Annotated in this window: 48 protein-coding genes (2 of these 48 cut by a window edge); 23 read left to right on the top strand and 25 right to left on the bottom strand. The window is 73.4% G+C overall.

Annotated features, from left to right (window positions below):
- A protein-coding gene (locus V6U88_RS09000) for an acyl-CoA mutase large subunit family protein (protein ID WP_334451512.1) crosses the window boundary here: on the bottom strand, window positions 1-1,473 show its 5' portion. Its footprint begins 111 nt before the window's first position; the window shows 1,473 of its 1,584 coding nt (coding positions 1-1,473); its start codon is at window positions 1,471-1,473; its stop codon lies off the left edge, out of view.
- A gap of 197 nt (window positions 1,474-1,670) precedes the next feature.
- Here V6U88_RS09000 and V6U88_RS08995 point away from each other — a divergent pair, with 197 nt between their 5' ends.
- On the top strand, window positions 1,671-3,746 hold the full coding sequence (locus tag V6U88_RS08995) for a serine/threonine-protein kinase (RefSeq protein WP_334451510.1): 2,076 nt from the start codon (window positions 1,671-1,673) through the stop codon (window positions 3,744-3,746).
- Between the two features lie 49 nt (window positions 3,747-3,795).
- Complete coding sequence (locus tag V6U88_RS08990; protein ID WP_334451508.1) at window positions 3,796-5,463, top strand: phospho-sugar mutase; 1,668 nt, start codon at window positions 3,796-3,798, stop codon at window positions 5,461-5,463.
- Between the two features lie 90 nt (window positions 5,464-5,553).
- On the opposite strand, the gene V6U88_RS08985 is transcribed toward V6U88_RS08990, so the two are convergent.
- The 3 genes from V6U88_RS08985 to upp form a co-directional block, all read right to left on the bottom strand.
- Window positions 5,554-6,231, bottom strand: a complete 678-nt coding sequence (locus tag V6U88_RS08985) for a GOLPH3/VPS74 family protein (RefSeq protein WP_334451506.1) — start codon at window positions 6,229-6,231, stop codon at window positions 5,554-5,556.
- Between the two features lie 81 nt (window positions 6,232-6,312).
- Window positions 6,313-6,885, bottom strand: coding sequence for a VanZ family protein (locus V6U88_RS08980; RefSeq protein WP_334451505.1), 573 nt, complete (start codon window positions 6,883-6,885; stop codon window positions 6,313-6,315).
- 240 nt (window positions 6,886-7,125) lie between these two features.
- Complete coding sequence (upp, locus tag V6U88_RS08975) at window positions 7,126-7,758, bottom strand: uracil phosphoribosyltransferase (protein WP_334451503.1); 633 nt, start codon at window positions 7,756-7,758, stop codon at window positions 7,126-7,128.
- 137 nt (window positions 7,759-7,895) lie between these two features.
- On the opposite strand from upp, the gene deoC reads away from it, so the two are divergent.
- The 3 genes from deoC to V6U88_RS08960 are packed head-to-tail and all read left to right on the top strand — an operon-like array spanning window position 7,896 to window position 11,108.
- A complete protein-coding gene (gene deoC / locus V6U88_RS08970) occupies window positions 7,896-8,855 on the top strand; it encodes a deoxyribose-phosphate aldolase (RefSeq protein ID WP_334451502.1) in 960 nt (319 codons plus the stop codon).
- 5 nt (window positions 8,856-8,860) lie between these two features.
- On the top strand, window positions 8,861-10,291 hold the full coding sequence (locus V6U88_RS08965) for an aldehyde dehydrogenase family protein (RefSeq protein WP_334451500.1): 1,431 nt from the start codon (window positions 8,861-8,863) through the stop codon (window positions 10,289-10,291).
- Entirely contained in the window at window positions 10,284-11,108 is an 825-nt protein-coding gene (locus V6U88_RS08960; RefSeq protein ID WP_334451498.1) for an aldehyde dehydrogenase family protein, read from the top strand. Before V6U88_RS08965 ends, V6U88_RS08960 begins: the two co-directional genes overlap by 8 nt.
- A 3-nt stretch (window positions 11,109-11,111) precedes the next feature.
- On the opposite strand, the gene V6U88_RS08955 is transcribed toward V6U88_RS08960, so the two are convergent.
- On the bottom strand, window positions 11,112-14,540 hold the full coding sequence (locus V6U88_RS08955) for a fibronectin type III domain-containing protein (RefSeq protein ID WP_334451497.1): 3,429 nt from the start codon (window positions 14,538-14,540) through the stop codon (window positions 11,112-11,114).
- Between the two features lie 272 nt (window positions 14,541-14,812).
- On the opposite strand from V6U88_RS08955, the gene V6U88_RS08950 reads away from it, so the two are divergent.
- From V6U88_RS08950 to V6U88_RS08920, 7 genes are all read left to right on the top strand, one after another.
- Window positions 14,813-15,244, top strand: a complete 432-nt coding sequence (locus tag V6U88_RS08950; RefSeq protein ID WP_154939648.1) for a BlaI/MecI/CopY family transcriptional regulator — start codon at window positions 14,813-14,815, stop codon at window positions 15,242-15,244.
- A 10-nt stretch (window positions 15,245-15,254) separates the two neighbouring features.
- Window positions 15,255-16,160 (top strand): M56 family metallopeptidase, encoded by a 906-nt coding sequence (locus tag V6U88_RS08945; RefSeq protein WP_334451495.1) that lies wholly within the window; start codon window positions 15,255-15,257, stop codon window positions 16,158-16,160.
- A gap of 208 nt (window positions 16,161-16,368) precedes the next feature.
- Window positions 16,369-17,619, top strand: coding sequence for a cytochrome ubiquinol oxidase subunit I (locus tag V6U88_RS08940; protein ID WP_334451493.1), 1,251 nt, complete (start codon window positions 16,369-16,371; stop codon window positions 17,617-17,619).
- A gap of 11 nt (window positions 17,620-17,630) precedes the next feature.
- Window positions 17,631-18,638 (top strand): cytochrome d ubiquinol oxidase subunit II, encoded by a 1,008-nt coding sequence (locus V6U88_RS08935; RefSeq protein ID WP_334451492.1) that lies wholly within the window; start codon window positions 17,631-17,633, stop codon window positions 18,636-18,638.
- Window positions 18,635-20,314, top strand: coding sequence for a thiol reductant ABC exporter subunit CydD (gene cydD, locus V6U88_RS08930; protein WP_334451491.1), 1,680 nt, complete (start codon window positions 18,635-18,637; stop codon window positions 20,312-20,314). The genes V6U88_RS08935 and cydD overlap by 4 nt, the downstream gene beginning before the upstream one ends.
- Entirely contained in the window at window positions 20,311-22,146 is a 1,836-nt protein-coding gene (cydC, locus tag V6U88_RS08925; RefSeq protein ID WP_334451490.1) for a thiol reductant ABC exporter subunit CydC, read from the top strand. The genes cydD and cydC overlap by 4 nt, the downstream gene beginning before the upstream one ends.
- A 58-nt stretch (window positions 22,147-22,204) precedes the next feature.
- A complete protein-coding gene (locus V6U88_RS08920; RefSeq protein WP_334451488.1) occupies window positions 22,205-22,876 on the top strand; it encodes a permease prefix domain 1-containing protein in 672 nt (223 codons plus the stop codon).
- Window positions 22,877-22,973: 97 nt separating this feature from the next.
- On the opposite strand, the gene V6U88_RS08915 is transcribed toward V6U88_RS08920, so the two are convergent.
- Complete coding sequence (locus V6U88_RS08915) at window positions 22,974-23,315, bottom strand: PadR family transcriptional regulator (RefSeq protein WP_334451486.1); 342 nt, start codon at window positions 23,313-23,315, stop codon at window positions 22,974-22,976.
- Window positions 23,316-23,433: 118 nt separating this feature from the next.
- On the opposite strand from V6U88_RS08915, the gene V6U88_RS08910 reads away from it, so the two are divergent.
- From V6U88_RS08910 to V6U88_RS08900, 3 genes are all read left to right on the top strand, one after another.
- Complete coding sequence (locus V6U88_RS08910; protein WP_334451485.1) at window positions 23,434-24,375, top strand: DNA primase; 942 nt, start codon at window positions 23,434-23,436, stop codon at window positions 24,373-24,375.
- Between the two features lie 41 nt (window positions 24,376-24,416).
- Entirely contained in the window at window positions 24,417-27,062 is a 2,646-nt protein-coding gene (locus tag V6U88_RS08905; protein WP_334451484.1) for a transposase, read from the top strand.
- A 132-nt stretch (window positions 27,063-27,194) separates the two neighbouring features.
- Window positions 27,195-28,421, top strand: a complete 1,227-nt coding sequence (locus V6U88_RS08900; RefSeq protein WP_334451483.1) for an ABC transporter substrate-binding protein — start codon at window positions 27,195-27,197, stop codon at window positions 28,419-28,421.
- Window positions 28,422-28,615: 194 nt separating this feature from the next.
- Here the strand turns inward: V6U88_RS08900 and V6U88_RS08895 are convergent, their stop codons facing one another.
- The 4 genes from V6U88_RS08895 to V6U88_RS08880 form a co-directional block, all read right to left on the bottom strand.
- Window positions 28,616-29,209, bottom strand: a complete 594-nt coding sequence (locus tag V6U88_RS08895) for a GTP-binding protein (protein WP_334451482.1) — start codon at window positions 29,207-29,209, stop codon at window positions 28,616-28,618.
- Window position 29,210: 1 nt separating this feature from the next.
- The gene (locus tag V6U88_RS08890; RefSeq protein ID WP_334451903.1) at window positions 29,211-29,588 is read right to left on the bottom strand and encodes a DUF742 domain-containing protein; all 378 of its coding nucleotides are present in this window, start codon (window positions 29,586-29,588) and stop codon (window positions 29,211-29,213) included.
- Between the two features lie 102 nt (window positions 29,589-29,690).
- A complete protein-coding gene (locus tag V6U88_RS08885) occupies window positions 29,691-30,095 on the bottom strand; it encodes a roadblock/LC7 domain-containing protein (protein ID WP_013283992.1) in 405 nt (134 codons plus the stop codon).
- Window positions 30,092-33,637 (bottom strand): sensor histidine kinase, encoded by a 3,546-nt coding sequence (locus V6U88_RS08880; protein ID WP_334451465.1) that lies wholly within the window; start codon window positions 33,635-33,637, stop codon window positions 30,092-30,094. Before V6U88_RS08880 ends, V6U88_RS08885 begins: the two co-directional genes overlap by 4 nt.
- A gap of 277 nt (window positions 33,638-33,914) precedes the next feature.
- Between V6U88_RS08880 and V6U88_RS08875 the strand changes: the two genes are divergently transcribed.
- Complete coding sequence (locus tag V6U88_RS08875; RefSeq protein ID WP_334451464.1) at window positions 33,915-34,433, top strand: ATP-binding protein; 519 nt, start codon at window positions 33,915-33,917, stop codon at window positions 34,431-34,433.
- Here V6U88_RS08875 and V6U88_RS08870 read toward each other — a convergent pair whose 3' ends face one another.
- Window positions 34,434-35,510 carry an adenosine deaminase gene (locus tag V6U88_RS08870; RefSeq protein ID WP_334451463.1) on the bottom strand — a complete coding sequence of 359 codons (1,077 nt, stop codon included), beginning with the start codon at window positions 35,508-35,510 and terminating at the stop codon, window positions 34,434-34,436.
- Window positions 35,511-35,621: 111 nt separating this feature from the next.
- On the opposite strand from V6U88_RS08870, the gene V6U88_RS08865 reads away from it, so the two are divergent.
- Entirely contained in the window at window positions 35,622-36,254 is a 633-nt protein-coding gene (locus tag V6U88_RS08865; protein ID WP_334451462.1) for an RNA polymerase sigma factor, read from the top strand.
- Window positions 36,187-36,834 (top strand): hypothetical protein, encoded by a 648-nt coding sequence (locus tag V6U88_RS08860; RefSeq protein WP_334451461.1) that lies wholly within the window; start codon window positions 36,187-36,189, stop codon window positions 36,832-36,834. The genes V6U88_RS08865 and V6U88_RS08860 overlap by 68 nt, the downstream gene beginning before the upstream one ends.
- 55 nt (window positions 36,835-36,889) lie before the next feature.
- Here V6U88_RS08860 and V6U88_RS08855 read toward each other — a convergent pair whose 3' ends face one another.
- Entirely contained in the window at window positions 36,890-37,303 is a 414-nt protein-coding gene (locus V6U88_RS08855; RefSeq protein ID WP_334451459.1) for a PPOX class F420-dependent oxidoreductase, read from the bottom strand.
- 58 nt (window positions 37,304-37,361) lie between these two features.
- Here V6U88_RS08855 and V6U88_RS08850 point away from each other — a divergent pair, with 58 nt between their 5' ends.
- Both V6U88_RS08850 and V6U88_RS08845 read left to right on the top strand, forming a co-directional pair.
- Window positions 37,362-37,865 (top strand): MarR family winged helix-turn-helix transcriptional regulator, encoded by a 504-nt coding sequence (locus V6U88_RS08850; RefSeq protein WP_334451458.1) that lies wholly within the window; start codon window positions 37,362-37,364, stop codon window positions 37,863-37,865.
- Between the two features lie 48 nt (window positions 37,866-37,913).
- Window positions 37,914-38,798 carry a putative RNA methyltransferase gene (locus tag V6U88_RS08845; RefSeq protein ID WP_334451902.1) on the top strand — a complete coding sequence of 295 codons (885 nt, stop codon included), beginning with the start codon at window positions 37,914-37,916 and terminating at the stop codon, window positions 38,796-38,798.
- Window positions 38,799-38,807: 9 nt separating this feature from the next.
- On the opposite strand, the gene V6U88_RS08840 is transcribed toward V6U88_RS08845, so the two are convergent.
- From V6U88_RS08840 to V6U88_RS08800, 9 genes are all read right to left on the bottom strand, one after another.
- Window positions 38,808-39,488, bottom strand: a complete 681-nt coding sequence (locus V6U88_RS08840; protein WP_334451457.1) for a DUF4272 domain-containing protein — start codon at window positions 39,486-39,488, stop codon at window positions 38,808-38,810.
- Window positions 39,489-39,622: 134 nt separating this feature from the next.
- Window positions 39,623-40,903, bottom strand: a complete 1,281-nt coding sequence (locus tag V6U88_RS08835) for a thymidine phosphorylase (RefSeq protein ID WP_334451456.1) — start codon at window positions 40,901-40,903, stop codon at window positions 39,623-39,625.
- A 55-nt stretch (window positions 40,904-40,958) separates the two neighbouring features.
- Window positions 40,959-41,669, bottom strand: coding sequence for a cytidine deaminase (locus V6U88_RS08830; RefSeq protein ID WP_334451455.1), 711 nt, complete (start codon window positions 41,667-41,669; stop codon window positions 40,959-40,961).
- Window positions 41,670-41,811: 142 nt separating this feature from the next.
- On the bottom strand, window positions 41,812-43,092 hold the full coding sequence (locus V6U88_RS08825) for an ABC transporter permease (protein WP_334451454.1): 1,281 nt from the start codon (window positions 43,090-43,092) through the stop codon (window positions 41,812-41,814).
- Between the two features lie 3 nt (window positions 43,093-43,095).
- Window positions 43,096-44,325 (bottom strand): ABC transporter permease, encoded by a 1,230-nt coding sequence (locus tag V6U88_RS08820; RefSeq protein ID WP_442934606.1) that lies wholly within the window; start codon window positions 44,323-44,325, stop codon window positions 43,096-43,098.
- Window positions 44,326-44,423: 98 nt separating this feature from the next.
- Complete coding sequence (locus tag V6U88_RS08815) at window positions 44,424-45,953, bottom strand: ABC transporter ATP-binding protein (protein WP_334451900.1); 1,530 nt, start codon at window positions 45,951-45,953, stop codon at window positions 44,424-44,426.
- A gap of 257 nt (window positions 45,954-46,210) precedes the next feature.
- The gene (locus V6U88_RS08810; RefSeq protein ID WP_334451898.1) at window positions 46,211-47,278 is read right to left on the bottom strand and encodes a BMP family lipoprotein; all 1,068 of its coding nucleotides are present in this window, start codon (window positions 47,276-47,278) and stop codon (window positions 46,211-46,213) included.
- A 277-nt stretch (window positions 47,279-47,555) separates the two neighbouring features.
- Window positions 47,556-47,897 carry a hypothetical protein gene (locus tag V6U88_RS08805; protein ID WP_334451451.1) on the bottom strand — a complete coding sequence of 114 codons (342 nt, stop codon included), beginning with the start codon at window positions 47,895-47,897 and terminating at the stop codon, window positions 47,556-47,558.
- Window positions 47,898-47,954: 57 nt separating this feature from the next.
- The gene (locus V6U88_RS08800; RefSeq protein ID WP_334451449.1) at window positions 47,955-48,932 is read right to left on the bottom strand and encodes a hypothetical protein; all 978 of its coding nucleotides are present in this window, start codon (window positions 48,930-48,932) and stop codon (window positions 47,955-47,957) included.
- A gap of 97 nt (window positions 48,933-49,029) precedes the next feature.
- On the opposite strand from V6U88_RS08800, the gene V6U88_RS08795 reads away from it, so the two are divergent.
- Window positions 49,030-49,629, top strand: coding sequence for a TetR/AcrR family transcriptional regulator (locus V6U88_RS08795; protein ID WP_334451447.1), 600 nt, complete (start codon window positions 49,030-49,032; stop codon window positions 49,627-49,629).
- A 49-nt stretch (window positions 49,630-49,678) separates the two neighbouring features.
- Here the strand turns inward: V6U88_RS08795 and V6U88_RS08790 are convergent, their stop codons facing one another.
- The 4 genes from V6U88_RS08790 to V6U88_RS08775 all read right to left on the bottom strand — a co-directional run bounded on the left by V6U88_RS08790 (window position 49,679) and on the right by V6U88_RS08775 (window position 55,497).
- Window positions 49,679-51,490 carry a glycoside hydrolase family 13 protein gene (locus V6U88_RS08790; protein WP_334451446.1) on the bottom strand — a complete coding sequence of 604 codons (1,812 nt, stop codon included), beginning with the start codon at window positions 51,488-51,490 and terminating at the stop codon, window positions 49,679-49,681.
- A 220-nt stretch (window positions 51,491-51,710) separates the two neighbouring features.
- The gene (locus tag V6U88_RS08785; protein WP_334451444.1) at window positions 51,711-52,610 is read right to left on the bottom strand and encodes a sugar ABC transporter permease; all 900 of its coding nucleotides are present in this window, start codon (window positions 52,608-52,610) and stop codon (window positions 51,711-51,713) included.
- Window positions 52,607-54,247, bottom strand: coding sequence for an ABC transporter permease subunit (locus tag V6U88_RS08780; protein WP_334451443.1), 1,641 nt, complete (start codon window positions 54,245-54,247; stop codon window positions 52,607-52,609). Before V6U88_RS08780 ends, V6U88_RS08785 begins: the two co-directional genes overlap by 4 nt.
- The gene (locus V6U88_RS08775) at window positions 54,247-55,497 is read right to left on the bottom strand and encodes a sugar ABC transporter substrate-binding protein (protein WP_334451441.1); all 1,251 of its coding nucleotides are present in this window, start codon (window positions 55,495-55,497) and stop codon (window positions 54,247-54,249) included. The genes V6U88_RS08780 and V6U88_RS08775 overlap by 1 nt, the downstream gene beginning before the upstream one ends.
- Before the next feature lie 202 nt (window positions 55,498-55,699).
- On the opposite strand from V6U88_RS08775, the gene V6U88_RS08770 reads away from it, so the two are divergent.
- Both V6U88_RS08770 and V6U88_RS08765 read left to right on the top strand, forming a co-directional pair.
- A complete protein-coding gene (locus tag V6U88_RS08770) occupies window positions 55,700-56,785 on the top strand; it encodes a LacI family DNA-binding transcriptional regulator (RefSeq protein WP_334451439.1) in 1,086 nt (361 codons plus the stop codon).
- Between the two features lie 214 nt (window positions 56,786-56,999).
- Window positions 57,000-57,462 carry the beginning of a glycoside hydrolase family 13 protein gene (locus V6U88_RS08765; protein WP_334451438.1) on the top strand. It continues 1,175 nt past the right edge of the window, so the window shows 463 of its 1,638 coding nt (coding positions 1-463); it begins with the start codon at window positions 57,000-57,002; the stop codon falls past the right edge of the window.

The following is a 57,462-nucleotide window of genomic DNA, read 5'->3' as shown; positions in this document are numbered from 1 at the left end:
CTCGGTGCCCTCGGCCGCGGCGCGCAGCTCGGCCAGCGCCCGCTCGACCGCGCCGTTGTCCCGCTCGGCGCGCAGCTTCGCCAGCCGCTGCGCCTGGGCCGCCTCGATCGCCGGGTCCACCCGCAGCGGCTCGTACGGCTCCTCCTCGTCGACCGTGAACCGGTTGAGCCCGACCACCACCCGCTCGCCCGAGTCGATCTCCTGGGCGATCCGGTAGGCGGACTGCTCGATCTCCCGCTTCTGGAACCCGGCCTCGATGGCGTCCACCGCCGAGCCGTGGTCGGCCACCCGCTCCATCAGCTCGACCGCCGCCGCCTCGATCTCGGCGGTCATCGCCTCCACCACGTACGACCCGGCGAACGGGTCCACGGTGGCGGTGAGGTCCGTCTCGTACGCCAGCACCTGCTGGGTACGCAGCGCCAGCCGGGCCGCCTTCTCGGTGGGCAGCGCGATCGCCTCGTCGAAGCTGTTGGTGTGCAGCGACTGGGTGCCGCCGAGCACCGCACCCAGCCCCTGCACCGCGACCCGGACCAGGTTGACCTCGGGCTGCTGGGCGGTGAGCTGCACGCCGGCGGTCTGGGTGTGGAAGCGCAGCATCATCGACTTCGGGTCCTTCGCGCCGAAGTCGTCGCGCATCAGCCGGGCCCAGATCCGCCGGGCGGCGCGGAACTTCGCCACCTCCTCCAGCAGCGTGGTCCGGGCGACGAAGAAGAACGACAGCCGGGGCGCGAAGTCGTCCACGGCCAGCCCCGCCTCCAGCGCGGCGCGGACGTACTCGACGCCGTTGGCCAGGGTGAACGCGATCTCCTGCGCGGGCGTCGCGCCGGCCTCGGCCATGTGGTAGCCGGAGATGGAGATGGTGTTCCACTTCGGCACCTCCTTGCGGCAGTAGCCGAACGTGTCGGCCACCAGCCGCAGCGAGGGCTTCGGCGGGAAGATGTAGGTCCCCCGGGCGATGTACTCCTTGAGGATGTCGTTCTGGATGGTGCCGTTGAGCGCGGAGCCGGCCACCCCGGACTCCTCGGCGACGAGCTGGTAGAGCAGCAGCAGCACCGAACCCGGCGCGTTGATCGTCATCGAGGTGGAGACCTTGTCCAGCGGGATGCCGTCGAAGAGCATCCGCATGTCCTCGATCGAGTCGATGGCCACCCCGACCTTGCCGACCTCGCCGTGCGCGATCGGGTCGTCGGAGTCGTAGCCCATCTGGGTGGGCAGGTCGAAGGCGACCGAGAGGCCCATCGTGCCGGCCCGCAGCAGCTGGTGGTAGCGCGCGTTGGACTCGGTGGCGGTGCCGAAGCCGGCGTACTGCCGCATGGTCCAGGGGCGGGAGGTGTACATGGTGGGGTAGACCCCCCGCGTGTACGGGAACTCCCCCGGGCCGCCCAGCCGGGTCTCCAGCTCCTCGGGCAGGTCGGCCGCCGTGTAGACGCCCTTGATGGGGAAACCGGACTCGCTTGGCCGCCGTTCGCTCATCACCGGATGGTAGGACGCGCGACGGCGTCGATGGGTGAGGGATACCGCACACCCCGGGCCCACGACAGGTGAACGGGCGGGCACGTACCGTCCGGTAGGCAAAGGTGCGCCGCGTCGGGTTTCGCATCGGGCGTCGGAACCAGCAAGATAGGGGGGTTGTGTCCCAGCCCCCTCGATTTCCCCCCGGTGGCTTTTCTGTGACTCAGATCCCGACGTGGAGCGGCGGACCAGTCAGTCCCTCCAACGGACGCGCGGCACCCGGCACCATCATCGGTGGTCGCTACTCGCTGCGCTCCGCGGTGGGCAACGGCGGCATGGGCACGGTCTGGCGTGCCACCGACACGTTGCTGCGGCGCGACGTGGCGGTCAAGGAGGTCGTCCTGCCCCCGGGGCTGGCCCCCAGCGACCGCGACGCCATGTACGAACGCACCCTGCGTGAGGCCCGCGCCGCCGCGGCCATCCAGCACCCCGCCGTGGTCCAGGTGTACGACGTGGTCACCGAGGGTGGCCGGCCGTGGATCGTGATGGAGCTGCTGGACGCGCGCAGCCTCGCCGACATGGTGATCGAGGACGGGCCGGTAGCGCCCCGCGCGGTCGCCAAGATCGGCATCGCGCTGCTCGGCGCGCTGGAGGTGGCGCACGCCAACGGTGTGCTGCACCGCGACGTCAAGCCGGCCAACGTGCTGATCTGCACCGACGGCCGCTGCGTGCTGACCGACTTCGGGGTGGCCCGGATGCCCACCGACGTCCAGCTCACCACCCCCGGGATGGTGCTCGGCTCGCCGCACTTCATCTCCCCCGAGCGGGCCATGGGCCAGGAGTTCGGTCCGCCGAGCGACCTGTTCTCCCTCGGCGTGACGCTCTACACCGCGGTGGAGGGCCGGCCCCCGTTCGACAAGGGCGACCCGATCGAGACCATGCACGCCGTGGTCGAGGACCCGCCGGCCACGCCGCAGCGCAGCGGGCCGCTGACCCGGGTGCTGATGGGCCTGCTGGAGAAGGACCCGGCCCGCCGCCTGGACGTGCACACCGCCCGGGCGATGCTCCGCGAACTGCTCGCCGGGCCGCTGACCAGCACCGCCACCGCGGTCAACTCGGTCACCGACCCGTACGCGGTGGTGCCGGTGCAGCGCCCGTCCGCGCCGCCCCCGGCGGCCGAGCCGGAGCCGAAGCCCAGCGGGCAGATCGGCGGCCGGGCCATGCTGGCTCCCGGGGAGTCGCTGACCGACCGGCTGGCCGCGCTGCGCCGGGGCGAGCGGCCCAAGCGGGCCACCCCCGCCGCCGGGCTCGACGACACCAGCGCGGACGCGCTGGCCGGCCCGCTGCACACCCCGACCGGCGCGATGCCCTCGGCGGGCCGCCCGCCGGCCGGCACCACGTACGGCGGAGCGCCGGAGGCCACCCAGCGGATCAGCACCGGCCACCCGGACGCCACCCAGCGCATCGGCGGCGGCCATCCGGACGCCACCCAGCGGATCGGCGGCGGGGGCTCCGACGCGACCCAGCGCATCGGCGGCCACCCGGACGCGACCCAGCCGGTCTACGGCGGCGCCCAGTGGTCGGTGCCGGGCACCGGCCAGTCGTGGACCTCACCGGCCACCGCGCCGGCCGGGGCCACCGGCGGCGGCGCGCTCGACAAGGCCAAGGGCGCCGGCGGCCGGCTGGTCGCCACGGTGCAGGGCTGGCCGCGCAAGCTCCAGCTCGCCGCGGCCGGCGGCCTGGCGGTGGTGCTGCTGATCGGCATGGTCACGCTCTTCAGCGGCGGCGACCCGGAGAACACGGCGCCGCCGCAGGTCCAGCCCAGCGCGCCGGCGGCCGGCGGCGAGTTGCCCGAGATGCAGGAGCACAACGCCAGGGGCGTACGGGTGATGGTGCCCAAGGGCTGGAAGAGGGCCACCGGCGGCTCCTACGTCGATTATGTGGACCCGCAGGACGAGGGACGCAAGGTCCGCATCCTGGTCGAGAAGGGCGGCAGCACCTCGATGCGCTGGGCCGAGGTGGCCGAGGACGGGTTGAAGAACCGGTTCAAGTCCTGCCCCAAGCCCTACAGCCAGATCGGGATGACCGAACAGGAGCTGGCCGGCCAGCCGGCGGCGGAGCTGGAGTACACCTGCGGCGAGGGCGGCGACAAGCGGCACGGCGTGTGGCGGGGCGTGGTCCACGAGGGGAAGATCTTCTCGTTCTACCTCTCCTCCACCGACGCCAAGTTCGCCGAGAGCAAGCCGATCTTCGACGAGATGGTGAAGTCGTTCCAGCTCACGGCGGCCAGCTGAGTCGAGGCCACCGGGGTGTGGTGATCCGCCGCCGTGCTATCCATAGGCAATGGCGGCGGAAACCACTGACCTTGACGACATTCGCGACCAGGCCCGGCGTTGGCTCGACGACGATCCCGACCCGGCCAGCCGTGACGAGCTCCGCGCGGTGCTCGACCGGCTGCCGGACAGCGCGCCGGAGCTGGCCGACCGGTTCGCCGGGCCGCTGACCTTCGGCACCGCCGGGCTGCGCGGCCCGCTGCGCGCCGGCCCCAACGGCATGAACCTCGCCGTGGTCACCCAGGCCGCGGCCGGGCTGGTCGGCTGGCTCGCCGCCCAGGGCGGCGAGGGCCCGCTGGTGATCGGGTACGACGCCCGGCACGGTTCCCGCGAGTTCGCCGAGCGCACCGCCCAGGTGGCCACCGGCGCGGGCCGGCCCGCGCTGCTGCTGCCCCGGCCGCTGCCCACCCCGGTGCTGGCGTACGCGGTCCGGCACCTCGGCGCGGTCGCCGGGGTGATGGTCACCGCCAGCCACAACCCGCCGCAGGACAACGGCTACAAGGTCTACCTGGGTGCCCAGCTCGGTGGGGCGCTCGGGGCGGGGGCGCAGATCGTGCCGCCGGCCGACGCGGGCATCGAGGCGGCCATCCGGGCGGTCGGCCCGCTGGCCGGGGTGCCGCTCGGCCCGTCCGGTCAGGTGCTCGGCGACGACCTGGTGGCGTCGTACGTCCAGCGGGCCGCCGCGGTGGTCACCCCGGACGGCCCGCGCGACCTGGCGGTGGCGTACACGCCGCTGCACGGGGTCGGCGGGGCGGTGCTGACCGCCGCCTTCGCCCGGGCCGGCTTCCCGGTGCCCGGTGTGGTGCCGGAGCAGGCCGAGCCGGACCCGGCCTTCCCGACCGTGCACTTCCCCAACCCGGAGGAGCCGGGCGCGGTGGACCGGCTGGTCGCGCTCGCCGACTCGACCGGCGCCGACATCGCGATCGCCAACGACCCGGACGCGGACCGCTGCGCGGTGGTCGTCCGCGACGGCGGCACCGGCTGGCGGATGCTGCGCGGGGACGAGGTGGGCGCGCTGCTCGCCGACCACCTGATGCGCCGCGGCGTCACCGGCCTGTACGCCACCACGATCGTCTCGTCGTCGCTGCTGCGGGCGATGTGCGCGGCGCGGGGCCTGCCGTACGACGAGACGCTGACCGGGTTCAAGTGGATCGTGCGGGCCGGCGGCGGGGCGCAGCCGCTGGTGTTCGGGTACGAGGAGGCGCTGGGCTACTGCGTCGCCCCGGAGCACGTCCGCGACAAGGACGGCATCACCGCCGCGCTGATCGTCGCCGAGCTGGCCGCCGGCCTGAAGGCGCAGGGCCGGACGCTCACCGACCGGCTGGACGAGCTGGCCGCCGAGTTCGGCGTGCACCACACCGACCAGCTCTCGGTGCGGGTCGAGGACCTGCGGGAGATCGCCACCGCGATGGCGCGGATCCGGGCGGCCACCCCGACCACCCTGCTCGGGCAGCCGGTCGGCGAGGCGCAGGACCTGCTCCCCGCCTCCGACGTGGTGATCCTGCGCACCGACGCCGCCCGGGTGGTGATCCGCCCCTCGGGCACCGAGCCGAAGCTCAAGGCGTACCTGGAGGTGGTGGAGCCGGTCGCCGACGGCGACGTCGCCGCGGCCCGCACCCGCGCGCAGGCCGCCGTGACCGCGCTCCGCACCGAGATCGCGGCGGCCCTCGGCCTCTGACCCCCGCCCTGCCGAGTTGATCAAGAGGTTGCGTCCGGAAAGCGCTTCCGGTTGACGCAAACCTCTTGATCAACGAGGCGAGGGAGTGGGTCAGGCGCGCTTGCCGAGGGCCTGGTCCACGGCCTGGGCGAGGGCGGCGACCACCAGGCCGACGCTGGGGCGGACGACCGAGTCGTCGAGGCTGACGTTGCCGGAGAAGCCGGCGCCGCCGGCGATCTCCTCCAGGCGCCGGTGGGCGTCGACCGCCGCGTCGCCGGTCAGACCGAGCGCCGGCTCCATCCGCAGCACCGCGACCAGGGTGGCCAGCGCGGCGGTCCGCTCGTCGCACACCTGATCGCCGGCCAGCGCCTCGGCCAGCCGCCGCCGGGCGTCGTCCTCTGCCGAGGTGTCCGCGACCGGGTAGCGGTGCACCACGATGAAGCCCAGCTCGGTCTCCTCGACGTCGCGGACCACGCCTCGGGCGACGAGGTCGCCGAGGATCTTGTCGCGCAGGCCGTGCCGCAGCCGCTGCACCCAGGAGGACGGGGTGTGCGGGGTGTCGGCCGCCATCCGGCCGAGCACCCCGTCGATGATCGGCTCGCCGACCGGCGTCGGGTCGGTGACCGTCAGGGACCCGTCGGCGTACGCGATGCGCCCGGCCAGGGCCAGCTCGACCAGGACGGCCGCGGCCATCCCCAGGTCGAGGCTGATCCGGGGCATGGTGGCCCGGCCCGTCTCGTCGTCGTACGCCAGCAGCAGCAGCTCTTCGGCGAGCGCAACACCAGTCATAGCCGCAGACGCTAGCGGGTGCCCGCACCGCGCGCGCGAATCCGCGCCCCCGGGGGTGTCGACTCCACCACTACGGCGGCGTCAGCCCACCGGCTGGCGCACCTGCGGGGCGCGGTCGGGGTTCATGAACCGCTCGGCGGTGCTCGGTCCGCCGAGGACCCGCCAGGCCAGGAAACCGAGCACCCCGCCGAGCGTGTTGGCGAGCAGGTCGTTGAGGTCCGCCAGGCGACCGCTGCTGACCAGGACGTTGCTGAGGAACTGCAGCATCTCGACGACGCCGCTGACGGTGAGCGACACGAGGGCGACGTGCCGGACACCGCGGACCCGGGTGACCAGGGGAAGCAGCACACCCAGCGGGACGAACATGATGATGTTGAGCACGAACGTCGTCGGGTCGATGGTGAGAACCGGGATGAAGTTCATCTTCTCGTACCAGGGGCTCCTGTTGCCGTAGGCACCCAGGGCGACCTGCAACGGGAACAGCGTCACGGCCACCACGGCCAGCAGGTACCAGCAGGTCACCCACCAGGCGAGCAGCCGCCGGGCAGACAGTGCGCCGCGGCGCCGGAGCACCAGCCACGCCCCCAGGCTGAGCACGACGGCCAACGGCGGCACCACGGCCAGTGCGGAGATCTCGTACAGCACGCCGGACACGGCGCCTCCCAGCATGATCAAGATTGCGATGTGCGACCGAGGGGACAAGATCGCACGAGCGCGGGCCGCCGCGACGGCGGACGCGTCACGACGGACAACCACGACGCCGGCGCGACAAGAGGGCTCCGCGGGTGGGACGGTCAACGGTCTCCCACCCACAGGCCCACCGGTAGCGTCACGCCACGGAGCCACCTCGCACGTCACGGCCAACGACGAGTGCTCCCCCCGCACGGGGACGGACTAGAACCGGGGCATGCCGCCGAACTGCCGGTCGCCGGCGTCGCCGAGGCCCGGCACGATGAACATGTTGTCGTTGAGCCCCTCGTCGATCGACGCGGTGACCAGGCGCAACGGCAGGCCGGACTGCTCCAGGCGGGCGATGCCGACCGGGGCGGCGAGCACGCAGAGCACGGTGATGTCGGTGCAGCCCCGGTCGGCGAGCAGCCGGCAGCAGTGCTCCAGCGAGCCGCCGGTGGCCAGCATCGGGTCGAGCACCAGCACCGGCAGGCCGGTCAGGTCGCGGGGCAGCGACTCCATGTACGCGCGGGGCTCGTACGTCTCCTCGTCGCGGGCGAGGCCGACGAAGCCCATGGAGGACTCCGGCAGCAGGCCGAGCGCGGCGTCGGCCATGCCCAGACCGGCCCGCAGCACCGGCACCAGCAGCGGCGGGTTGGCCAGGCGGGTGCCCTCGGTGCCGGTGACCGGGGTCTGCACCGGGTACTTCTCGACCGGGAAGGTGCGCGCGGCCTCGTACACCAGCATGGTGGTGAGTTCGTGCAGCGCGGCCCGGAACGACGACGAGTCGGTGCGGGCGTCCCGCATGGCGGTCAGCCGGGACTGGGCGAGCGGGTGGTCAATGACGTGTACGTCCACGATCGCTCAACCTACCGGTCCGCCCGACCCGGCACTGCGGGTGCGGGGCGACCAGCGACCCCGCTCACGTGCGGAAGCGTCGGCGGAGCCCGACGTGACCAAGATCACCCCGCGTCAGGATGCGTAGTATTCGGGGCATGACGGCGACAACGACGTCGGCCCGGTCGGACCTCTCCGAGCTGGGACGATCCGAGACCGCTCTGCGGACCTTCCTGCACGGCCTGCCGGGCGTGGACCAGGTCGGCGCGGAGCAGCGGGCGGCACAGCTCGGCACCCGCTCCATCAAGACCACCGCCAAGGCCCAGGCGATCGACCTCGCCATCCGGATGGTCGACCTGACGACCCTGGAGGGCGCGGACACCCCCGGCAAGGTCCGGGCGCTCGCGGCCAAGGCGCTGCGCCCCGACCCGGCCGACCCGAGCTGCCCGCACGTCGGCGCGGTCTGCGTCTACCCGGCGATGGTCCCGTACGTGGCCGAGGTGCTGCGCGGGTCCGGCGTGCACCTGGCCAGCGTGGCGACCGCCTTCCCCTCCGGCCAGGCGCCGCTGGAGATCAAGCTCGCCGACACCCGGGCCGCCGTCGAGGCCGGCGCCGACGAGATCGACATGGTGATCAACCGGGGCGCGTTCCTGGCCGGGCGGTACAAGGAGGTCTACGACGAGATCGTGGCCACCAAGTCCGCCTGCGGCGACGCCCACCTCAAGGTCATCCTGGAGACCGGCGAGCTGGCCACCTACGACAACGTGCGGCGGGCCTCCTGGCTGGCCATGCTGGCCGGCGGCGACTTCATCAAGACCTCCACCGGCAAGGTCCCGATCGCGGCCACCCTGCCGGTGACGCTGGTGATGCTGGAGGCGGTCCGCGACTTCCGCGCCGCCACCGGGCGGCAGGTCGGCGTGAAGCCGGCCGGCGGCATCAAGACCACCAAGGACGCCATCAAGTACCTGGTCATGGTCAACGAGACCGTCGGTGCGGACTGGCTGGACCCGGACTGGTTCCGCTTCGGCGCCTCCAGCCTGCTGAACGACCTGCTCATGCAGCGCACCAAGCTGACGACCGGCGTCTACTCCGGTCCCGACTACTTCACCCTGGACTGAGAGTGATGTTCGAATACGCGCCCGCCCCCGAGTCCCGCTCGGTGGTGGATATCAAAGCCTCGTACGGGCTCTTCGTCGACGGCGAGTTCGTCGACCCGACCGACGGCGGCAGCTTCAAGTCCATCAACCCCGCCTCCGAGGAGGTGCTCGCCGAGGTCGCCGAGGCGGGCGCGCAGGACGTGGACCGCGCGGTCCGCGCCGCCCGGACGGCGTACGAGAAGGTCTGGGGTCCGATGCCGGGCCGCGACCGGGCCAAGTACCTGTACCGGATCGCCCGGATCATCCAGGAGCGCTTTCGCGAGCTGGCCGTGCTTGAGTCGCTGGACAACGGCAAGCCGATCAAGGAGTCCCGCGACGTCGACCTGCCGCTGGTCGCCGCGCACTTCTTCTACTACGCCGGCTGGGCCGACAAGCTCCCGTACGCCGGCTTCGGGCCGGACCCGAAGCCGGTGGGCGTCGCCGCGCAGGTCATCCCGTGGAACTTCCCGCTGCTGATGCTGGCCTGGAAGATCGCCCCGGCGCTGGCCGCCGGCAACACCGTGGTGCTCAAGCCGGCCGAGACCACCCCGCTGACCGCGCTGCTCTTCGCCGAGATCTGCCAGCAGGCCGAGCTGCCGGCCGGCGTGGTCAACATCGTCACCGGCGCGGGCGAGACCGGCCGCGCGCTGGTCGAGCACGCCGGCGTGGACAAGGTGGCCTTCACCGGCTCGACCGAGGTCGGCCGGGCGATCGCCCGGTCGGTCGCCGGCACCCGCAAGAAGCTCACCCTGGAGCTGGGCGGCAAGGCCGCCAACATCGTCTTCGACGACGCCCCGATCGACCAGGCGGTCGAGGGCATCGTCAACGGCATCTTCTTCAACCAGGGGCACGTCTGCTGCGCGGGCTCCCGGCTGCTGATTCAGGAGAACGTCGCCGACCGGGTGCTGGAGTCGCTCAAGCGCCGGATGGCCCAGCTGCGGGTCGGCGACCCGCTGGACAAGAACACCGACATCGGCGCGATCAACTCCGCCGCCCAGCTGGAGCGGATCCGCGAGCTCTCCGACGCCGGGTCCGCCGAGGGCGCCGAGCGCTGGTCGCCGCCGTGCGAGCTGCCCGAGCGCGGCTTCTGGTTCGCGCCGACCATCTTCACCGGGGTCACCCAGGCGCACCGGATCGCCCGCGAGGAGATCTTCGGCCCGGTGCTGTCGGTGCTGACCTTCCGCACCCCGGCCGAGGCCGTCGAGAAGGCGAACAACACGCCGTACGGGCTGTCGGCCGGGATCTGGACCGACAAGGGATCCCGGATCCTCTGGATGGCCGACCGGCTCCGCGCCGGCGTGGTCTGGGCCAACACGTTCAACAAGTTCGACCCCACCTCGCCGTTCGGCGGCTACAAGGAGTCGGGCTACGGTCGCGAGGGCGGCCGGCACGGGCTGGAGGGCTACCTCAATGTCTGAGCGGGTCGCGGTACGCAAGACGTACAAGCTCTTCATCGGCGGGAAGTTCCCACGCAGCGAGTCGGGGCGGTCGTATCTCGTGCAGGACGCCAACGTGTCACTGGCCTCTCGCAAGGACGCGCGGGACGCCGTCGTCGCCGCCCGCGCCGCCGTGAAGGGGTGGGCCGGCGCGACCGCGTACAACCGGGGTCAGATCCTCTACCGGGTCGCCGAGATGCTGGAGGGCCGGCGCGAGCAGTTCGTCGCGCTCGGCGTACCGGGCGACGAGGTGGACGCGGCGGTCGACCGCTGGGTCTGGTACGCCGGGTGGTCCGACAAGCTCCCCCAGGTGTACGGCGGGGCCAACCCGGTCGCCGGCCCGTACTTCAACCTGTCCGCGCCCGAGCCGACCGGCGTGGTGGCCGTGGTGGCCCCCGAGACGCCCGCGCTGCTCGGCCTGGTCAGCGTGATCGCCCCGGCGATCGTCACCGGCAACACGGTGGTGGTGGCGACCTCGCCGACGCAGCCCCTCGCGGCGGTGACCCTGGCCGAGGTGCTGGCCACCTCCGACCTGCCCGGCGGCGTGGTCAACCTGCTCACCGGAAAGATCACCGAGACGGTGCCGGCACTGGCCGCGCACATGGACGTCAACGCGATCGACCTGACCGGGGTGACCGACGCGGCGCTCGCCGCGGAGCTGGAGGTCACGGCGGCGCAGAACCTCAAGCGGGTGCTGCGTCCGGCCCCGGCGGACCACGACTGGACGGTCGACCCGGGCATCACCCGGATGACCACCCTGCTGGAGACCAAGACGGTCTGGCACCCCAAGGGGGTCTGAGGGTCAACGGCCCACCGCCAACGCGACGATCTTGCGGTCGAACGTGATGGGCGAGGGCGCCGAGCCGGAGGACGCGTTGACCCGGTAGATCGTGCGGGAGCGGTCACCCGATTGGCAGCCGAGGTAGAACACGGACTCGCTGTCCCGGGCCCAGGCGACCGGGTAGCCGGTGCAGTAGTTGGCCGGCGTCAGGCTCCACAGCCTGGCGCCGGCCGGCGAGTACCCGTACAGCCGGCCGGAGTCGGTGCCGAAGGCGATCGTCGAGCCGTCGGGTGACCACGCGGCGGGGCTGAAACCGTCGCTGCTGGACCCGGTGTAGAGGGTCTTCTTCCCGCTGCCGTTGGTCGCGCTCGTGTACAGCGTCGGCGGCTGCGTCGCGGTGGTCATCGCCCACCGGTCGGTCGACGGGTTCCAGGACGGCGGCCCGTCCCACCGCCTGGTGGAGACGCGGGTCGGTGTGCCGCCCCCGGCGGGCACGACGTAGATCCCGTCCGTGGCACAGGTGTAGTTCCCGAAGCTGCTGCTCCGGCTGAAGCTGATGGTCGCGCCGTTCGGGGACCACACGGGGTAGTCGTCGAAGGTGTCCACGCTGCACCGCGCATCCTGGTAGGTGAGCTGGCGGTCCTGCCCGGTGGCGACGTTGCGGACGAAGAGGGTCATCCCGCGGCTCGCCATCCGCTGGTAGACCACCTCGGTGCCGGCCGGGTTGACCGCCAGCCGGCTCGGCCCGCCCGTGAACGTGCCGCCGATCTGTCGCTTCGCGCCGCCCCGGTCGTCGGTCTGCACCAGGCGCAGGGTGGTGAAGCAGTCGGTGCTCAGGCACTCGACGGCGTACAGGTGCTGCGGCCAGGGAGCGTGGGCGAGCACCTTGCGGTAGCGGAGGATCGACGGGTTGCTCTTGTCGAAGTTGAGCGAGGGCAGGGCGATGCCCGCCCCCGCGTCCAGGCCACCGGTCAGGGTCCACCACGGTTCGGCAGCCGGGTTGGCCGCGAGCTCCACGGTGATGCCGGCCGTCAGGTACGGGCCGGCCAACCCGTAGAGGAACAGTTCGAGCCGGGGGCCGACGCTCGCCGTCAACGACGCTCCGCCGGAGAGGGTGGGCGGCGTGTAGGTGAAGCTGCTGCTGGTCTGGGCGATCGGGCGGAGACCGGCGTCGGACCAGGACAGCCCCAACGTGCCGGAGGCGCGCTGGGTCGCACCCGCGGTGACCTCCGCGCTGACCGTGCCGCTGGCGGAGAGGTAGAACTGCAGCTGCGGCGTGACCACCACCGGCACCGGCCCGACGTTGAAGGTGATCGGGGTGAACCGGACGGGGGTCGGCAGCAGCGCCACGGGGCCGAGCTTGCAGCCGCTGGCCGCCTTCGCGGTGGCGGTCAGCGAGGCGTCCTGGGTGAGGGTGCCGGTGAAGGTCGCCGACTTCACGCTGAACCAGCCCCACTCGACCGACAGGTCGACGGACGGGCTGACGCTGACGCTTCCGACCACGCTGACCGAGCCACCGCCCGAGCAGCTCACCGCCTTGTTGATCGCTTGCCCCACCGCACTGACCGACTCGGCCCCGGTGAGGCGGCGCTGGATCCGGTCCGGCGTCAGTGCCGCCCGACCCGGGCCGACCGCCGCGCCGGAGGGGACGACGTCCTCGGCGGAGAGCGGCGCCGACACCGAGAAGTGACCGGCGCCGAAGGCCTCCTGGAGGGTCGCCGGCTCGGTGGTCAGAACCGGTTGGCCCTGCTCGTCGGTGCCCGTGTCGGTGACCTTCACCAGCAGTCCGTCCGGGGTGGCCGGGGCCACGCCGGCGGTGAGCACTTCGCCGACCTTCGGCACGGTGGCCTGCGGTGCCAGGACGACCTCGCGGGTGCCCTCGGGCGCGCCGGTCACGGCCTCGACGTCGCCGGGCTGGGCCTGCCGCGTGCTGCTGGGCGCCGCGCTGTCGCCCAGGAAGTAGCCGACCACGTCGACCAGGACGTGCGTGTCGCCCGCGCGGTTGTAGACGAGCATCCGGCCGTCGGTACCGAGCGGGGCCACCGAGAGGTTGGGCACGGTTCTGCCCGCCGTGAAGTTGAGGTCGGACGCGTCGGATCGGGCGGTGAGCGACGGGTAGACGGTCAGGAAGCCGGCGCTGGTCGGCCCGACGGCCGTGACGTTGGCGATGATCCCGGTCGGCGGGACCGGTGCGGTCGCGGGTGGCAGGCCCGCCTGGCCGGCCGCCGCGACCGGCAGTGACGCACCGGCGGCGACCGGCGCCTTGGGGGCGCCCAGCCCGACGCGGGTGTCGACGACCCGGGTGGGTGGCACGCTGGCCAGGTAGCCGCCGCCGGCGGAGGGGTCCGAGCCGTCACTGAACCAGCCGGTCACGTCGATGACGAGCGGAGTCGAGCCGGCCCGGTTGTAGAAGCTCACCCTGCCGTCGGTGCCCACCGGCACGATCACCCGGTTGGCGACGACCTGCCCGCCCGCGAAGTTGACCGTGGACGCCGTAGGTCGTGGCTGCCCCATCGGAAAGGCCGTCACGAAGCCGGCGGCGGTCGACCCGGCCACGGTGGTGTTGAGCACCACCGCCGACACACCGGCAGCCGGCACCCCACCGGCGCCGGTCACCTGGAGGTCGAGCCGACCGTCCGGCCCCGGCGTGGCGCCCCCGAGGCCGCTGCGCGTGTCGGCGAGCCGGGCGGGACTCAGTCCGTGGAACAGGCCGGCGGCGGGTGACGCGGAGGCGGCCGTGGTGAACCACCCGGCGGCGTCGGCCACCAGCTGGGTCGTGACGGACGAGTAGAGGACGACGGTGCCGCTGGCTCCCACCGGCACCACGACCAGGTTCGAGACCGTCTGACCCTTGAGGAAGTTGACGTTCGACGCCGTCGGCCGGGCCGTCCCGCCCGGGTACGCGCTGACGAAGCCGTTGCCCGCCGGCCCGGTGACGGTGACGTTCAGCGCCACGGCCGCCACGTTCGTCGCGGGAATGCCGCCGCGGCCCGTCACGGCGAGGGTCACCTGCCGGGTCGCCCCCGTCGGCGCGCCCACCCCGGACCGGGTGTCGAGCAGCCGGGCCGGCGGGACGGCGGTGAGCGAGCCACCCGGGGCGGTGACGGTGACGGCGCGGTCCGCCGGGGTGGCGGGCGACACGTCGGTGCCGGCCAGCGCCGCCACCCGCGCCACGTACGCGGTGTTCGGCCGGACCCCGGCCAGTACCGCCTGGTTCGCGCCGGCCGGGACGTCGAGGGACAGGCCGGCGGGATCCGTGCTGACGCGGTACCCGGTGACACCCGTGGTGTCCGGTGGGGGCGTCCAGCTCACCCGGACGGCAAGGCCGTCGACCTCGGCGGCCACGCCGGTGGGGGCGGCGGGTTCGGCCGCGGCCGCCGGCGTCGCGCCGAGCGGTACCAGCAGCGCCAGGGCCGACACCACGGCCAGGCAGCGAACGCGAACCCTCATGGTCGCCTCCTTGGGCAGATTAGAGATCGTCTATCAGGCGGAAGCGGTGTCGGAAAGGCGGTGGTCCGGCACAGGACAGCGCCACCGATCAGGTCGGGCTGAACGGCTACGGCCGGCATCGATCGACTGTCGCCGGCACCGCACTGATCGGCCGGCCCGGCCGCCCGACCGTCCGCCGCGCGCCGACGGGCGATCAACTGGTTCGTGCCGTTGCGGCCGACCGGCACCCCGGGCCCGGCCGATCACCTACTACGGGAGGTAGGATTGGCGGCGTGACTCGGCTTGGTGATCTCGAACGTGCGGTGATGGACGTGCTGTGGGACTCCGTTCCCGCCACGTCGGACGGGGTGACCGTGCGCGAGGTCGCCGATGCCCTGGACGGCCGCGAGCTGGCGTACACCACGGTGATGACCGTGCTGGACCGGCTCGCCGGCAAGGGCATGGTGCAGCGGGAGCGGGAGGGGCGGGCCTGGCGCTACCGGGCCGCGGCCAGCCGCGAGGCGCACATCGCCCAGCTCATGCTGGACGCGCTGGACCTCGGCGGGAGCCGGGACGCCGCGCTGGTCCGCTTCGCGCGCTCGGTCACCGGCACGGAGGCGGACGTGCTCCGCGCGGCGCTGGGCGCCGAGGCCGGGCTGACCGACCGGGTCGAGGACCCGCGGGCCGGCCGGGCCCGGCTCGCCGACGAGGCAACGGACAGGTAGGGCGGCAGCCGTGGCCTTCGCCGTGCACTTCGCCGTGTCGATGCTGGCCTGCTACCTCACCGCGCAGGTCCTCGCCGGGTCCACCTGGACGTGGCGCGCCCCCCGGGTGGCGATCGTCTGCTGGCAGGCGGTCGGGCTGGCGCTCGGCCTCTCCGCGATGGGCCTGCCGATGGCGCTCGGCCTGGCGGCGTACGACCGGCCGACCGGCAGCGCCCTGATCGCCCTGGCCACCGACCTGAGCCACGGCACCCTCCCGGCCGGGCTGGGCGCCGAGCACCTGGGTCTGGTCGGCGTCGGCTTCGGCATCGGCGCGGTGCTGCTCGCCACGACCGTGCGCAGCGTCCACGCCAGCGTTCGCGCCCAGCGCCGGCACCGGGACCTGCTCACCCTGGTGGCCCGTCGGGATCCCACCGTGCCGGGCGCGCTGGTGCTGGACCACCCGAGCGCCGCGGCGTACTGCCTGCCCGGGGTCAGGCCCCGGGTGGTGGTCAGCGCCGGCACCCTGAACCTGCTCGACCGGGCCGAACTGGCGGCGGTGCTCACCCACGAGCGGGCGCACGCGCAGGAGCGGCACGACCTGGTGCTGCTGCCGTTCACCGCGCTCTGCCGGGCGCTGCCCTGGTTCCGCTGGGTGCGCGACGCGCACGAGCGGGTCGCCCTGCTGGTCGAGATGCGAGCCGACGACAAGGCCCGCGAGCTGCACGACGAGGCGCCGCTGGCGGGCGCGCTGCGCCGCTTCGCCGCCTGCGGTGACCGGATCACCCCGGCGGGCGCGCTGGGCATGGGCGACCGCGACCTGGACGCCCGGGTGCAGCGGCTGATGGTGGCCGACCGGCCGCCCCGCCTGATCGGGGCCGCCGCGCTGGCGGTGTCGACCACCCTGGTCGCGCTGCCGGTCTCCCTCTTCCTCAGCTGACGCCGGCCCCTCTGCCGGCAACCCCCGCTCCCCTCTGGGACTTCGCGCACCCCTGCGCCGGCTGCGCTTCCTGGGACCTGGGCGGCGAACCCGCCACGTCTACTACGACCTGTCGTAACATCGTCTACGACAACACGTAGTAGAGATAGGTAGAGAAGCTACGTGTAGGATCGCTACGACAAGCGAGTCAACCCCTTGGAGAGCGGTCATGGACACCCTGCTCCTCGCGCGCCTGCAGTTCGCCACCACCACCTCGATCCACTTCCTCTTCGTGGTGGTCACGCTGGGCCTGGTCACCCTGCTGGTGGGTCTGCAGACAGCCTGGTTCCTCACCGGCAACCCGGCCTGGGAGCGCCTGACCCGCTTCTGGGGCCAGCTCTACGTGATCAACTACGTGCTCGGCATCGCCACCGGCATCGTGATGGAGTTCCAGTTCGGGCTGAACTGGAGCGGGCTGTCGCGCTACGTCGGCAACGTCTTCGGGGCGCCACTGGCGATCGAGACGCTGGTCGCGTTCTTCCTGGAGTCCACGTTCCTCGGCATGTGGATCTTCGGTTGGCACCGGCTGCGCCGGGGCGTACACCTCGCGCTGCTCTGGGGCGTCGCGCTGACCGCGTACGCCTCCGCGTTCTGGATCATGGTGGCCAACTCCTGGTTGCAGAACCCGGTCGGCTACGAGCTGCGCGACGGCGTCGCCCACCTCACCGACTTCACCGCGCTGCTGACCAACCCGTCCCTCGGCATGGCGTTCGGGCACGTGGTCGCCGCCGCGCTGCTCACCGGCGGGGTGCTGATGGCCGCGGTCAGCGCCTGGCACCTGATCCGCCGGACGCCGGACTTCGCGCTGTTCCGCACCTCGCTGCGGATCGGTCTGGTCACCGCCGCGATCGCGGTCACCCTGGTGCAGGGCTTCGGCTTCGCCCAGTTCGGCCCGGTCGGGCAGGTGCAGCCCACCAAGTTCGGCGGCGGACCGGAGGCGGACGCCCTGGTCGCCGAGTGGACCGCCCGGTTCGGCCCCGGCGACTACAGCCCGCCGGTGCTCTCCGACGTGGGCCTCGGCTTCATGATCCTGATCGGCTTCACCCTGGGCTGCGTCTGGCTGCTGCTCCCGCTGCTCTGGCGGGACTGGGTCATCCGGCTGCGCTTCCCGCTCTGGCTGATCCTGTTCGCCCTGCCGCTGCCCTTCGTCGCGGTGATCCTGGGCTGGATCGCCCGCGAGGTCGGCCGTCAGCCGTGGGTGGCGTACGGGCTGCTCCCGACCGGGCAGGCCGTCTCCGGGGTGGACGCCGGGCTGATGCTCGCCTCCCTGATCGGCTTCAGCCTGCTGCTCGGCACCCTCGCCGTCACCAACTGGACGCTGCTCGCCCGGCACGCCGCCCGGGGCGCCGCCGACCCCGCGCTCGGCCGCCCGCCCGGCGGTCGGGACGACGACGCCCGCCCCGAACCCGCCTTCGCCTGAGGGAGACGACCGTGGAACTCGCCTGGTACGCCCTGCTCGGGCTCTTCTTCGCCACGTACCTGGTCCTCGGCGGCTACGACTACGGCGTCGGGCTGCTGCTGGCCCGGGGCACCGACCCGGCCCGCCGGCGCGCCGCGCTCACCGCGCTCGGGCCGTTCTTCCTCGGCAACGAGGTGTGGCTGGTCGCCGCCGTCGGCATCCTCTTCGGCGCCTTCCCCACGCTGGAGGGCGAGCTGCTCTCCGGCTTCTACCCGGCCGTGGTCGGGGCGCTGGTCGGAGTGATCCTGGTGACCGCCGGGGTGCAGCTGCGCAGCCGGCCGACGGCCCAGGCGGCCCGCGCCCGCTGGGATCGGGTGGTGGTCGCCGGCAGCGCCCTCGCCGCGCTGGGCTGGGGCGCGCTGCTCGGCGGGCTGCTCCAGGGCGTGCCCCGGCACGCCGACGGTCACGTCGCCGGGGTGAGCCACCTGTTCACCCCGTTCGCCGCCGCCGCCGGGCTCGCGATGCTCGCCCTGGTCGCCGTGCACGGTGCGACGTTCCTCACCCTCCGGCTGCCGGCCGCCGACGCCGCGGCGGTCGGCCGGCTGGCCCGCCGGCTGGTTCCGGTGGCGCTCGCCGCGGTCGCCACCGCCACCGTCCTGGGCCTGCTCTCCGAGCGGGTACGCGCCGCCGCGGCACGGCCGCTGGTCGGCGTACTCCTGCCGTTGTCGCTGGTGGCGGCGTTGCTGGTGGCGCGGGCGGCGCTGGGCCGGGGGCGGCCCGGCGTGGCCTTCGCCGCCACCGGCGCGGCGCTGGCACTGCCGGTGGCGCTGGTCGGCGCGACGCTCTGGCCCTGGGTGCTGGTCTCCACCGTCGACCCGGCCGCCTCCCTCAGCGTGGCCGACGCGGCGGCCAGCGGCCCGACGCTGCGGTTGCTGGGCTGGCTCGCGCTGCCGCTCCTGCCGGCCCTACTAGGCTTTCAGGCGATGTGCTGGTGGGTGTTCCGGGGACGGACCGACGGCAGGGCACCGGTGTACTGGTGAACCGCCGTCCCTTCGACCCGCGTCTGCTGCGTCGGGTCCCCGGGGCCCGGCGCGACCTCGCCGTGCTCGCGATCCTCGGCGGGCTCACCGCGCTGCTGGTCGTGGGGCAGGCCACCGCCCTGGCCGCGGTGCTGGCCACCGCCATCGACGGGCGGCTCGACACGGCCGCGCTGGCCGGCTTCGTCGTCGCCGTGGGCGCGCGGGCCACGGTCGCCTGGGCGCAGGGGACGGTGGCGGCGCGGGCGGCGGCCACCGTGAAGGCGACGCTCCGCGCCGACCTGCTCGCCGCCGTCGGCCGGCACGGGCCCGGCTGGGTCGCCGGGCAGCGCGCCGGCCAGCTCGCCACCCTCACCGGCCGGGGCCTCGACGCGCTGGACGCCTACTTCACCGGCTACCTGCCGCAGCTGGTGCTCAGCGTGACCGTGCCGCTGGCCGTGCTGGCCCGGCTGGTCCTCGCCGACTGGGGCTCGGCGCTGATCATCGCGCTGACCATCCCGCTGATCCCGGTCTTCGGCGCGCTGCTCGGCTGGCAGGCGCAGGCCGCCACCGAACGCCAGTGGCGCCGGTTGTCGCTGCTCGGCGGGCACTTCCTCGACATGGTCGCCGGGCTGCCCACGCTGCGCGCCTTCGGCCGGGCCCGGGCCCAGACCGACGTGGTGCGCCGGATGGCCGACGGGCACCGCGTCGCCACCATGAAGACCCTGCGGATCGCCTTCCTCTCCGCACTGGTGCTGGAGCTGGTCGCCACCCTGTCGGTGGCGCTGGTCGCGGTGCCGGTCGGCATCCGGCTGCTCAGCGGCGGGATCACCCTCTCCACCGCGCTGCTGGTGCTGCTGCTCACGCCGGAGGCGTACCTGCCGCTGCGGGCGGCCGGCAGCAAGTTCCACGCCAGCATGGAGGGGCTCACCGCGCTGGACGAGGCGCTGACCGTCTCGGCCGCCCCGGCCGCCGCCGCCCCGGCCGGCGAGCGGGTCCCGGCGCCGGACGGCCGCGGCGAGATCCGCTTCACGGACGTGACCGTGGCGTACGAGCGGACCACCGCGCTGCGCGAGGTCAACCTGACCATCCGGCCCGGTGAGCGGATCGCGGTCATCGGGCCCAGCGGCGCCGGCAAGAGCACCCTGCTCGGCCTGCTGCTCGGCTTCGTCACCCCCACCTCCGGCCGGGTCACCGTCGACGGCGTGGACCTCGCCGACGTCGACCGCGACGCCTGGCGCCGGCAGGTTGCCTGGGTACCGCAGCGGGCCCACCTCTTCGCCGCGCCGCTCGCCGACAACATCCGCCTCGGCGCCCCCGACACCCCGGACGCGGCGCTCGCCGACGCGGTCGCCGACGCCGCGTTGCAGGAGGTGGTCGCGGACCTGCCCGACGGGCTGGCCACCACGCTGGGCGAGCGCGGCCACGGCCTGTCCAGCGGGCAGCGGCAGCGGGTCGCGCTGGCCCGGGCCTTCCTCCGGGACGCCCCGCTGGTGCTCCTCGACGAGCCCACCGCCCGACTCGACAGCGCCAGCGAGGCCGTGGTGCTGGCCGCCACCCGGCGACTGGTCGCGGGACGTACCGCGCTGCTCGTCGCGCACCGGCCGGCGCTGCTGGAGGACGCCGACCGGATCCTGCGGGTCGAGGACGGCCGGGTCACCGAGCTGACCCCGACACCCGCCACGGAGGCGAGGAGATGACCACCGGAGGAGTCCGCCCCGAGGGCCGGGACACCGGCGGCCCGACCCCGGCCGAGCTGCCGCGCTCGGGCGGCACCACCCGGGCCCGGCCCGGCGCGGAGCGGACGGTGCTGCGGCTGGCCCGGCCGTACCTGGGTCGGCTCATCGGCGCGGGACTGCTCGCCGCGGCCACCGAGTTCGCCGGCCTGGCGCTGATGGCGACCGCCACCTGGCTGCTGATGAGCGCCGCCGGCCGGCCACCGCTGGACCGCCTCACCGTCGCCATCGTCGCCGTCCGGGCGCTCGCCATCGGCCGGGGCGTGTTCCGCTACACCGAACGGCTCGCGGGCCACGACGCCGTGCTCCGAATGATCACCGACGTACGGGCCCGGGTCTTCGCCACCCTGGCCGCCCATCGAGGGCCTGCCGCCCAGCGTTCCGGCGACGCGCTGAGCCGACTCGTCTCCGACGTGGAGGCCGTTCAGGACCTGCTGCTGCGGGTGCTCGTACCCGGGGCCGCCGCCGCGCTGGTGAGCCTGCTCGCCGTCGGCGGGGCCGCGCTGGTCTCGCTCCCCGCCGCCGGCGTGCTCGCGGCGGGGCTGCTGGTCGCCGGGGTCGCGCTGCCCGCGCTGGCCACCGCGCTGACCCGGCGGGCCGCCGACCAGGTCGCGCCGCTGCGCGGGGCGCTCGCCACCGACGCCGTCGACCTCACTCACGGCGCCGCCGACCTGGCTGCCTTCGGCGCCACCGGGTACGCGCTGCGCGCCGCGACCGACCGCGCCGACCGGCTGGCCCGGCTGGAACGCCGGCTCGCCGTGACCGGGTTCGCCGTCGACGCGGCCGGGGTGCTGGTCGCCGGGCTGACCGCCGCCGGGGTGGTGCTCGCCGCGCTGCGCGCCGGGGTCGACGGGGTGCTGGTCGGCGTGCTGGCCGTCGGCACCCTCGCCGCGGTGGAGATCGCGCTGGCCCTGGTCGGCGCGGCCCGGCAACGCACCCAGCTGCGCGCCGGCCTGACCCGGGTCGCCACGCTGCTCGACACTCCCCTGCCCCCCACCGGCACCGAGGGCGGCGCGACGCTGGCCGCCCGGCCCACGCACGACGTGCGGTTCGACGGGGTGACCGTGCGCTACCGGGAGGGCGCCGCCCCCGCCCTGGACGGGCTCGACCTGGACCTGCCGGCCGGCCGTCGGGTCGCCGTGGTCGGCCCGAGCGGCGCCGGCAAGAGCACCCTGGCCGCCGTGCTCACCGGCGCGGTGGACCCCGACGCGGGCCGGGTCACCCTGGACGGGGTGGACCTGTCGGCGTACCCGGCGGAGGACGTACCCCGGGCGATCGGCGGGCTGCTCGCCGAGGCGTACGTCTTCCACGCCTCGGTCCGGGACAACCTGCTGCTCGGCCGCCCCGCGGCCGGCGAGGAGGAGCTGGCCGCCGCGACCCGGGCCGCCGGCCTGCTCGACTGGGTACGCGAGCAGCCCGACGGCTGGGACACGGTGGTCGGCGAGGAGGGCGGACAGCTCTCCGGGGGGCAGCGGCAGCGGCTCGCCCTGGCCCGGGCGCTGCTCGCCGCCCCGCCCGTGCTGGTGCTGGACGAGCCGACCGAGGGGCTCGACCCGGCCGCCGCCGACGCGGTGCTCGCCTCCGCGCTCGCCGCCACCCCTGCGGGGCACTCCGTGCTGCTGATCAGCCACCGGCTCAGCGGCCTCGACGGGCTGGACGAGATCGTGGTGCTCGACGCCGGGCGGGTGAGCCAGCGCGGCCGGCACGCCGAGCTGGTGGCCGCCCCCGGCTGGTACCGCGACCAGTGGCTGCTCCAGGCGGCGGCCGAGCGCGGGTATCTCGCCCTGACCCCCTGAGACCGGTTCCGGGAATCTCCCCGACGCGCGGACCGGTCCGGCGTGGCAGGGTGGCCCCATGCGGGGGTGCGACGAGGTACGGGTGGCCGACCGGCTGCGCGAGCTGGACGACCGGCTGCGCGGGCCGGCCCGGCTCAAGGCGGAGCTGATGGTCGAGCTGCGGCACGCGCTGGACGACGCCGCCGAGGCGTACCGGGAGGGTGGGCTGTCGGCGGCGGAGGCGGAGCGACGGGCGGTGGCCGAGTTCGGCGCGCCGGCCCAGCTGGCGCCGGCCTACCAGGCGGAACTGGCGGCGGCGGCGCTGCGGGGGCTGTCGGTACGGGCGTTCGCGGTGGCCCTGGTCCTGCTGGTCGCCGGCGACCTCACTTGGAAGGGTTCCAGCTGGAGCGGCGGCCCGCCACCGCCCGCCGGCTACCTGCTGCTCTCCGCCTCGGTGAACTGGGTCTGGCTGGGCGTGGCCGGCTTCGCCCTGGCCGCGCTGGCGCTCGGGGCGGGCGCGGCGCGGCGCGGTCGGGCCGACGTGCCGGTGGCCGGCCGGCTGGTGGGGCTCGGCCTGACCGGCGCGCTGGCGCTCGGCGCGGCCGTCGGGGTCGCCCTGTTCGCCTGGTCGGTGCAGCTCTGGGACGCCGCCCTGACCTGGCCTCCGATGATCATCGGCGCGCTGCTGGTCGGCGCCGGCTACTGCTCCCTCGCCCGGGCCGCCCGCTGCTGGCTGCGCGCCGCCCGCTGACCCACCCGTCGCGCCCGGCCCCGGGCCGCACCAGCGCTCACGGCCGGCACGACGGCGGGTGGGGTGGGGAGCCGGAGGCGATTGGCCACCCTGCGGGTCAGGCCGGGGCGCTGGGGGGCGCGTCGGGGCCGAGGAACCGGCCGACGGTGGCGCTGAACTCGCGCCAGCCGGCCCGCTCGCCGGCCAGCGCCCGGCGACCGGAGTCGGTCAGCTCGTAGGTGCGCCGCTCCCGACCGCTGACCGTGCTCCACGAGCTGGCCACGTGCCCGGCCCGCTCCAGCCGGCGCAGCGCCGGGTAGATGGTGCCGGTGGGCAGGTCCAGGTTGCCGTCGCTGCGGGCCCGCAGCGCCTCGATGATGGCGTAGCCGTGCAGTGCGCCCTGCTCCAGCACCGCGAGCAGCAGCGCGTCGAGGTGTCCGTGCAGCGCCTGAGCCCTCATGCGTAGTAACGCTACTTGTCCGGCGCACGGATCGCTAGCGGGGTGCGGGGTCCGGTCCTGCCGGGCTGCCCACTAGGGTATGTGCCCAGAGTCACTGGCCGACCGGAAGCGTCGGCGAGTGGGCAACCCGACGCACACGGAGGTCAGCGTGGCCCGCCAGTCGCCCCAACGGCCCGACGCCGACGAGCCCGAGCTCGACGCCATCGACGGGCCGGTCGAGCCCGAGGTGGAGCGCGGCTCGGCCGACCGCTCCCTCTGGGACGAGCTGCGGATCGATCCGGTGGAGATCGCCCTCCCCGCCGGCACCGGTTTCACGCTGCGCGCGTACCGGCCGGCGCGGGAGCTGACCCCGACCGACGTCGCCGAGCGCGACGAGGACGACCCGTTCCTCGCCCGCCGCCAGGTCGTGGAGACCGAGGACGGCGAGGACGAGGAGGTGGTGATCCTCGACGAGGAGTTCGCCGCGCTCTCCGCCGAGGAGGACGAGGAGGAGGGCCGGGCCAAGGGCCGCAAGCGCGACGCCGACGCCGAGGACGAGGAGTCCGAGGCGGAGGAGGAGGACGCGGCGGGCGACGAGGAGGTGCCGCTCTTCCTCACCCACAAGGGGCGGCTGCTGCTCTTCAAGACCCCCGAGGCGCTGGTCAGTTTCATCCGTTCCGGCGCGCCCAACGACATGTCGCAACTGGACAGCTGGAATGAACTGTCCGAACGGGTGGAACCGGCCGACATCGCGCCACTCGACGAGGACACGTACGAGCTGGACCTGGTAGTGGAGAACCTGCGCGGCGGGCACGACACGTGGGACCCGACGCTGCTGATCGAGGCCGGCGAGGTCGCGCGTGACCTGTCGTACGCGCTGCGGCTACCGGCCGTGCTCGACATGCTCTCCGCCGGCTCCAGTCTGGACGACCTCGATGAGGCGCTGCGGTCGTCTGTCAACGGCGGAATCGGTGCTTTTCTCGGCCGGCGGCGGCTCAAGAAAATCGGGGCACAAACCGCAAGTTTGGGTTGGCGCACCATTGTCGGCAAGATCTCTGCTGTCGTGGACTGGCGCGACTGACCCCGAGCGGGGAGCATCAGTCTCTGGCAGAGAAAAGACCTGTGTCCCGGGAGGAGGACGACGCCGTGGCGCTCGTGCGCGTGTACTGCGGTCTGGCCTCGGCGGATCCGGCCGACCGATCGGCATCGGCCGGTTCGACGCTGACGTCCGCTGTGGTCGACGACGCAGGCCGTCTGCTGCATGTCTGCGAGATCGGTGACGACCCGACGGGCTACGCCCAGCTGGTCACGCTGCTCGTGGAGCGGTCGGGCGGGCCGAGCGGCGCGGCGATCGCGGCCGACAGCGACGACCACACGGTCACCTCGCTGCTGAGCGCCGCCGGGCGTCCACTCGCGATCGCCGACGACGACTCGGTCGACGACTTCGCCGAGCGCTTCGCCGACGACGACTCCCTGGAGGAGATGCAGTCTCCGCCGGCCGAGCGGCGCGCGGTGGGCCTGGCCCGCGCCCTTCAGGCCGGGGCGCTTTCCGCGGTCACCCTGCCCGCGCCCCGGGACCTGGCCGGATTCAAGCAGGTGCTCGCGGCGCACGCCGCCCTGTCCACCGGCCGCCACTCGGCCGCCGTGGCGCTGCGCGAGGTGCTGCGCGAGCTCTACCCGGCCGCCCTCCGGGCGTACCCGGACCCGGCCGAGCCGGTGGCGCTCGCGGTGCTCGACGCCCTCCCCGAGCCCGGCATGCTCGCCGGCACGACGGCCCACGGCCGCGACGTCGCGGTCGCCGCGGACGCGGTGGCCGCGCACCTGGCCGCCGACGGCGTGGCCGAGGCCGACGAGATCGACGCCGCGGTCACCGCCCTGCGGGTGGCGATCTCCGAGACTCCCCGCCGGGCCACCGTCAACCGGGCGCTCACCTCCGCCGTCGCGGAGACCGTCCGTCAGGCGGTCGCCTCGGTGCGGGCCTGCGACGCCGGTTGCGAGGCCCTGGTGGGCGCGCTCAGCGCCCGCGTCACCACGCCGGCTCCGGCACCCGGGCGGCGGGCCGCCGCCCGGCGCGGCGAGCCGGTCGGCGAGCTGTCCCCTCTGGACGGCGGCACGGCGGGCCTGCGTCCCGTCCGGCCGGCCGAATCCGAGCGTCCCACCCCCACCGGCCGGCGCAGCCGGCCCGAGCCGGTCTCCGGCGGGGCACTGCCGCCCGCCCCCCGGCCGCTCGGTCCGCCGCCGGTCGCACCGGCCCCGGTCGCGCCGCCGCCGGTCGCCCCCGCGCCGGTCACCCCTGCCGCCGCCGCGGCCACCCCGACCTCCGCTCCGCCCGCGCGAACCGACCCCGCCATGCCCGCGGTGCGCCGCGGCACCGACCCCGCCATGCCCGCGGTGCGCCGCGGCACCGACCCCGCCATGCCCATCGTGCGCCGGGGCACGGACTCCGCCATGCCGGCCGCCCGCCGGGGCACGGACCCGGGCATGCCGGCCGTGCGCCGGGGCACCGACCCCGCGATGCCGGCCGCCCGCCGGGGCACCGATCCGGGCATGCCCGCCGTGCGCCGGGGCACCGACCCGGGCATGCCGGTGGTGCGGCGGGGCGTCGACGCCCCGACCAACCGCCCGGTCTCCGCGCCGCCCCCGCCGCCGCCCGGCATCACGCCGATCGCGCCCGCGCAGCGGGGCAACGTGCCCCCCGCCGAGGCGGGCGAGCCGTTCCGGCCCACCCTGACCACGGCGGCGATCAACAACGCCCGCGCCGAGCGGCAGCGCACCGTCATCCCGCCCCGTCCGAAGACCAACGGCGCGCCGTCGGCGCCCACCGGTGGCTTCAGCGCCACCGACCTGAGCGTCCCGGTGCCGACCCCGCGCCCCGAGGCGGAGTCCGCCCCGCCCGGCTCCCGGGCGAACTGGCCGCTGGTCAACAACCCGGAGGACCCGGCCGACAGCTCCGCCGACAACCCGGTCGTCCCGTCGTACGGGGAGCGGGCCGGCCGGCAGGTGGACGCGCCGACCGACCCGGGCTCGGAGCGTCGGGTCACCCCGCCGTGGCTGGCCGACGACCTGCCGCCGGAGCCGCCGATGCTGCGGCTGGTCGAGCCGCCGCCGCTGGCGGACCGCGCGCTGCGCGACGCCCCGGCCCCGGGCACCGACCCGCGGCTGGAGACGCCCCCGCTGCGGCTGGTCGACCGGGAGGAGGCGAGCCGTTCCGGGCGCGCCGCCCGTGGTGACCGGTCGTCCCCGGAGCGCCGTCCGGAGTCGGCGGAGCACCGGCCGGAGCCGGCCGAGCGCCGCCCCGCGCCGATGGAGCACCGGCCTCCGCCGATCTCCGACGAGGGCGACGGAGACCTGCTGATCTTCGCGCAGGCCAGGTCCGCCTGGTTCGTCGGCCACGCCGAGGAGGAGTCCGAGCTGGACTGGTCGACCACGGCGGACACCGGCTGGCAGGCTGCCGAGCAGGCGGCCCGCCCGGCCGTCGGCGCGGAGACCTCCGCCGGCCTGCCCAAGCGGGTCCCGCAGGCCAACCTGGTGCCCGGCTCGCCGCTGCGCGAGGAGCGTCCGCTCCGGATCGTCCGGGACGCGGCGAGCCTCGCCGAGAACACCACCGGTTACTTCCGCGGCTGGCGTCGCGGGCAGGAGATCGGCGGGTTCGCGGTCGGCGGGCGCCCGGGTCGTGAGTCGGCCGGCGGTTGGGACTTCAGCCGCGATCCGGCCGAGCGCGAGGACGACCGGGAGTACGAGTTCCGGTCCGCCGGCTACCGTTCCTGAGCGCCGATAAAGCGCCTCCCACCTGCCTGTTTCTGCCCACACCCGGATAATTTGACGCCGGGTCAGGGTGGCCGGAGCCATACCGGCGGAACCGTCGGCGGCAGGTGACGCCGGGGTGGGAAGGCGACTCCAATGGCGACACCGGCAACCGGCTCCTCTGCGCTCACCCGCCGGGGAGTGCTCAGCGCGACGGTCGGCAGCCTGCTGCTGAGCGCCTGCGGGCAGGCGGAGACGCAGCACGAGGCGGAGCCGGACGGCAGCGCCTCGCCGAGCGGCGCGGAGCTGGTGATCGGGGTCAGCCTGGAGCTCACCGGCCGGGGCGCCGCCCTCGGGGTCATGCAGGAACGCGCCCTGCAGATCACGCTGGAGGACCTCAACGTCGACCGGGTGCAGGTGGGCAACCAGCGCCGGAGCGTACGGGTGCTGGTGCGGGACAACCGCAGCGATCCGCGCCTGGCCGCCCGGCAGGCCACCGAGCTGATCCGCCAGGACCGGGTGCACGCCCTGCTCGGCACCACGCTGACCGAGACCGCCATGGCGGTCGTCGGGGTGGCCCAGCGCCTCCAGACCCCGTTCGTCTCGCTCGCGCCCGGGGACGGCATCGTGCTGCCGCTGGCGCAGCGGACCTTCATCTACAAGCTCACGCCGGACGCGGTGGACGTCGCCCGCCGGCTGGCCCGGCTGATCAGCGCCAAGGGGCTGGAGCGGGTCGCCCTGCTGGCCGCCGACGGCCTGCACGGCGACTCCGGCGTCCGCGCTGTGGCGGCCGCGCTGCGGGCCGTCGGGGTCGAGCTGGACCGCACCGTACGCCTGCCGCGCACCGGCGCCGACTTCACCTCCGCCGCCCGAGAGGCGGTGGCCGGTGATCCCGACGGCGTGGTGGTGTGGGGGGCGGCACCGGACAGCGGCAGCGCCGCCCGCGCGCTGCGCCGGGCACGCTGGCGCGGTCCGCTCTTCTTCGACGCCGCCGCGGTCGCCGAGGAGACCGTGCAGGGCAGCAACGCGGCCGCCGTGGAGGGGGCGTACGCGGTGCACCCGGCCTGCCTGGCGGACTCCACCCTGATGGGCACCACCATGGCCGCGCTGGCCCGGCGCGAACTGGTGTTCCGCTACATCCAGCAGTACGGCGGGTTCAGCGGCTTCGCCCCGTACGCCTCCGACGCCCTCCAGGTCATCGCCGACGCGGCCCGACTGGCCGGCAGCGTCGACCGTGGACGACTGCGGGCGTACCTGCAGACGCAGGTGACCGAGGGCATGGCCGGGTGGTACGCCTTCGCGCCGATCCGGCACGGCGGGATGGACCGCGACTCGCTGGGCGTCTACCAGCTCACCCAGGGCGGCTGGGCCCGGGTCTCCTGACCCCGGCCCGTCTTACCCCTCTTTTCACCCGCAGCCCCGGGCACCGGCACTCCCCGGCGCTCGGGGCTGCGCTGCCTCCACTGCGGACCGATTCAGCGGGCAGCTGCCGTCGGCATGTCGCGTCACCGACCGGTCGTGGACGCGCAGACGCGCCCGGCGTCGGCCGAAGCCGCCACCGGGCGCGTCGAGACCGGTCAGGCCGGGGCGACCGCGCGCGAACGACGCATGGTCAGCACGTACTCGACCAGCGAGATCAGCACGTGCTTGGTCGACTCCCGGTTGCGGGCGTCGCAGGCCACCACCGGCACGTCCGTCGAGATCGCCAGCGCGTCCCGGACGTCCTGCGGGTCGTGGTACTGCATCCCGTCGAAGCAGTTGATGGCCACCAGGTACGGCAGCCGCCGGTGCTCGAAGAAGTCGATCGCCGCGAAGCAGTCGGCCAGCCGGCGGGTGTCGACCAGGACGACGGCGCCGATGGCGCCGCGTACCAGCTCGTCCCACATGAACCAGAACCGCGTCTGGCCCGGCGTACCGAACAGGTACAGGATCAGGTCCCGGTCGATCGAGATCCGGCCGAAGTCCATCGCCACGGTGGTCGTCGTCTTGCCCGGCACCTGCCGGGTGTCGTCGACGCCCACGCCCGCGGAAGTCATGATGGCCTCGGTGGTCAGCGGCGTGATCTCCGAGACCGAGCCGACCAGCGTCGTCTTGCCGACGCCGAATCCACCGGCGATAACGATCTTCGCCGACGTCACGCGCCCGCTCGGGGCCGACGGCCGGTGCGACATGTCAGAGCCTGCGAAGTCCACTCAGCACCCTCTCCAGCAGTTCAGTGCCCACCGCGTCGTCGGAGTCGTCCAGAATGGTCGGCTCGTGGACCGCGACCAGGCCATCCGTCGCCATGTCGGCGATGAGCACCCGGGCCACACCCAACGGAAGCTGCATTCGGGCCGCGATCTCGGCCAACGACTGCACGCGTCCGTCACACAGCGCGGCGATGTACTGGTGCTCACGGCCCTGACCGCCGTTGCCACTGGCAGCGGCGCGACCGCGCACCGTCGTCTCGACGAGCGCCTCCATGGCGATGTCGAGCCGGGGACGGGTACGACCACGGGTCACGGCGTATGGACGGACCAACGCTCCGGTCGGTTCGTCACGATCAACCATGTCGCCGCTCACCTCCTTCGTACCCGGCACCGGCTCGCGCCCGGTGGAACCCGTCGTTCTTGTCGTGTCGTTGCTGCCGTGCCGACCAGGTGGTCAGCTCGGTCAGCCCATCATCCCGACGGCCGTGCGGGGCTGCGGGGTCAGCGCGTCGCCCACCCGGTCGACCAGCAGGGCCATCTCGTAGCCGACCTGGCCCACGTCACAGCTGCGGGCGGCCAGCACCGCGAAGGAGGATCCGTCGGAGATGGACATCAGGAACAGGAAGCCGTTGTCCATCTCGACGACGGTCTGCAGCACCGCGCCACCCTCGAAGCAGCGCGCCGCGCCCTGGGTCAGGCTGACCAGACCGGAGGCGATGGCGGCCAGCTGGTCGGCTCGGTCCCGCGGCAGGTCCCGTGACGACGCGAGGAGCAGGCCGTCGGCGGAGACGGCGACCGCGTGCGCCACACCGGGCACCCGGTCAGCGAAGTTGGCGAGGAGCCAACCGAGATCCTGCGTAGTTGTCATCCTTCTTGCTCCTTCTGCCCGCTCCCGGCCGCCGGGCCGGAGCCCGACTGCGGGGATTGCTGCCCTCCCGGAGTCGCCTCCGAGCTGGTGGGGTTGCTGTCCGAGGGGTTGCTGCGCCCGCGCTGCACGCCGCGATGGTAGGCCGACAGCAGACCGCGCACCGCCTCCGGCGTACGCCGCTGCACCGAGGTGGTCGGCTTCTCGACCGCGCCCGGAACGAGCTGGGCCATCGGCGTCCGCTTCGGCAGGCCGGTCTGGGTGGTGGCCGCCACCGGCACCTCGGAGGCCGCCACGGCGGCACGCCAGCCGTCGTCGGCCGCGGTCTGCCAGCCGGCCGACTGCGGGGTGGGTCGGCGGTTGGGCAGGGCCTCGGCCGGACCGGGGCGGGCGCCTCCGTTGGTCGTCGACCCGTTGTCGCGGGGCGCCCCTCCGGCCGTCGGAGTGTTTGCCATCGGTGCGTTACCTGTCGTCCGTGTTGCGGTGTTCGGGACGGGGCGACCGGCGGCGTCGACGGCGGACATCTGCTGGGTCGCGGTTCCGTTGGCCGCCGGCTTGGCGGCGGCGGCCGCCGCCTCCTCCGGGCCCGGCTTGCGGGTACGGAACCAGGCCGACTCCAGCTCCCGGAAGATCGGCAGCTCCATCGTCTCGTCCGCGTACCGCTGCCGGTTGGCCGTCTCCTGCGGCGTCGGCGGCCGGTTGACCGGGGCCGGCTGCGCCGCGCGCGCCTGCGGCGTGGTCGGCTGCCGCACGGCCGGCGGGGTGGCCGGGGCCGCGGGCTGCGCGGTCGACTGGCTCGCTTCGGGGCGCGCCACCCGGGGCAGCTCGGTGGTCATGTCCAGCGCGGCGGCGAGCCGCTCGGGCACCGGCGGGGCGGCCGGCTCCGGGTTGGCCACCGGCGGCCAGGCCGGCGGGGCGGCCGGGCCGGGCGGGTTCTGCCGGGGCGGCGCGGACGCCGGCTGGGCGGAGACCGGGGCGGCCGAGACGGGCTGACCCGAGTACGGCTGACCGGAGACCGGGTGCCCGGAGTACGGCGAGGCCGAGACCGGCGGACCCGAGTACGGCGAGGCCGAGACCGGGTACCCGGAGGTCGGGGCGCCGGAGACCGGCGGCAGCGGGGGCGCCGAGACCGGCGGGACCGGCGGCGCGCTGTAGGGGCGGGCCTCCGGGCTGCTCGGCAGCTGCCGCGGCACCACCGGCTGCTGCCCGGTGACCGGGTCGATGTCGCCGGAGCGCCGCTGCGGCAGCGGGTCGATCTGCTGGCCGTTGGAGGGGCGCGGGGCGAAGGTGTCGTTGCCGTTGAGCGCGCTGGCGCCGGTCAGGTCCGACCAGGCCGGCATGGAGCGCCCCCCGCCGGCGTTGGCCGGCGAGCCGTTCTGCGGGGCCGGGTCGAAGGGCCGCCCACCGAGGGTGACCTGGTTGCCGGACTCGCCGGTACGCGGCGCCGGCGCCGGGCCGTTGCCGAGCGCGGGCAGCGCGCCGAAGGTCGGAACCGGGCCGGACTGCTGCGGGCCGGGCGTGGCCGCGGGCAGCGCCGGGGCCGGCTGGCCGCGCCCGGTGAGCGCCCGGGGCACCAGCACGGAGGTGGGCATGGTGACCTCGGCCACCGTGCCACGGTCCAAAGCGGGACGCAGCTCGACCTTGACGCCGTGCCGCGAGGCCAGCCGGGCGACCACGACCAGGCCCATCATCCGGGAGACGGCCACGTCCACCTGGGGCGGCGTGGCGAGCCGCTCGTTGAGGTCGCCCAGCTGCTCCGGGCTGATCCCGATGCCACGGTCCTCGACGTAGAGGGTGGCCCGGTCGCCGATGCGGCGCGCCTCCACCATGACCTGCGAATCCGGCGGCGAGAACGCGGTCGCGTTGTCGAACAGCTCGGCGACGAGGTGCACCATGTCGTTGACCGCGTGCGCGGCGACCTCGATGTCCCGGTCGATGATCCCGAACTCGATCCGGGTGTAGTGCTCGACCTCGGACTGCGCGGCGCGCAGCACGTCGATCAGGGCGGCCGGCTCGCGCTGCACGCGGGTGGAGTCCGCCCCGGCGAGCACCAGCAGGTTCTCGTCGTTACGGCGCATCCGGGTGGCCAGGTGGTCGAGCTGGAACAGCTCGGCCAGGCGGTCCGGGTCCTCCTCGCCGCGCTCCAGCCGGTCGAGGTGGCCGATCAGCCGGTCGACCAGGATCTGCGAACGGCGGGCGAGGTTGACGAACATGGTCGCGACGGAGGAACGCAGCGCGGCCTGCTCGGCGGCGGTGCGGACCGCCTCCAGGTGGACCGCGTTGAACGCCTCGGTCACCTGGCCGAACTCGTCCTTGCTGCGCACCGGCAGCGGCTCGGCGATCTGGTTGGCCAGCTGCGCCGGGGAGAGCTGGCCGCTGACCTGCGGGTCGCGCAGTCGGGCCACCGCCTGCGGCAGGCCGTACTGGGCGATGGAGAGGGCGCCCTGGCGCAGGTCGCGCAGGGAGCGGGCCATCGACCGGGCGACCAGGTACGCGAAGAGGATCGCCAGCAGCAGCATGCTCAGCAGCAGGCCGGTCTCCAGGAAGACCTGGCGCTGCACGTCCGAGCGAAGGTCCTCGGCCTGCCGGACCACCTTGCCGTCGAGCTTGACCTCGACGGTACGGATCAGCGCGGCGTTGGCCACCATGGCCGCGTCCCACTGGTCTCTGCCGAACTCGACCCCGTCGATGCTCTCGGTGTCGCGGGACTTGATGAAGCCGCTGTAGGTCTCGGCCTGGCGCAGGTCGGAACCGGCGACCGTCTGCTGGTACAGCTCGTGCTCGGACTGGTTGGCGACCGACTGGAAGGTCCGCCGGGCCAGCTCCTCGCCTTTCTCGCTGGCGATGAAGTCGTCGCGCAACGGCGCGATGTACGACTTCCGGAGGAGCACCCGGTGCACCGCCACCCGGCGCAGCGACAGGAACTCCTTCTCCCGGGCCACCGCGGCGGAGGCGCGCATCCGGTCGCTCAGGTCGTTGTCGCCGGCGAGCTGGGTGGCCGAGTCCCGGACGCTGATCAGCTGGTCGATCAGGTCCTGGTACGACCCGACCGCGTTGCTGAGGCTGAGCTTGCCGTTGTAGACCTGGCTCCGGGTGCCGGGCAGGTCGCTCAGCTCCTTGTCGATCCGGTCGAGCAGCGTCTCGAAGCTGGCCGGGAGATCCTCGATCTCCAGCCGTTGCCGCGAGTACGGCGCCTTGGCCTGGTCGACCCGTTGGTTGATCCGGTTGTACGCCTCCTGGTACTGGTCCCGGGGCTGCCCCTTGGGGGCTCCCAGCAGCAGCACGGCGGAGGTGCGTTCGTCCTGGAGACTGTTGACCAGGTCACCCGAGTACCCGATCAGATTGGCCAGGTCACCCGCTCGGTTGGCATTGTTGAGTGTCTGCAGGTGGTCCACCAGACCACTGGTGCCCACGACGACCGTGGCGATGGTCGGCACGATCATGATCAGACCGAGCTTGGACCAGATCGGCATGTCGCGGAGCCGGCCGGCCGGCCGGCGTAGACGCGACAGGAAGGAGCCCGCCGTCTTCGGCCGTTTGCTCACGTCACCGTCCTCGCGATTGCAGCGTCCCCGCGTTGCCACGGGCAACGCCCAGCGACCGACCCGGCGGGTCGGACCCCCGAGATTCCATCACGCCGCCCCTGAAAGAGAAAGCCCAGGTTGGCGGTCGCTGAAGGTGTGATGAGATGTTGAAGCAATTTGATAGCAATCCGTCTGGCCGGAGTTACCGAACGTAATGGAATACCGTCACCGCGTTGTCCTGCTCGCCGGCCCTTCCGGCTCGGGAAAGTCGTATATAGCGCATCGAACCGGACTTCCGGTGCTGTGTCTGGACGACTTCTACAAGGACGGCGATGACCCTACGTTGCCGCGCCAGAACGGACTGGTGGACTGGGACTCGCCCGAGTCCTGGGATGCCGTGACGGCCGTGGACACAATTGCCCGACTGGCCCAGGAGGGCAAGGCCGAAGTGCCGGTTTATGCGATCGGTGCCGACCGACGGGTGGCCACCCGGCCATTCGAGGTGGCCGGATCGCCACTTTTCGTCGCCGAAGGGATCTTCGCCGCCGAGATCGTCGAGGAGTGCCGCCGCCGGGGGCTGCTCGCCGGGGCGTACGCGCTGCGTCGCCCGCGCGGCACGACCTTCATCCGCCGGCTGACCCGTGATCTCGCCGAACAGCGCAAGGCGCCGAAGGTCCTGCTGCGGCGCGGGGTGGCCCTGCTGCGCGCCGAACCGGCGGTGCTGCGCCGGCAGACCGGCCTGGGCGCCGAGGCCGCCCGCGCGCGGGACGTGCTGCGGCGGGTGGCCGGCCTGGTCGCCAGCCACCCGCACCACTGATCAGGCCAGCAGCTTCGCGTACGCCGGCTTGATCACCTCGTCGATGATCCGCAGCCGCTCGTCGAACGGGATGAAGGCGCTCTTCATGGCGTTGATGGTGAACCACTGGAACTCCTTCCAGCCGTAGCCGAAGGCCTCCGCCAGCAGCGCCATCTCCCGGGACATCGAGGTGCCGCTCATCAGCCGGTTGTCGGTGTTGACCGTGACCCGGAACCGGAGGTCGCGCAGCAGCCCGATCGGGTGGTCGGCGATCGACGCGACCGCGCCGGTCTGCACGTTCGACGACGGGCAGAGCTCCAGCGGGATGCGCTTGTCCCGCACGTACGCGGCCAGCCGGCCGAGCACCGGCTGCGGGCCGGTGGTGATGTCGTCGACGATCCGCACCCCGTGGCCGAGCCGGTCCGCTCCGCACCACTGGATCGCCTGCCAGATCGAGGGCAGCCCGAACGCCTCGCCGGCGTGGATGGTGAAGTGGAAGTTCTCCCGCTGCAGGTACTCGAAGGCGTCCAGGTGGCGGGTGGGCGGGAAGCCCGCCTCGGCGCCGGCGATGTCGAAGCCGACCACCCCGGTGTCCCGGTGCCGCACGGCCAGCTCGGCGATCTCCTGCGAGCGCGCGGCGTGCCGCATCGCGGTCAGCAGGGTGCCCACCCGGATGGGGCTGCCGGCCGCGGCGGCCTCCGCGCTGCCCTCGGCGAAGCCCTCCACCACGGCCGCGACCACCTCGTCCAGCGTGAGGTTCTGCTCCAGGTGCTGCTCGGGGGCGAACCGGACCTCGGCGTAGACCACGCCGTCGGCGGCCAGGTCGAGCGCGCACTCCCGGGCCACCCGGCGCAGCGCCGACGCGGTCTGCATCACGGCGACGGTGTGCGCGAACGTCTCCAGGTAGCGCTCCAGCGAACCCGAGTTCGCCGCCTCCACGAACCAGCGGCCGAGCGCCTCCGGGTCGGTGGTGGGCAGCTCGTGATCGGCCTCGGCGGCGAGTTCGACGACCGTCGCCGGCCGCAGGCCGCCGTCGAGATGATCGTGCAGCAGCGCCTTGGGGACCTTGACGATGTCCTCGTATCGGATTGCGACCATGCTCAGACCCTAGCCAGCCCCCGGCCGTGCCGGGACGGGACCGCCGGGCCGGCGCGTCGGCGTGAACCGCACCGCCCCGTACGGACATGACAGGGGCAGGGAGGGCGCGACATGACTGACGACCGAGAGCTCTGGGCCCGGAGCCTCGACGGTGACACCACGGCCTTCGGCACGCTCTTCGAGCGGCACGCGGACGCGGTGTTCGGCTACTGCCTGCGGCGTACGGGGGCGTGGTCGGCCGCGGAGGACCTGGTCTCGGTGGTGTTCCTGGAGGCCTGGCGGCGAAGACGGGCGATGGTGCCGTACGGCGCGAGCGTCCTGCCCTGGCTCTACGGCATCGCGCTGGGCGTCAGCCGCAACCACCACCGGTCGCTGCGGCGGCACCGGGCCGCGCTGGACCGGGTGCCACCGCCCGAGCCCGCCGCCGACCACGCCGACGCGGTCGTCGAGCGGGTGGACGCCGAGCGACGGGTCGCCGCCGTGCACCGCCACCTCGCCGGGCTCGCCCGCCGGGACCGGGAGGTGGTGGAGGCCTGCGTCTGGCTCGGACAGACCCAGGCCGAGGCCGCCGTCACGCTCGGCATCCCGCTGGGCACCGTCAAGTCCCGCCTGGCCCGGGCGCACCGTCAGCTACGCACCGGCGTGCTCGCCGACCTCGCGATGGAGGACCGACCCGATGGACCACAGTCCGCTCCGCCCGGACCTGCCGCACCTGCCCGCCGAACGGGTCCGCGTACGCCGTGACGCGCTGTTGCGGGAGATCGCCCCGGCGCGGCGGCCAGCGGTGACTGCGATGCGCCGACGCCTCGCCGTGGTCGCCGTCGGGCTGGCCACGCTGGCGGCGACCGGGACGGCGGTCGTGGTCGCCGGCCGGCCCGACCGGCCCACCGTCCCGGCGGCGCCCCCGCCGGCGACCACGTCGGCTCCCGACGGCGCGGTCACCGTGACGGAGGCCGACACCGCCGACCCGACCCGGGCCAACGACGAGCTGCGCCGGATCGGCGCCCGGGCGACCCTCGTCAAGACGGTGCCGGAGGCCGCCTGCCCGCCGCAGGACCGGGGCACCGGGGTAGGGCTCGACCCGCCGGTCGGGTTCGGGCCGGACTCCGCCGTGACCTTCAACGAACCCGGCACCGTCCTGCGCATCCACCCGGACCGGATTCCGGCGGGGCTGATGCTCGCGGTGCACCTGCGCCAGCAGGAGGTGAACGGCAGCTACCTGGCGGGCTGGGGGTTGTACCGGCTGCCCGGGCCGCGCTGCGTGGTCGCCGGGGCGTACCGGTCGTTCGACGAGCCGACTCCGGGAGCGAGCACGCCCCGCTGAGCCGACCCGTCGACCGGGTCCACTGTCGCGGCACGGGGCGCGACCGCAGATCCGGTCAGGGCCGCCAGCCGTAGACGTGTTCGACGGCGAGCCGGATCACCAGCCGGCCGTCGGCGACCATCGCCGCCCGGTACTCCGCCCAGTCCGGGTGCTCGCCCCGGATCCGGCGATAGACCTCGACCAACTCCTCCACGGTGGCGTCGTCCTCGGTCGCAGCGGGCGGGGTGAGGGTGGCGGTCCCCTCGGCGACGGCGTACGCGCCGCCGTCGGGGGTGGTGACGTGGAAGCTGGCCCGGGGGTCGCGGCGCAGGTTTCGTGCCTTGGCCCGATCGCCGACGGTCGAGCAGCGGATCAGGCCCGGCTCGGCGAGGTAGTCGAGGTTGGACAGCTGGGGCCGGCCGTCGCGGCGCAGCGTCACCAGCACGCCGCGCCCCCGCTCTCCGAAGAGCTCCCACAATTTGGTTGACATGTCATCAACCTAGGGACGGTGTAGATGACGTGTCAACCATCCGGCTACGCTGTCCGCCATGGACGTACCCCGCTGGCTGGACGACCGCGAGGACCGCGCCTGGCGGGGGTACCGCCGGATGCGCCGGCTGCTCGACCTCCAGCTGGCCCGCGACCTGATGCGCGACGCCGGGCTCTCCGAGCCCGACTACGACGTGCTCTCCGACCTCTCCGAGGCGCCGGACGGGCGGCTGCGGCTGGGCGAGCTGGCCGACCGGATGCTCTGGTCGCGGAGCCGTCTCTCCCACCACCTGAGCCGGATGCAGCAGCGCGGGCTGGTCGTTCGCGAGGAGTGCACCACCGACGGCCGTGGCTCGGTGGTGGTGCTCACCGCCGAGGGCCGACGGGCCATCGAGGCCGCCGCCCCCGGCCACGTCGCCGCCGTCCGCCGGCACCTGATCGACCTGCTGGACCCGGACGAGCTGGCCGCGCTCGACCGGTTCACCCACCGGGTCGTCGACCGGCTGGCCGGGGCCGGCGACGCCGGGCGCGCGTCCGGCCGGGGTCCCGAGCCGCTCACGTAGGCTCACCGGGTGACCGCGCCGCACCCGCCCGAGCAGCCCGGGGCCGGGATGCACCCGGCCGTGCTGGCCCGGCTGCGCTGCCCGGTCTGCGCCGAACCGCTGGCCCCGGCCCCCGACACCCGCGCGCTGCGCTGCCCGCGCCGGCACAGCTTCGACGTCGCCCGACAGGGGTACGTCAACCTGCTCACCGGCCGCGCCCCGCACGTCGGGGACACCGCCGAGATGGTGGCCGCCCGGACGGACTTCCTGGCCGCCGGGCACTACGACGTCGTCTCCGCCGCGCTCGCCGAGGCGGCCACCCGGATCGTCGCCCCGGCCACCGCCGGCGACCGGCCGGACGGTAAGCCGGGCGTCGGGGCGTACCCGCTGGTGGTGGACGCCGGGGCGGGCACCGGCCGGCACCTCGCCGCGGTGCTGGCGGCGCTGCCCGACGCCGTCGGCCTGGCTCTGGACGTCTCCAAGCCGGCGCTGCGCCGCGCGGCCCGGGCCCACCCGAGGGCCGCGGCGGCGCTGGCAGACACCTGGCAGCGGCTGCCGCTCGCCGACGCCTCGACCGCCGTGCTGTTGAACGTCTTCGCCCCTCGTAACGGCGCGGAGTTCCACCGGGTCCTCGATCCGGCCGGGGCGCTGCTGGTGGTCACCCCGACCGACGCGCACCTCGCCGAGCTGGTCGACGCGCTGGACCTGCTGCGGGTGGACCCGGCCAAGGCGGACCGGGTGGCCGAGAGCCTGGCCGGTCACTTCACCGAGGAGCGCGCCGCCGGGCACACCGCCCGGCTGCGGCTGACCCGGGCCGAGGTGGCCACCCTGGTCGGCATGGGCCCCAGCGCCTGGCACACCGACCCGCAGCGGCTCGCCGCCCGGATCGCCGCGCTGCCCGAGCCGGTCGCGGTCACCGCCGCGGTCCGGCTCACCGTCTGGCGCCCACGCTGACCACCGGGCTCAGGTGGAGAGGTCGACCTCTTCCCAGCCCGGCGGCTCGTCGTGGTACGGCCCGCGCAGCACCACCGCCCACTCCAACGCCCAGCGCCGCTGGCCGATCGCGTTGGCGTCCACCAGGCCCGGCAGTGCCAGGCCGCGCTTCTCCGCCTCCAGGTACGCCCAGTCCAGGCAGTAGTGCAGGTCCAGCAGAGCGGCGGCATCGGCCGGGTGCTGCGGCGCGGCCAGGATGCGGGCCCGCCACTGGCCGAACGTCTCCCCGCCGGCGAGGTGCGGCATCCGCTCCACCAGCCGCTCGTCGACCGGAATGGTCGGGTCGAGCTGCTTGCTCAGCCCGAGCACCCAGGCCAGTGAGAAGAGCGCGTCGTGGTGCAGCACGAACGAGCGGTGGTCGCCCTTGCCGCCCATCACGAACTGCCACTCCGGCGGGGTGACCATCTCGACCAGGTGCGAGTCGAGCAGCCAGCTCATCGCCGCCTGCGGCGGCATCCCGAAGCACCGGGCCAGGATCAGGTGCAGGACCGCGATCCGCGCCTCGATCTCCTTGGTGGGACGCAACTCGATCTCGTCGCCCGGCTCCCAGACCAGCGGGAACTGCGGCGGCGGCAACGGCAGGCGCAACCGGGACAGCTCGTCCAGGCTCGCCTCACGGACTTCCCGGGGATCGGGGGCGGGTACCAGCACGGTCGAAGTCCCTGTCTGCTCGCGTCGGCGTCACCGCCGGACTATCCCCCTGGGCTGGGAGAGTAGCGCCCGGGGCGGGTCGGCACCACGCCGAGGGTCCGCCACCGACCGACCGGTCCCGCGCGGTCGGCCGTTCAGCCGATCCGCTCGATGACCAGCGACGACGCGGCCGGCGCGGTGGGTGCCAGGCGGACCGCCCGCTCGGCCTCCGCCCGCGCCGCCGGAATCCGGCTGGCCTGGTCGGCGCGGAGCTCGTAGAGCGGGTCGCCGACCCGGACCGGGTCGCCGGGCCGCTTGTGCAGCACCACACCCGCGGCCGCGCTGACCGGGTCCTCCTTGCGGGCCCGCCCGGCGCCGAGCCGCCAGGCGGCCACCCCGATCGCGTACGCGTCGATCGAGTAGACGAAGCCGTCGGCCTGGGCGCGGACCACCTCGACCTCGTTGGCGGTCGCCATCGGGGCGTCCGGGTCGCCGCCCTGCGCGCGGATCATCGCGCGCCAGGCGTCCATCGCGCGCCCGTCGCGCAGCGCGGCGGCCGGATCGGCGTCCGGCAGGCCGGCCGCGTCCAGCATCTCGCGGGCCAGGGCGAGGGTCAGCTCCACCACGTCGGCCGGGCCGCCACCGGCCAGCACCTCCACCGACTCGGTCACCTCGACCGCGTTGCCGACGGTCAGGCCGAGCGGGGTGGACATGTCGGTGAGCAGCGCGACCGTCTTCACCCCGTGCGCGCCGCCCAGCTCGACCATGGTCCGGGCCAGTTCCCGTGCGTCGTCGACGGACTTCATGAACGCGCCGGAGCCGACCTTCACGTCGAGCACCAGCGCGCCGGTACCCTCGGCGATCTTCTTGCTCATGATCGAGCTGGCGATGAGCGGGATCGCCTCGACGGTGCCGGTGACGTCGCGCAGCGCGTACAGCTTGCGGTCGGCCGGGGCCAGCCCCTCGCCGGCCGCGCAGATCACCGCGCCGACGTCGCGCAGCTGGGAGATGAACTCGTCGTTGCTCAGCGCCGCCCGCCAGCCCGGGATCGACTCCAGCTTGTCCAGCGTGCCGCCGGTGTGCCCGAGGCCGCGCCCGGAGAGCTGCGGCACCGCGCCGCCGCAGGCCGCGACCAGCGGGGTGAGCGGCAGGGTGATCTTGTCACCGACGCCGCCGGTGGAGTGCTTGTCCACGGTGGGCCGGGCCACCGGCGAGAGGTCCAGCCGCTCACCACTGGCGATCATCGCGGCGGTCCAGCGGGCGATCTCCGGCGGGGTCATCCCGCGCAACAGGATCGCCATGGCCAGCGCCGACATCTGCTCGTCGGCCACCAGCCCCCGGGTGTACGCGTCGACCACCCAGTCGATCTGGGCGTCGCTCAGCACACCCCCGTCCCGCTTGGTCCGGATGACGTCGACCGCCGTGAACGCACTCATCGTCGAGTTCCTCTGCTTGTCTGGTTCTGCTGATCGGCGGTACGCCAGGACGGGTTCAGCCGGCGGGCCAGCGGGTGGGGATCTCCATCGGGGGCTCCCCCTCGCCGGCCCAGAAGATGGTGCCGCTGGCGTCGACCACCACCACCCGGGGCGTCCGGGCGTGCCCCCAGGTGATCGCCGCGGCCGGCTCGTCCCAGCTCGGGCCCTCCTCCAGCACCCCGGTCTCGGCGCCCTCGGCGTCCCCGGCCGACCGTTCCCAGTACGCCGTCCAGACCTGCTGCCCGGCGGACATGTCGGGGTGCACGAAGACGGTGCCCCGCCCGCGCCAGGCGGCCAGCCGCTCCGGCACCACCGGGACCGGCTGTTCCCCGGTCACCGCCTCGATGTCGGCCACGTCGAAGGCGTGCGGCAGCAGCTCCGCCATGCGCAGCGGTCGCCCCTTGGACTCGACCAGGCACTCCGGCCCGCCGTTCTCCCAGAGCAGCTGCCGGCACCGGCCGCACGGCATCAGCGGCTCGCCGGTGGCGTCGACGCAGGACATCGCGACGAGCCGGCCACCGCCGGAGGCGTGCAGGGCGGAGACCACGCCGCACTCGGCGCAGAGGGTGACGCCGTACGCGGCGTTCTCCACGTTGCAGCCGGTCACCACCCGGCCGTCGTCGACCAGGGCGGCCGCCCCGACCGGGAACTTCGAGTACGGGACGTACGCGTGCCGCATCACCTCGGTGGCGGCGGCCCGCAGCCGCTCCCAGTCGATCTCGGTCATCCCACCATTCTGCCCAAGTCAGGCTGGTCGGGCGCGGGAAGGGGTACCCCTGGTGTCCGCCGACACCCGCCCGCCCCCGGGAACGACCGTGCCCGGCGGGGAATCCCCCACCGGGCACGGATCACGGGCGTCCGCCGACGGCTCAGCCCTTGATGTACGGCTTGCCGTCCGCTGCGGGAGCGCGCACCCGGCCGACCAGCCCGGCCACCGCCAGGATCGTCGCCAGGTACGGCAGCATCGCCAGGAACTGGCTCGGGATGCTGCTGCCGATCGCGCCCAGGTAGGTGGCGAGCTGGTCGGCGAAGCCGAAGAAGAGCGCCGCGAGCAGCGCCCCGGTCGGGCTCCACCGGCCGAAGATCAGCGCGGCCAGGGCGATGAAGCCCTTACCGCCGATCATGTTCTTGGTGAAGCTGTAGAGCGCCAGCGTGTAGGAGGCGCCGCCGATGCCGGCGACCACGCCGGCCAGCAGCACGTTGCGGTAGCGCAGCCCCAGCACCTTGACGCCGAGGGTGTCCGCCGCGGTCGGGTGCTCGCCCACCGACCGGGTCCGCAGGCCCCACCGGGTGCGGAACAGCGCGATGTGGATGACCAGCACCAGCAGCAGGCCGAGGTAGAGGAAGATGTTGCCGCGGAACAGCGCCGGCCCGATGACCGGGATGTCCTCCAGCAGCGGGATCTCCCAGTTGGTGAAGCGAGGCGCGCTGTTGTACTTCTCCGCGTTGGTCTGCATCAGCCGCTCGTAGAGGAAGCCGGTGATGCCGACCGCCAGCAGGTTCAGCACGACACCCATGACCACCTGGTCGACCAGGTAGCGGATGGCGAAGACCGCCAGCAGCAGCGAGATGAACGCGCCGCCGATCGCCGCGGCGACCAGGCCCACCCAGACGCTGTTGAAGATGCTGCCGAAGAGCGCGCCGCTGAAGGCGCCCATCAGCAACTGCCCCTCGATCGCCACGTTGACCACGCCGGAGCGCTCGCAGAGCACGCCGGCCAGGGCGCCGAAGATCAGCGGCAGGGCCAGGATGAAGGTGCCCCGGACGATGTTGACCATCGGCATGAAGTTGCGGCCCTCGGGGGCGGCCGACACCTGCCAGCAGAGGAAGCTCAGCACGAAGGCGACCAGCCCGACGCCGAGCACCAGGGTGAACCAGCGCTTCGGGATCCCGGCCAGCAGGGCCGCTCCGGCCGCGGCGGCGATGATCCCGAAGAGGATCGCGCCGACCGTGCCGTTGATCTCCAACGCCGCGCCGCCCTCGGTCTCGCTGAGGGTGAAGCGCGCCTGCCGGCCGGTGGCCAGCGCGCCGAAGAGCACCGTGGCGAGCACGCCCAGCGCCAGCAGGACCGCGCCGATCTTGCGGTTGCGGGTCCAGAATCCCTCGTCGACCGTTGCGACGGCGACGTCGGGGACAGCCATGGTGGACATGCCTTACCAGCCCTTCGCCAGGCTCGTCTGCAACCGGGCGGCGCGGGCGGCCCGGAGCTGGAAGATCGCCTTCACCAGGGCCGGTGCGGCGATGAAGATGACGATCAGCGCCTGGAGCACGGTGACCAGCTCCAGCGAGATCCCCGAGTACGACTGCATCCGGTTGCCGCCGGCCTGGAGCGCACCGAAGAGCAGCGCCGCGAGTAGCACGCCCCACGGCTTCACCCGGCCCAGCAGCGCGACCAGGATGCCGTCGAAGCCGATCTGCGCGACCACCAGCGGGGTCAGCGCGTTCGCCGTGGTTCCCAGCACCATCTGGCTGCCGCCGAGGCCGGCGAGCAGACCGGCGATCACCATGACCAGCACGTACGTCCGGGTGACGCTGATGCCGGCCGTCCGGGCGGCGTCCGGGTTGGCGCCGACGGCGCGCAGCTCGAAGCCGAGCGTGGAGCGGTTGAGCAGCCAGGCGACGAACCAGGTGGCCAGCACCGCGACCAGGATGCCGGCGTGCACGCGCAGGTCGTCGCCGAGCAGGCGGGGCAGCTGCGCCGAGGAGTCGACCGGCTTGCTGATCGCGTCGGCGCGCTCCGGATTCTGCACCCCGTTCTGGATGATGACCCAGGAGAGGAAGTAGACCGCGATGTAGTTCAGCATGATCGTGTTGATCACCTCGTGCGCGCCGGTGCGCGCCTTGAGGATGCCGGGAATGAAGCCCCAGATCGCGCCACCGGCGGCACCGGCGATCAGCGCGACGAGCAGGTGCACGAGCGGCGGCAGCGGCAGGGCGAAGCCGGCGATCGCGGCGAGGATGACGCCCATGGTCGCCTGGCCCTGGGCGCCGATGTTGAACAGCCCGCCGCGGAAGGCGAGCGCCACCGACAGGCCGGTGAAGACCAGCGGCGCGGTGTAGGTGAGCGTCTCGGAGATCGGGCTCAGCGCGGCCTGGAAGCCGACCGCGTCGGGGTCGAAGACGGCGCCCTTGAACAGGTTCGCGTACGCCTCGCTGACCACCGTCCAGCTGGAGGTGAGCGCGTCACCCGGCCGGGCGGTGATGTAGCCGTAGGTGGCGAGCACGTCCGGGTCCGAGACGATGATCAGGATTGCGCCGACCACCATCGCCAGCACCAGCGCGAGCACCGTCACGGTGACCGTGTTGGCGGCCCAGAGGTTGTCCAGGAAGAGCCGGCCCAGGGTGGGCCGGGGCTGATCCGTGGGCTGCTTCGGCGCGGTCATGGTCGCGCCGCGGTCGGTGTTGCCCGCCTCGTCCTGCGCGGCCTGCGCCTCGGTCGCCGGCTCCTTGTCCGGGGAGCCCGACACCGCGTTGGAGTTGCTCATGCCTCGTCCTCGTTACCAGGGCCCTCAGGGGCCGGGGCCACGGCGCCGGTCGGGGTCGCCCCGGCGGTCCCGCCGGCGGCGTCCGGGGTGATGCCGGCCATCAGCAGGCCGATCTCCTCGCGCGGGGTGTCCGGGCTGACGATGCCGATGATCCGGCCGCGGTACATGACCGCGATCCGGTCGGCCAGGCCGATCACCTCGTCCAGCTCGCTGGAGACCACCATGACGGCGGTGCCCACGTCCCGCTCGCGGATCACCTGGCTGTGGATGAACTCGATCGAGCCGACGTCGACGCCCCGGGTCGGCTGGGCGGCGATCAGCAGCTTCAGCGGCCGGGACAGCTCCCGGGCCACGATCACCTTCTGCTGGTTGCCGCCGGAGAGGGTGCCCACGGAGGCGTCGGCCGAGGAGGTACGGACGTCGAACTGCGCGATCCGCTCCTTGGCCGACTTCGCGATCGCGTCCGGCTTGAGGGCCAGGCCCTTGCCGAAGGGCGGCCGGTCGTAGATGTCCAGGACCAGGTTCTCCGCGACGGAGAACTCCTTGACCAGGCCGTCGACGCTGCGGTCCTCGGGGACGTAGCCGACGCCGGCCCGCAGCACCTTCTTGGTGGACCAGCCGCGCATCGGCTCGCCGTCGAGGGTGACCGTGCCTGCGAGCGCCGGGCGCAGGCCCATGATCGCCTCGATCAGCTCGGTCTGGCCGTTGCCCTGCACGCCCGCGACGCCGAGCACCTCACCGGCGTGCACGGTCAGGTCGACGCCGTCGACCGCGCGGATCCGCCGGTCGTCGTCGACGACCAGGCCGGAGACCTCGAGCATCGGCTTGCCGGGGGTGGCCGGCTGCTTGTCCACGGTGAGCCGGACGCTGCGCCCCACCATCAGCGCGGCCAGCTCGTCGCGGCTCGCCTCCGGGGAGGCGGTGCCGACGGTCTTGCCGCGCCGGATCACGGTGATCCGGTCGGCGATGGCCTTGACCTCGCCGAGCTTGTGGGTGATGAAGACGATCGACTTGCCGGCGGCCTTGAGCGACCGCATGACCGTGAGCAGTTCCTCGGTCTCCTGCGGGGTGAGCACCGCGGTCGGCTCGTCGAGGATGAGCAAATCGACGTCGCGGGTGAGCGCCTTGACGATCTCCACCCGCTGCTGGATGCCGACCGGCAGGTCCTCGATCACCGCGTCGGGGTCGACCCGCAGGTTGTACCGCTCGGAGACCTCGGCCACCTCGCGGCGGGCCCGCCGCCGGTCCAGGAAGCCGGCGATGCCGCCCCGGACCTGCTCGGCGCCGAGCATGATGTTCTCGGCGACCGTGAAGACCGGCACCAGCATGAAGTGCTGGTGCACCATGCCGATCCCGGCCGCGATCGCGTCCGACGGCCCCTTCAGCTTCAGCGGTTGGCCGTCGACCAGGATCTCGCCCTCGTCGGGCTGGTAGAGCCCGTAAAGCACGTTCATCAGGGTCGACTTGCCGGCGCCGTTCTCGCCGAGCAGGGCATGAATCTCTCCAGGCTCCACCGTCAGGTCGATGTGGTCGTTGGCGACCAGATCACCGAACCGCTTGGTGATGCCGCGCAGTTCGAGTCTCAGCGCAACCTCCTGGAGTGCGAGCGATGGTGCAGCCTAGCTGCCGGTCGGCCGACCGGCAGGGTCGGCCGCAAGGTGGAGCGGATCGGCCGCCCCGGCGCACGCGGGGTGTCCCACGTACGCCGAGGCGGCCGATCGTCATGCCTGTTGCCCGCCGGCCTCCGCTGCCGATGATTTCATCGCGGCGGCCGGGGAGGCGGTCACTTGGTCGGCTGGGCCTTCGAGGTGACCGTGATGGTGCCGGCGGCGATGTCCGCCTTGATCTTCTCGACCTCGGCCTTGAGGTCCGCCGGGACCTTGGTCTCGAACTCGTGGTACGGGGCGATCGAGACGCCGTTGTTGGCCAGGTTGCCGACGAAGCCCGGCTGGGCCTGCAGCTTCTCGCCACCGGCGGCCTTGAGCACGGCGTCCTTGACGGCGTCCGGAATGTTCTTGACGACCGTGGTCAGCAGCGCGGCGCAGTTCGGGGTGCTCTCGCAGCCGTCGACGTCCACCCAGATGACCGAGTACTTGCCGCCCGAGGCCTGGGCCGCGGCGGTGGTGCCGAGGCCGGCGCCGCCGGCGACCGGCATGACGATGTCCGCGCCCTGGGCGACCAGCGTGTCGGAGACCTTCTTGCCCTCGTCCTGCTTCTGGAAGTCGTTGGTGAAGGAGCCCTTCTGGGTCGCCTTGTCCCAGCCCAGCACCTGGACGTTCTTGCCCTTGGCCTTGTTGTAGTGCGCCACGCCGTCGACGAAGCCGTCCATGAAGATGGTCACCGGCGGGATCGGCAGGCCACCGTAGGTGCCGACCTTGCCGGTCTTGCTCATCCCGGCGGCCAGGTAACCGGCCTGGAAGGCGGCCTGGGCGGTGTCGAACTGCATCGGGTAGACGTTGCCGACGCCCGGGTTCGCGTCCACGATGCCGAACTGCTGGTTCGGGTTCGCGGCGGCGATCTTCTTGGTGGCGTCCGACATCAGGCCACCGACGGCCAGGATGAAGTCGCACTTCTGGTTGACGTACCCGGTCAGGTTGACCTCGTAGTCCGCCTCGGCCTTCGAGGCGACGTACTTGATCTCGATGTTGTCGTTCGCCTTCTCGGCCTCCTGGAGACCCTTCCAGGCGGAGGTGTTGAACGACTTGTCGTCGATGCCGCCGACGTCGGTCACCATGCAGGCGCTGTACTTCTTGGCGCCGTTGCCGGCGTTGTTGTCGTCCTCGGGGGCCTCACCACACCCGGCGGCGGCCAGCACGAGCCCACCCGCCGCGATCGCGGAGGCGATCCGCATCCCACGCACAGAGCGCAAGACGTCTCCTTCCCATTGCACACCGCGCCTCGTGCGGTGGCAGCCCTTGAACCGACCAGCGCTGTGCTGCCGGCATCCCACGTTACGGACGGGAGCGTACGCCCGCGCCCACCCACCGGCCGCCAATCGTGCACGACTGTTGAACGCCTGTTATCCCGGCGTAACCCTGGCGTGGGGCAGATCACTCAGAGTACTGATACGTGACCCGACCGCTGTCCCGAAAGTCCCTTTCCCCGGGCCCGCGGGCGGGTGCGTGAGGCTACCGCCAGAACACCGCGACCGCCGCGTTGACCAGGGTCAACCCGACGAGCGCGAGGAAGTGCCCGCGGTTGACCTCAGCCCGCTTCCGGGAGAAGAAGACCATTACGAAGATCAGCAGAGCCAGCACCAACTTGGTAACAAGCTTCGCCGGGGCGGGCTCGTCGCCCTCGCGCAGCGGAGCGGCGAGCCCGATGCCGGTGAGCAGACCGATCACCGAGCCCCAGAGCATGGCCGCGTTGATCCGCAGCCGGCCGCTGACGTACTGGGCGATCGCCCCGCCGAGCAGCAGCGCGAACCCGATCAGATGGACGTAGAGAAGTACCAGCCGAAGAGCTTCCACGCCGGCCATCCTCCCCCACCAACGACAGTTCGTAGTAGCCGCCCCGCCCGGCTGAGCTCATACCGTGATCTCGTCGGCGTCAGCGGACCGCGGCGCGCGGCTCCGCGCCACCAGCACCAGGGCGAGCCCGGCCACCGCGTAGCCGGTCAGCACGGCGACCGACCGGCCCGCGCCGGCACCGTCGAAGAAGGCGGCCGACCGCAGGAGCGTCCCACCGGCGCCCACCGGCAGGAACTGCCCGACGGCACCCCACGGCTGCGGCAGCAGCTCCGGCGCGGCGCTCACCGCGGAGAGCGGGTTGCCCAGCAGGAAGACCAGCAGCGCGCCCACGCCGAGCCCCGGGGCGCCGAGCAGCGCGCCCAGCCCGGCCACGGTGCCGGCGGCGGCGAGCGCGAAGAGTCCGACCGCCGCGCCCTCGGCCACGAGGTCGCCCCCGATCACCCCGAGCCAGCCGTGCAGCACCGCCGTGCCGACCAGCGCGGTGAGCAGGGCGTAGCCGAGCAGCCCGACCAGCCGGGCACGCCGGCCGGCGACCAGGGTGGCGAGCAGGACGCCCGCGAGCATGCTGGCCAGCGCCAACGGCAGGAAACCGGCGGCGAAGCCGGCCCCCCGCGGGTCGTCCGGGTCGGCCGGCACCACCGCCGTCACCGGCACCGGCCGGCCGCCGGAAAGTCCCGTCGCGGCCTCGGTGAGCAGGGCCGCAACGGTGGGGCTGGCGGCCGGGGCGGTGTGCAGCCCGACGCCGTCGGGGCCGACGACAAAGGCGGCGTACACCTCGCGGTCGCGCAACGCCCGGTCGGCCGCCGCGGCGTCCGGTAGTTCGGTGACCACAAAGGCGCCGGGCCGAGCGGCCGCGAGCCGGCCGGCCAGCTCGGCGGTGGCCGGCGCCGGCCCGGCGACGGCGACCGGCAGGTCGCGCGGCGCCAGGTTCGCGGCGGGCCCGGCGAACAGGGGTACGAGCAGCGTCTGCACCGTCACCGCGAGGGCGGCGACGAGCACGGCGAGCAGCATCGGGGGCCGGGACGAACGGGACATGCCCACTCCTTAAAACGAACGCTCGTTTTCTTAAATCGAGCGTGCGCCTCGCCACGGCCGTCCGTCAAGAACGAGCGTTCGTTTTACACTGTGTGTCATGCCACGCGTATCGGACGCCCACCTCGCGGCCCGTCGACAGCAGATCCTCGACGCGGCCCGGCGCTGCTTCATGCGTGACGGCTTCCACAACACCTCGATGCAGGACGTGATCGCCGAGGCGGGGCTCTCGGTCGGGGCGGTCTACCGCTACTTTCCGAGCAAGAACGACCTGATCACCTCGATCGCCCAGTCGGTGATCGGCGGGGCGGACGCCGTCTTCGCCGAACTGGCCGCCGCCGAGCCGCCGGTGCCCCTGGTCGAGGCGCTGGACCGGGCGCTGACCTACGTCGACGCCCAGGCGGGTGAGGACGGCGTCCTCCGCCTGGCGATCCAGGTGTGGAGCGAGTCCCAGCGCGACCCGGCGCTCGCCGCCTTCGTGCACACGACGTACAGCGGCTTCCGCGACTACTTCGCGCTGCTGGCCCGGCGGGCCCGCGAGGCGGGCGAACTTCCTCCCGACGCCGACCCGGACGCGGTCGGCGCGGCGCTGTTCGCCCTGGTCCCGGGGTACGTCCTGCAGAAGGTCCTCACCGGCCGTCCGGACCGGCACACCTACCTCGCCGGGATCCGCACCCTGATCGGCGCCGGCCCCGCCTGACCCCGCACCGCCCCTGCCGGAACGGCCCGGCGAGCGCGGGAGCGCCAGGTCAGGACAGGCGCCAGACCTGGAAGGTCGGGCCGTCGCCGGGGAGGGTGACCACGCCATCGGCGTCCGGGCGCAGCGCCGGGGCGCCGCCGTACACGTTCTCCCCCGCCCGCAGCCCGGCCAGCCGGACCGGCCGCCCGGCGGCCCGGCGGGCGAGCACCAGCACCGCGCCGGTCGGGGCCTCGCGGAGGAAGACCAGGGTGTCGGCGTCGACGTGCACCCGACGCAGGCCACCGTGGCGCAGCGCGGGGGTGTCGCGGCGCAGCGCCAGCAGCCCCCGGTACGCGGCGAAGGTCGCCTGGTCCCAGCTCTCCGGCCGGTGCCACGGCATCGGGGTCCGCGAACCCTCGCCGTTGGCGCCGGTCAGCCCCAGCTCGTCGCCGGCGAAGACCACCGGGGTACCCGGCATCGTGGCGAGCAGGCCGGCGGCCACCTCCTGCCGGGCGGCGTCGCCGACCACGGTGCGGATCCGGGCCGAGTCGTGCGAGCCGAGCAGCTGCCACGAGTGGGTGTACGAGCGCCAGGAGATCAGCGACCGGTAGGTGTCCATGGTGGCCAGCACCGCCTCGGCGTCCCGCCGTCGTACGCCGCCGGGGGTGCCGAGGAAGTTCGGCACCGGATCGTCGCCGTGCCGCAGCCAGGACCAGACCGGGTCGGTGAAGCCGACGTAGTTCATCGTCCCGTGCCAGCCGTCGCGGTCCAGGTCACCGGTGTGGTCGTGGCCGTGCTCGGCGAGCAGCAGGCCGTCGGGGCGGGTGTCGGCGACCACCTCGCGCAGCAGCCGCGCCACCTCGTGGGTGTACGCGTCCGCGCCGCGCCGGCCGGTCATGTTGGCCACGTCGACCCGCCAGCCGTCCAGCCCGTACGGCGGGCGCAGCCAGCGCCGCAGCAGCGAGTCCTCGGCGGTGGCGAAGCGCCGGCGCAGCTCGGCGCTGCCCCAGTTCAGCTTCGGCAGGGACTTGACCCCGTTCCAGGACTCGTACTCTCCGGTCGCCTCGTCGAAGTAGTACAGCTCCCGCTCGGCGGCGCGCACGTCCGCGGCGGCGGTGGTGAACCACTCGTGCGCGTCGCCGGTGTGGTTGCTGGTGATGTCACCGAGCAGCCGCCAGCCCCGGGCGCGGACCGCGTCGCCGAGCCGGGCCAGCGCGGCGTCCCCGCCCAGCAGCGGGTCGACGGTGTCGAAGCTGGCCGCGTCGTACCGGTGGTTGGAGCGGGCCGGGAAGATCGGGGTGAGGTAGAGGGTGTTCACCCCGAGCCGGGCCAGGTGGTCCAGGCGCTCGGTGATGCCGTCCAGGTCCCCGCCGTAGAACTGGTACGGCGTCTGCGGCCCGCGCCCGACGACCGGGGTGTCCCAGTCGCACGGGATCGCCCAGTCCGGCGGGGTGCGGCCGTCCGCGGCGGCGGAGCGGGCGAACCGGTCCGGGAAGATCTGGTAGATCACCGCATCGCGCGCCCAGGCCGGCGGCGGGGCGTAGCTGACCAGCTTGAAGTCGCCGTTGTCCGGCACGTCGTGGGAGACCAGGCCGGCGGCGTTCAGCCAGCGGTAGCCCTCGGCCCCGGAGAGCATGAAGCGGTAGTTGCTGACCGGGTTGCGGACCTCGACGTCGGCCCGCCACCACACGTCGCCGCCCTCGGTACGGTCGACGGTCGCCTCGGCGAAGTGCGGCTCACCGTCGCCGGTGGTGCGCACGTGCACCTGCCGCACGTCGGCGCCCGCCGGGACCCGGACGAAGACCGGCACGGTCTGCCCGAGCGCCGGCTCCTGCTCGGGAACGTAGGTCGCGGACCCGTCGTGGTGCGGCAACAGCGACATGACAGAACCCTTCGTACGTCGACACGGGAGAGCGGGGGTGGCCGCGGCGCTCCGGCGTACGTCGTCCCGACGCCCGCAGCCCTCATCCGGTTTGCGGCGTGTCGGGGTGTCCTCGGCCGACGACACCCCGACACGCCGCGAACCGCCGCCGCCTACGGACCCGGACCACTCACCTCGCGCCGCGCGGAGAGCGGCCACCCCTCCGATTAATCCATCCGATTCACCCCTTGACGGCGCCGGCCGTGAGGCCGGAGACGATGTAGCGCTGGAGCAGTTGGAACACCAGCACCGTGGGGATCGCGGTGAGCAGCGTGCCCGCCGCGAACATCCCGAAGTTGTTGTTGCGCTCACCGGCCACCAGGCCGAACATGCCGACCGCGAGGGTCTTCGAGTTGTTGTTGGTGAGGAACACGTTGGCGAGGATGAATTCGTTGATCGAGCCGATGAAGGCGAGCAGCCCGGTCACCGCCAGGATCGGCGCCACCAGCGGCAGCATGATCCGGAAGAAGACCTGGGCGTGCGACGCGCCGTCCATGGTCGCCGACTCGTCGAGTTCCTTCGGCAGGGTGTCGAAGAAGCCCTTCATCAGCCAGGTGTTCGCCCCCAGCGCCCCACCCATGTAGAGCAGGAACAGGCCCCACGGGGTGTTGAAGCCGATCGACGGCCACAGGTCGGTGACCGTGGTGAAGATCAGGAAGATCGCCACGATCGCCAGGAACTGCGGGAACATCTGGATCAGCAGCAGGGTGAGCAGGCCGACCCGGCGGCCGGCGAACCGCATCCGGGAGAACGCGTACGCGGCCAGCGCCGACAGGAAGATCGACGCGAAGCTGGCCACCCCGGCGAGCAGCAGCGAGTTCAGGAACCAGTGCCCGAACGCCGTCTCGGAGAAGAGGTTGGAGAAGTTCTCGAACGACGCGCCGGTCGGCAGCAGCTCGGTGGAGGAGAGCGTGCCCAGCGGGTTGAGGGCGGCGGAGATGACGAACAGGATCGGGAAGAGGCTGAACGCCACCGCGAGCACCCCGACCAGGTGCCGCCAACCGACCTGGGTCAGCCAGCGGCCCCTGGACCTGCCGGTCGCGTTGCGGTTGACGACGGGCGCCTCGGCGTGGGTCGTCACGAGTACACCTCCTCCTGCCTGCGGGTACGCGAGAAGCTGATGGCGGACACCACGGCCACGATCGCGAAGATGAAGATCGAGACGGTGGCGGCCAGGCCGTACTCGGCGCCCTGCGCGCCGAAGGCCAGCCGGTAGGTGTACGTGATCAGCAGGTCGGTGGCTCCGCTGCGCGGGTTGTCCGCGGGGAACGGGCCACCCTCGGTGGTGAACCAGATCGCGTTGATGTTGTTGAAGTTGTACGCGAATGACGCGATCAGCAGCGGCGAGATGGCCACCAGCAGCAGCGGCAGGGTGACCGCCTTGAACGACTGGAAGGGGCTCGCGCCGTCGACCGAGGTGGCCTCGGTCAGCTCCCGGGGGATGGCCTGGAGCGCACCGGTGGCGACCAGGAACATGTACGGGTAGCCGAGCCAGAGCTGCACCAGCAGCACCGCGATCCGGGCGGACCAGGTCTCGCCGAACCAGTCGACGCTCAGCCCGAACAGGTTGTTGACGAGGCCGAAGTCGGTGTTGAACATGTCCCGCCAGACCAGCAGCATCGCGAACGACGGCATGGCGTACGGGAGGATCAGCAGCACCCGGTAGAGGTTGGTGCCGCGCATCCGGGGCGAGTGCAGGGCCAGCGCGATGCCCATGCCGAGCAGGAACGTGAAGCCGGTCGAGCCGATCGCGAAGGCGAAGTTCCAGACCAGCGTGCCGAAGAACGGGCCGGAGATGTTCGGATCGGTCAGCACCCGGCTGAAGTTCTCCAGCCCGACGTTGACCTTCCAGCCCTGGGCGAGCCGCTCGCCGTCGGCGGCGACGAAGGAGCCGACCGACTCGTCGGCGGCCCAGGTCTTTCCGCTCTCGCTGTCCTTGATGCAGTCGCAGGCCTCGTCGTACGCGCGGACCGCGGTCCCCTCGTACGCCCGGGTCAGGCCGGAGGAGCGCAGCGCACCGCCGGCGGTCGGCACCACCAGGTCGGTGATGTCCTTGCTGCGGGCGCTGGCCTGGCCGAAGTTGAGCACGGTGTAGCCCTCGGCGGCGGTGACCTTGCCGCCCGGCGCCACGGTGACGTCGGCGGCGTCGAGCTCCTTGAGCCCGTCGGCGTCGCCGGCCGAGACGGTGCCGCTCTTCGGGTCCGTCACCAGGAAGACCAGCGGCCCGGTGGCCGGGTCGCCCTCGGTGGCGACCGAGAGCGGGTACTGCGCAGAGCCGGGGAGCTGCTTCACCGACGAACTCTGGATGGCGACGATCGCCTCGGACTTGTCGCCGCGGTGGCCGTCGCCGAAGTTCGTGAAGGCGGTGCTGGCGGTGTAGAGCACCGGGAAGACCTGGAACACGATCAGGAAGATCGTGCCCGGGATCAGGTACTTCGCCGGGATGTGCCGGGGGGTCAGGTAGAGGTAGAACAGGGCGGCGGTGGTGGCCACCAGGATCGCCAGGCCGACCCAGAGCTTCGCCTCGATGAGCGGGAAGGCCGCCCAGATCGCGATCCCGGCCACCAGGCCGAGCAGGACCACCTTGACGAGGAGGCCGGTCAGGGTGATCGGCGCGTGGTTCCGCGCGTCACGGGACTTGCGCGGGGGCCCGGAGCGAACGGGCCCCCGGCCCGGGGTCTGCTCAGCAGACCCCGGGCCGGACAGCGACGTGCTCATTACTTGATCTGACCGGAGATCGTCTTGCCGGCGGCGGTGACGGTCTTGGTCGGGTCGGCGCCACCGATGACGGCGGCCTCGGCCTTGCCGAACGGGTCCCAGATCGCGGCCATGGCCGGGATCGCCGGGAGCACCTGGCCGTTCTTGCCGGCCTCCTGGAACTTGGCCAGGTCCGGGTCGCTGCCCTTGACCTGGTCGAAGGCGGCGGTCAGCGCCGGCGGGCGCGGCTCGGCGTTGTACAGCGCCACGGCCAGCTCGGGCTTGGTCACGTAGTTGGTGACGAACTCCTGGGCCAGGGCCTTGTTCTTGCCCTTGGCGGCGACGTAGAACGACTGGACGCCCACGAACGGCTGGGCCTCCTTGCCACCGGCGAAGCCGGGGACCGGGGAGATGTCGTACTTGATGCCGGCCTTCTTGGCGTCGGCGATCGCCCACGGGCCGGAGACCAGGTAGGCGCACTTCTTGCCGGTGAAGGTGGCGATCGAGTTCTCGCCGGTGATGGAGCGCTTCAACGCCCCGTCGCCCTTCTCACCGAGCTTGGCGATCTTCTGGAACGCGGCGATCGACTCCGGCTTGCCCACGCCCAGGTCCTTCGGGTCGTAGTCGCCGTTGGCGGCGGTGCCGAAGAGGTAGCCGCCGGCCGAGGTGTACAGCGGGTAGATGTGGTACGCGTCGCCGTTCTGGCCGGACTGGAGGCAGAGGATCTCGCTGGCCTTCTTCTCGGCCTTGAGCTTCTTGCCGCTGGCGACCAGGTCCTCGATCGTCTTCGGAGCCTCGGGGGCCAGCTCCGTGTTGCGGATCAGCGCGATGTTCTCGGTGGCGTAGGGCACGCCGTAGACCTGACCGTTGAACGTGACGGCCTTGACGGCGGTCTCGTTGAAGGCGCTCTTCTGCTCGGCGGCGAGCTGCACCGGGTCGATGGCGCCGTTCTGCACCAGGTTGCCGATCCAGTCGTGCGCGCCGACCACGACGTCCGGGCCGCTGCCCTGCTGCGAGGCGGTGACGAAGTTGGTCTGCAGGTCCTTGGAGACGGCCTGCACCTCGACGGTGACGCCGTTCTCCTGGCCGAACTTCTCACCGAACGGCTTGAGGGCCGCGGCGCGCTTGTCGTCGGCCCAGATGACGAGCTTGCCGCTCGCGGCCTTGGGGGAATCCTTGGCGGCCGGCTCGTCCTTGCTGTTGTCGCCGCAACCGGAGGCGGCGAGCGCCAGACCGAGAACGGCGACCACACCCGTGGTACGGATGCGCATCGGTACTCCTGTCGTTGTGGCGACCCGCCGGGGGAAGGGCGGCCCGCCAGTGGAAAACCCTCTGAAAAGTTTCTTGCCAACCGGCGCTGCGGTGCTGCGCCGCTGCTCTCGCGTGTTGCCGGGACGTTAGCAAGAGGTTGCAGGGAATGGAAGGGCTTGCAGGACTGTACGCAAGAACTTGCCCGTGAGCTAAAGTGCCGCCATGCGCGCTCGACTGTCCGACATCGCCCAGCAGGCCGAAGTCAGCGAGGCCACGGTGTCGCGGGTGCTCAACGACCGCCCCGGCGTGGCCCCCGAGACCCGGCAGGCCGTCCTGACCGCCCTCGACGTGCTCGGTTACGAGCGCCCCGCCCGGCTGCGCAAGCGCAGCGCCGGGCTCGTCGGGCTGGTCGTCCCGGAGCTGGACAACCCGATCTTCCCGATGTTCGCCCAGGTCATCGAGTCGACCCTGGCCCAGAGCGGGTTCACCCCGGTGCTCTGCACCCAGACCCCCGGCGGGGTCACCGAGGACGAGTACGTCGAGATGCTGCTGGACCGCCAGGTCTCCGGGATCGTCTTCGTCTCCGGCCTGCACGCCGACACCGCCGCCAACCACGACCGGTACCGCGCGCTGATCGCCCGCCCGCTGCCCGTCGTCATGATCAACGGGTACGTCCCGGAGGTCGCCGCCCCCTTCGTCTCCTGCGACGACGGCGAGGCCGCCGAGCTGGCCGTCGCCCACCTGGTCGCGCTCGGCCACCGCAGGATCGGCCTGATCACCGGCCCGGACCGGTTCGTGCCGGTGCAGCGCAAGGTGGCCGGCTGGCGGACCGCGATGACCCGGCTCGCCGGCACCGACGAGCGGGACCTGGACGAGCTGGCCGAGCTCTCGCTCTTCGGCGTGGAGGGCGGCGAGGCCGCCGCCGGTCGGCTGATCGAACGCGGCGTCACCGGCATCGTCTGCGGCTCCGACCTGATGGCGCTCGGCGCGATCCGGGCGGCCCGGCAGCGCGGGATGTCCGTCCCGCAGGACGTCTCCGTGGTCGGCTACGACGACTCCCCGCTGATGGCCTTCACCGACCCGCCGCTGACCACCATGCGCCAGCCGGTCGCGGCGATGGCGGTGGCGGCGGTGCGGGCGCTGGTCGACGAGATCAACGGGCACGCCGCGCCGCACTCGGAGTACCTGTTCCGCCCGGAGCTGGTGGTGCGGGGCTCCACCGCGGTCGTCCGGGCGGCCGGCGCCGCCCCGGCCCGGGGCGACTCCCGGCGGCGGCCGACGCCGCCCGCGCTCGCCATCCCGGCCTGACCCGGCCACCGCGCCGCCCGATGGGCGCCGTCCCGCTCAGTGGGACGGGCGCCCGGTGCCGGCGTGCCGGTCGGACGGGAAGCGCCATCATTTCTTGCGCAAGGAATGCTTGACTCTTGCAGCAACCGGGCGGCATCCTGCACTGACAACCGCGCCCACCACCCACCCGCGCGGCTGCTCGCCGTCCCGCACCACAGAACGGGGATCGTCACCGATGACCGACGCCACCAACCCGGCACCGCCGACCGCCGACGACGACTGGTGGCGCTCCGCGGTCGTCTACCAGGTCTACGTCCGCAGCTTCGCCGACGCCGACGGCGACGGCGTGGGTGACCTCCGGGGCATCCGGGAACGGCTGCCCTACCTGCGCGACCTCGGCATCGACGCGCTCTGGCTGACCCCCTTCTACACCTCGCCGCAGATCGACGCGGGTTACGACGTCGCCGACTACCGCGATGTCGACCCGCTCTTCGGCACGCTCACCGACTTCGACGCGATGATCACCGACGCGCACGCCCTCGGGCTGCGGATCATCGTCGACCTGGTGCCCAACCACACCTCCAGCGCACACCCCTGGTTCCAGGCCGCCCTCGCCGCCGGCCCGGGCTCGCCGGAGCGCGAGTTCTACCTGTTCGCCGAGGGCAGGGGCGAGCACGGCGAGCTGCCCCCGAACGACT

The organism is Micromonospora sp. CPCC 205739 (assembly GCF_036906795.1).
Lineage (GTDB): Bacteria > Actinomycetota > Actinomycetes > Mycobacteriales > Micromonosporaceae > Micromonospora.
Note: the sequence above shows the minus strand (reverse complement) of the source record. Positions and strands in the feature narration are given on the sequence as shown.

Bases quoted from the DNA above. Each gene is read 5' to 3' on its own strand.
- V6U88_RS08955 (WP_334451497.1), bottom strand. From the start codon at position 14,540: ATGAGGGTTCGCGTTCGCTGCCTGGCCGTGGTGTCGGCCCTGGCGCTG.
- V6U88_RS08990 (WP_334451508.1), top strand. From the start codon at position 3,796: ATGGCGGCGGAAACCACTGACCTTGACGACATTCGCGACCAGGCCCGG.
- V6U88_RS08795 (WP_334451447.1), top strand. From the start codon at position 49,030: ATGCCACGCGTATCGGACGCCCACCTCGCGGCCCGTCGACAGCAGATC.
- deoC (WP_334451502.1), top strand. From the start codon at position 7,896: ATGACGGCGACAACGACGTCGGCCCGGTCGGACCTCTCCGAGCTGGGA.
- V6U88_RS08920 (WP_334451488.1), top strand. From the start codon at position 22,205: ATGCGGGGGTGCGACGAGGTACGGGTGGCCGACCGGCTGCGCGAGCTG.
- V6U88_RS08885 (WP_013283992.1), bottom strand. From the start codon at position 30,095: ATGACAACTACGCAGGATCTCGGTTGGCTCCTCGCCAACTTCGCTGAC.
- V6U88_RS08770 (WP_334451439.1), top strand. From the start codon at position 55,700: ATGCGCGCTCGACTGTCCGACATCGCCCAGCAGGCCGAAGTCAGCGAG.
- V6U88_RS08775 (WP_334451441.1), bottom strand. From the start codon at position 55,497: ATGCGCATCCGTACCACGGGTGTGGTCGCCGTTCTCGGTCTGGCGCTC.
- V6U88_RS08810 (WP_334451898.1), bottom strand. From the start codon at position 47,278: ATGCGGATCGCCTCCGCGATCGCGGCGGGTGGGCTCGTGCTGGCCGCC.
- V6U88_RS08845 (WP_334451902.1), top strand. From the start codon at position 37,914: ATGCACCCGGCCGTGCTGGCCCGGCTGCGCTGCCCGGTCTGCGCCGAA.
- V6U88_RS08825 (WP_334451454.1), bottom strand. From the start codon at position 43,092: ATGTCCACCATGGCTGTCCCCGACGTCGCCGTCGCAACGGTCGACGAG.
- V6U88_RS08865 (WP_334451462.1), top strand. From the start codon at position 35,622: ATGACTGACGACCGAGAGCTCTGGGCCCGGAGCCTCGACGGTGACACC.
- V6U88_RS08850 (WP_334451458.1), top strand. From the start codon at position 37,362: ATGGACGTACCCCGCTGGCTGGACGACCGCGAGGACCGCGCCTGGCGG.
- V6U88_RS08940 (WP_334451493.1), top strand. From the start codon at position 16,369: ATGGACACCCTGCTCCTCGCGCGCCTGCAGTTCGCCACCACCACCTCG.
- V6U88_RS08790 (WP_334451446.1), bottom strand. From the start codon at position 51,490: ATGTCGCTGTTGCCGCACCACGACGGGTCCGCGACCTACGTTCCCGAG.
- cydC (WP_334451490.1), top strand. From the start codon at position 20,311: ATGACCACCGGAGGAGTCCGCCCCGAGGGCCGGGACACCGGCGGCCCG.
- V6U88_RS08835 (WP_334451456.1), bottom strand. From the start codon at position 40,903: ATGAGTGCGTTCACGGCGGTCGACGTCATCCGGACCAAGCGGGACGGG.
- V6U88_RS08890 (WP_334451903.1), bottom strand. From the start codon at position 29,588: ATGGTTGATCGTGACGAACCGACCGGAGCGTTGGTCCGTCCATACGCC.
- V6U88_RS08870 (WP_334451463.1), bottom strand. From the start codon at position 35,510: ATGGTCGCAATCCGATACGAGGACATCGTCAAGGTCCCCAAGGCGCTG.
- V6U88_RS08965 (WP_334451500.1), top strand. From the start codon at position 8,861: ATGTTCGAATACGCGCCCGCCCCCGAGTCCCGCTCGGTGGTGGATATC.
- V6U88_RS08985 (WP_334451506.1), bottom strand. From the start codon at position 6,231: ATGACTGGTGTTGCGCTCGCCGAAGAGCTGCTGCTGCTGGCGTACGAC.
- V6U88_RS08915 (WP_334451486.1), bottom strand. From the start codon at position 23,315: ATGAGGGCTCAGGCGCTGCACGGACACCTCGACGCGCTGCTGCTCGCG.
- V6U88_RS08830 (WP_334451455.1), bottom strand. From the start codon at position 41,669: ATGACCGAGATCGACTGGGAGCGGCTGCGGGCCGCCGCCACCGAGGTG.
- V6U88_RS08855 (WP_334451459.1), bottom strand. From the start codon at position 37,303: ATGTCAACCAAATTGTGGGAGCTCTTCGGAGAGCGGGGGCGCGGCGTG.
- V6U88_RS08800 (WP_334451449.1), bottom strand. From the start codon at position 48,932: ATGTCCCGTTCGTCCCGGCCCCCGATGCTGCTCGCCGTGCTCGTCGCC.
- V6U88_RS08900 (WP_334451483.1), top strand. From the start codon at position 27,195: ATGGCGACACCGGCAACCGGCTCCTCTGCGCTCACCCGCCGGGGAGTG.
- V6U88_RS08860 (WP_334451461.1), top strand. From the start codon at position 36,187: ATGGACCACAGTCCGCTCCGCCCGGACCTGCCGCACCTGCCCGCCGAA.
- V6U88_RS08895 (WP_334451482.1), bottom strand. From the start codon at position 29,209: ATGTCGCACCGGCCGTCGGCCCCGAGCGGGCGCGTGACGTCGGCGAAG.
- V6U88_RS08960 (WP_334451498.1), top strand. From the start codon at position 10,284: ATGTCTGAGCGGGTCGCGGTACGCAAGACGTACAAGCTCTTCATCGGC.
- V6U88_RS08820 (WP_442934606.1), bottom strand. From the start codon at position 44,325: ATGACCGCGCCGAAGCAGCCCACGGATCAGCCCCGGCCCACCCTGGGC.
- V6U88_RS08780 (WP_334451443.1), bottom strand. From the start codon at position 54,247: ATGAGCACGTCGCTGTCCGGCCCGGGGTCTGCTGAGCAGACCCCGGGC.